Below are 56,717 nucleotides of genomic sequence, written 5' to 3'. Positions count from 1 at the left end.
CGAGAAGTACGACGTCCCAGCCGGCGGCGTCGACGGCGTCGATCAGGGCTGGGACAGCGCGGGACAGGCCACCGGTATAGCCTCTCGACGCGATCGAACGGATGAACACTCCCGGATCGCAGGTGTGCGCGCCCATTCTGGTTCGGTCGCCGAGCAGGGCGCCCCCGGATACCGGGCTGGAGGGGTCGACAGCGAGTACGGCGACACGCGTCCCGGCCCGCCGCAGCACAGTGACCATGGAGCCGATCAGAGAGGACTTGCCGGCGCCTGGTGGCCCCGTGAGTCCCACGACCACGGCGCGTCCCGTGTGCGGTCGCAGACGCGTACGCAGGTTGGTGGCGTCCGGCCCGCCCCGTTCCAGAATGGTCAGGGCTCTGGCGAGACTTGCTTCGTGGCCCGCCAGGAGTCCTGCCACGAGTCCCTCGAGTGAGTCCGTCATGCGACGATCAGTGGGTTGCCGAAGCCGAGTTCGTCGCGGAGCGTGCCGACGATCTCGCCGTGAGTGACACCGCTGATCGCGGCATCGACTACTTTTTCGAACACATTCTCCTTTTCATTTTGAGCGGCGTTGCGCAATCCGTCGATACCCCGTCGAACTTCGGTTTCGCTCCGATCGCGTTTGAATGCCCGGAAGGCTTCGACATGCGCCTCCATGGCATCTCGATCGGGACGGTACGGCGGCGGCTGGGTACCCTCGGCACCTTCGGAGCGGTAGCAGTTCACTCCGATGACGCGATCTTCGCCGAGGTCGATACGATCCTGGGCGGCGAGCGCGGAGCGGCCGATCATGCCCTGTACCAGGCCGGAACCCACGGCTTCATACATCCCGCCGGCATCCTCGACGATCTTCATGACGCGAAGGATCTCTTCCTCCATCTGATCGGTTAGTTGCTCGATGTAGTAGGAACCGCCGAGTGGATCGATCACGTCACAGAGATGAGCTTCTTCGCGCAGAATGTTTTGCGTGGCAATGGCGATACGCGCCGATTCTTCTGTCGGGCAAGTGATTGCCTCGTCGTAGGCATCGGTATGCATCGACTGAAGCCCCGAGAAAATTCCGGCCATGGCCTGGGTTGTCACGCGGGCGATGTTGTTGAGGGGCTGCTGGGCAGTGAGGTCGACGCCCGAGGTTTGACCATGGAACTTGAACCGCCATGAGCGCGGATCCTTCGCGCCGAGTCGTTCTTTGGCGATCCGGGCCCAAATCCTTCGGCCTGCACGGAATTTCGCGATCTCCTCGAAGAACGAGATCGACACATCGAAAAAGAATGTGAATCGCGGAAGGATGTCGTCGGGTTCGAGACCCCGGGCCATGCAGTCCTCGGCGTATTGGATAGCTGTCGAGAGTGTGAAGCCCATGGTCTCTGCCGGGGTCGCTCCGGCCTGTTGCATGTGCTGGCCCACGACGGACACCGGGTTCCATCCCGGCACTCGCTCACGGCAATACGCGACGTGGTCGACCAGGACCCGTCGAGATCCTGGCTGGGAGAGTCGGTAGAACATGTGGTTCGCGACGAAGTGGGAAATGTAGTCAGACTGGTTCGAGGTCCCGGTGATTCGGTCGAACGGAGTGCCGCGGCGCTTTGCGGTGGCCAGTACGAAGGCGAGCAGCGTGAACGGTGTGGGGTCGTTCATGGCGGTGGAGATCGTATCGAGCGGAACTCCGTCGAGCGCGGTACTCATGTGGTCGACGTTGTTGATGACCGTGCCGCAGGTGCCGAGTAGAGGTGTGGGGACTTCGTCGCAATCGAGACCGCGGAACCCGGAATTGCAGGGCAGCAGGCTGATGGCGTTGGCGCCGAGATCGAGTATTTGACGGACGCGGCCGTTGTAGTCTTCCGGGGTCCCCAGTCCGATCAACTGGCGCTGCGTCCACGTCCGACCTCGGTACATGGACGGGTAGATGCCGCGGGTGTACGGCGCTTGGCCTGGGTATCCGAGATCAGAAGCGAATCGGTCACCCGACCAGTCCTGCGGTGTGTAGAGGGGTTCGATCGTGATTCCCGACCGATTTCGCACCACCCGGTCGGCGGGGACCTGGCCGGCATATTCCGCAGCCCAAAGTTCCTGGGCGCTCGTAGGTTCCACCATGGTCATGCTGAGACCTCCGTTCCGAATTGCGCGGCCAACACGGCCTCGCCGAGTGCAGTGACGGATTCCACGATCTCCTCACGGGAGGACCCCGGCCCGAAGATCTGTGCCACGCCGGCGTCGTGGAGCATGGCGTGCTCACTATCGGGGACGATCCCTCCGACGACGATCGCCACATGGCCGAGTTCGGCCTTCCTGAGTTCGTCGATCAGGTCGGGAATGATCAGGTGGTCCGTTGCCAGGGAAGAGATTCCGATGACAGCTACGTCCTCCTGGCGCGCGAGTCGGACCACTCCGTCGATCGTCTGCCACGGCGGGGTGTAAATGACTTCATGCCCGGCGTCGCGTAGGTATGCCGCGATGATGCGACTGCCTCGGTCATGGCCGTCGAGACCGATCTTGGTGACCATGATCCTGATGGGTGCGCCCATGCGATGCCTCCTTGGGGTTGCATTGCGTCAAATGCGAGCGAGTGCTCGCTCACATTTGCAGTATGCTCACAGTGTGGAGGCGCGTCAAGCCTCTGCGAGGTGGTTGCAGACCGGCTTGCCGCAGCGGTAGTTATGCTGGCTCGGATCCCCGGCGGCGTCCCAGTCGCCCTGCTCGCGGGGCGCCCAAACCTGACGAGGAATTGATGACTCCCTTGGATACTCGCGAATATCTGCACGCTCGCGAATCGCTGACCAGCTGGTTCCGCACGGCGGCACCCGCGGGGTTGATTCGATGAGAGTGAGTCGCGAGGAGCGACTGAGTCAGCTCCAGGCCGTGGCGACCAGGCACATCATCGAGCGCGGGTTCGACAGCGTATCGGTGAACGAATTGGCCGAGGACCTCGGAATGAGCGTCGGTGGGCTGTATCGCTACATACAGACGAAATCCGATCTGCTGGTGATGGCCTGCGAGAACATTTACGGTGGCCTGCGGGAGACTCTTGCCGAGATCACGACGAGCGGTGAACGCGAACTTCCGGAGAAGCTTCGACTCATGATCGAGGTGTACCTCCGCGAATGTCTTCGGAATCGCGAGCAGATCCTGCTGATGTATCGCGAATACCGCCACCTGCCCGAAGACGCGCATCGCCGCTACAAGGAACGTGAACTCGGCATCACCGGCCTATTTGCGGATGTGATCGGCGTCGGCGTTCGGCACGGGCTGTTCAGAGACGTCCATGTGCAACTGCTGGCGCAGGACGTCGTCTTGTTGGGTCACTTGCCGGCGCTCAAAGGGTGGGCCGTGAAGGACGTCGAGTCAGACGTTTTTGTCGGCGAGCACGTAGCGCTGATCATGACTCGCCTCGAAGTGGAGACGTCAGCGAAGTAGTGAGCCGGGGTGGCGATCAGGGGAGCAGGCCTGCTCGGCGGGCAGCGTCGACGGCTTCTTGCCGGCTGTGTGCGCCGAGTTTGGTGAGCGCAGATCCCAGATAACTCTTGACGGTTTGGGGCGAAAGACCCAGGGCTTCTGCAATTCCGACGTTGTGAAGTCCGGTCGCCGCATGTGCGAGCACGTCGACTTCGCGCTCGGACAGTAGGCCGTCGTGTCGTCCCTGTGGAACGAGGCGTCGGCCAAAATCTCGTAGGGTTCGCCTGTCCTTTCCTAATTTTGCGAGTGCAGCTAGCGTTCTGAGCTCGGCAAACGCGCGACGGATCGCCTCGGTCTCACTGACTGTGAGCGGCAGATTGGTCATTTTCAGCCCCTCTTGTTCGCCGTCCATCCTGGCACTATTATGCGAGCGAGTGCTCGCATATTCAACCCTTTTGACAACATAGAGGTGTCCGATGACGCTCGTTGCCGCAGATGTCGATGCCAGTAGTGCGCTGGACCGTGCGCTTACCCAAGTGCAGCACCGGTCTGGCTTAGCCGTTGCGTTCGCGGGACGGGTCAGTTCGGAGACCTTGAGGATTACCAATCTTCGAGGCAACCGGTGCGAGGCGTTGTATGGGTTGTCGCTCCCACCGGGAGTGGGGCTTGGCGGCAAGGCCACGACTTTAGGCCGGCCGGTATCCGTGCGGGACTACTCATGCGCGCGCGCAATCACTCACGAATACGACAGTGCTGTGGCGAGGGAGGGTCTGCGGGCGCTCATCGCTGTCCCGGCCCGTGTCCACGGCCAAGTGAGGGCCGTCTTGTACGGGGGTGTTCGCACCGCGATGAGCATCGGTGATCGTGCCATCGACGAACTTGTCGAAGTAGGGCGGCAGCTTTCACTCGACTTGGAGGCGAATGCCGGCCACGCAGACGAGACGCTAGACCGTGCGCGCTGGTGCGCTCTCGTGGAGGAGATGGTGGCCGACCTCGCCGAGATGCCGGAGCATCCGGTGAATGCCAAGGTGCGTAGTACTTGTCTCGACCTGCTGGTTGTCCTGCGTGGCGAGTTGGAACGGGGCGTGTCCCCGGCGATCAGGCCGACGGATCTGAAGGTGCTCGAACTTGCCGCGGCGGGATGCACCGACAGTGACATCGCGGACGGTCTGGGGATTGGACTGCCCGTCGTGCGGCGTCGGATGCGTGTGCTGCGCGGGATCTTCGGCGTGCACAATCGGCACGCGGCAGTGTCGGCGGCGCGTGCGGCGGGTCTCCTGTCGTGAGGATGGTATCCAGCAAATAGCTTGCGCCTCAATCGTTTCTGCTATCACTCTTCGGTCAAACGTGACGTCCATGCGAGCTTCGGCTGCGACAATTTCGGGGGTATTCGTGCTCCGGTAACGCATAGATGATGTGGTCACGATTGAGAGGAAGGTGGTAGTCCATGGCTCCCGAACGTGCCTACTGGAATGAGAAGTTGGAGACTCGGCCGCGCGCAGAGCGTGAGCTGGAAATTCTCGCTCTGCTGCAGCAGCAACTGCGCCGCGTCTACACCGAATTGCCCTTCTACCGGCGGCATTACGACGCGCACGGCTTCCATCCCGATCAGGTCCGAAGTCTCGATGACTTCACCCGCCTCGTTCCCGTGATCACCAAACAAATGCTGCGGGACGATCAGGCTGCGAACCCGCCGTTCGGCAGCTACCTCGGCGTCGCGGAATCGGAGATCGCTCGCGTTCACGGTTCCTCGGGCACCACCGGCGCCCCCACTCTCTACGGAATCTCCCATGCCGACTGGGAGCATGTGACCGACGTGATGGCCCAAGGCTTCTTCACGACGGGAGTGCGTTCTACCGACAGGGTTCAACTGGCCACCGTCTTCGGCATGTTCATCGGCGGCTGGGGTGCACTGCAGGGATGTGAACGTATCGGCGCCACAACCTTTCCGATCGGCGCCGGCGAGACAGAACGCCAACTCGAGTTGATGTACCGAGTCGGTTCGACAGTGCTGATCAGTACCCCGACCTACGCGCTCCACATGCTGGAGCGGGCACGTTCGCTCGGCTACGACACAGCGGCATCGCCGCTTCGTCTCGGCATCTTCATCGGCGAACCCGGTGCAGCCATTCCTGGTATCCGGGACACGCTCGAGCAAGGCTGGGGTATGTCCGTGCGAGATTTGGCAACAACGTCGGAGATGACTCCGTTCGCCACCAATGCGGAATGTGAACACGGACTTGGCGTGCATGTCCTGCAGGATCAGGTGTGGACTGAAATCGTCGACAAGGAGAACCCGAACCAGGCTGCCCCGGACTCTGTCAGTGGCGGTGTCGTCTATACGCATTTGAGGCGGGAATCGCAGCCCATGATCCGTTTCGCCTCACGGGACGAGTCGCACATGACTTACGAGCCCTGTCCGTGCGGCCGGACCTACCCGCGCCTCCCGCTCGGCGTCTACGGACGGCTCGACGACATGCTGATCATCCGGGGCGCCAATGTGTATCCGAGTCAGGTCCAAAGGTCACTGCTTTCAGTGCCCGGTACCGGCGTCGAGTTCGTGGTCACGCTCGACCGCGACGGAACTCTGGACACTGCCACCGTCCAGGTCGAGTACGACCCGACACTCGAACTCGATGACGTGCCGGCCTTCAAGGCAGACCTGGCAGTCACCGTACGTGCGCGGCTCAAGAACGATACGAATATCAACTTCGTCGTCGAAATACTGGAACCGGAGACGCTGGAACGTGCTGTGTCGAAAGCGAACCGGGTGATCGATCGTCGCCCGTCTCTGGTGGCTGCGACCGCTTGAGGGCACTCGAAGCCGAGGACCCCGCAGTCGATGTGACTGCGGGGTCTGCTCGGACGCTGTGCGAAGCGTCAGCTACCGAAGACGCTGCCTACGCTGGCGCTGTCGGAGCTACCGATCGATCCCGAAGACCCGACTCCCGAAGACCCGACTCCCGGGGAGCCGATGGGAAGGAAGGCCTCGATACCACCGCGGAGCGGGGGCATTTTGTGGCCCTCGGGCAGTCGCGGGTCGATTGCCGAGCGGGCCGGTTCGATCGATGAGGTTCCGATCGCGCCGTAGCCGACGACGATGAGACGATTCAGAGTGTTGGGGACAGTGAATCCGTCGCTCTCGCCAGATTGGGGCGCGAGGACTTTTTCGATCGAACCGGTGGCGGGGTCGATCTTCGCGAGCCGGAAGTCCGTCGCTACGAACGGAGCAGCGTTGGGCCCCAGTGGAACGTGGTAGCCGAGCGAGATGGGTGCGAGCAAGCCGTCATTGGTAAGGGTTGGCGGTCCGCCGACAATCCAGGTGGGTTCTCCGACCGTCGGGCTGATCGGAAGGACTTCCTTCGCGAGTGCTGAGAAGTCGGCACTCCAACGCTGCTGGCACTGTGAGTTGTAGGACGTCATGCTCGTGCCCTGATCGCCGAGCAGGTAAATGTTGCCGTCGGGGCCTGCGGTAGGCGAGCCGCCCTTGCTGTCGGCGTCCACGCTGCAGCGGACGGAACCGTCGTCAGTCCCTGCCGCATAAAGGATTCCGGCATTATCCGTGACGTAGACAGCATTTCCGTCGGTGGAGATCGTCGGACTGGAACTGCTGCCGGAGCCGACGGCTGCGCTGAAGGCAAGTGCGATTGTGCCCAGTGATCCACCAGTGCCCGGTACGTAGTCGATCCCGTAGACGTAGCCCTGTGTCGTGTCCGAGGAGACCGCAAAGATTCGGCCGGTCTTGTTCGATACCGACGGAGTGTTGGCCTGCGGCATGGTGCCACCCCAGAACAATTCCCAGGTGGGGATCGTGAGCTCGGGATCAAGCAAGCCGCTGCCGAGGAGTGTCGGCGGTTTCGGCTGGTCAGCCGGCAGCGATGCGGTTGCCGGCAGCTGTGTCACGGGTGCTCGCAGCGCTCCGGTATCGGGATCGACTACGACGACCTTGTTCCAGGTCGTGATGCCCATGACCGAGCCGTCCGCGAGGAATTGGGCGGTAACCAGTGGCCGGAACGGGGTCGCGCGGGTGCCTTCTTGCCACGGGGATCCGGGGGAAGCATCGGGCAGCGCGACCTTCCATTTCACCTGGCCGTTCGGGTGGAACGCCCAAAGTTGGTTGCAGTCACTGACATACAGGTCGCCATTGCGGGCCACCAACGGGCTCTGCAGGACGGCGCAGCTGTCGAAGTCGTCAGAATTCTGCCATTCGGCGGACTTCCATTTCAGTTTTCCGTCGGGTGCGTAGGCGTACAGATTGGACTGGCCAGGCGCGAGACCGGTGGTGACGTACGTCGTCCCGTCGGGACCGATCACCGGAGCTGTGAGCACCGACGCGTTGTCGAGCCCAGACCAGGTGGACTGGTACTGATCGCTCGGTGAAACCGGCACAGTTTTGCGGTTGCCGGCATCGCCGTGCAGGGTCGCCCAGCCAGTCTGTGCGTAGTACGCGTCGATCCCGGCCGGTGCTGCGCTGGCCTGTTGTATCAGAACTCCGCCACTCGCGAGTGTGATGCAGGCGAGGGCAGTCGCGGATCGGCGCGTGATCCATCTCGGTTTCGACAACTCAGAGCCTCCAGTGAAGTTAGGCGTTACACAGTGCATCGCCTTATTGCGAAGCATGTAACCTCAGTCGCATAGATGTCAAGGGGGAGTTTCGTGGCGCAAGGACGTACTACCCACAAGCTGGGGCCCCATCAAGACCCGGCTGTCGACGCGGCGGTCCTGGCCGCGACTCGTCGACTGCTGGTCGAAGTGGGTTATTCCGGCATGACGATCCACGGCATCGCTTCGGCGGCAGGTGTCGGTCGCCCAGCCGTCTACCGGCGTTGGCCGTCGAAGGCCCATATCGTGCACGAGGCCGTGTTCCCCCCGTTGACACCCGAATGGATCTCCGAAGATCAGATCGAAAATGAGGTCAGGAGACTGGTTTTCGGTACCATCGCCCTTTTCGGCGACCCGGTGGTCCGTGAAGCTATCCCCGGCCTGATGAGCGAGATGCGGGCAGATCCGACTCTGCAGAAGATGCTGGACGAGCGTTTGCAGGCGGGAGTGCGCGAGAAACTTACCCAGAGCCTCGCTGACTGGACTCGGACTGGGCAAGTGCGTCCGGAAATCAAGGCAACTACGCTGCTCGACGTAATGGCCGGTACTGCGATTTTCGCGCTGTCGATCCGCAACGTGGACGACCTCGAAAGCATCGCCACGTCGCTGACAGACCTGCTGTTGCACGGGATCTTGAAGTGAGACCGGTGTCGGTGTCGGCAGGTTGCCCTACGGTATTCGAGTGACTTCTCCGTGGACGGCTGGGCAGGTGGCATCGGTAGCTCCCGACGTCACCTCGTTGGCTGCTGCGAGGAAACTGGCAGGATCCTGGACGCTCACCGGTCACCACGAGAACAGTCTCTGGGGCCTGTGCCAGGGCAGCGGGTCCAAGCCTTACCAGGCAATAGTCGACTTGAGTGGCCCCGCGTACAAGTGCTCGTGCCCTAGTCGTAAGTTCCCGTGCAAGCACACCTTGGGTCTGCTCGTCGAATGGTCCGAAGGGCGTGTGCCGACGGCATCGGAGCCTGCCGATTTTGCCGCCGAGTGGCTGGACCGTCGGGAAGAGAAGGCGGTAACCACTCGACCGGCCGCGACGAAAATTGTCGACCCTTCCACCGCTCAGAAACGTGCCGAGCGAGTGGCCGGTGGACTCGTCGAACTCGACCTGTGGATCACCGACCAGATCCGGGGCGGGCTGGCAGCGATGGACAAATCGTGGGAGGCGTTGGACGCGGTAGCCGCGCGTATGGTCGACGCCCAAGCCCCCGGGGTCGCGGGAACGCTGCGTACTTTGGCGGGCATCGTGGCGTCGAACGAGAACTGGCCTGAAAAAGTGCTCGACGAACTCGCGCGCCTGCATCTCCTGGTCGCCGCGCATCAGAAGATTGCCGAACTTCCTGAATCCCTTCAAGATTCGGTACGCGCGCAGGTGGGCTATCCGGTCGGCACCGACAGCGTCATGGAGCGCCCACCCGTTCGCGATCACTGGATGGTGATGGGCACTCGGGTCACCGAGGAAAAACGGCTCTTCACCCGTACTGTCTGGTTGCTTGGTCGAGTTACCGGCCAATGGGCTGTACTGCTCGACTTTTCGCACGGTTCCCCCAACTTCTCCGGAGTTGTCCCGCCCGTTGTCGGATATCAGATTGACGCCGATCTCCATTTTTATCCCGGTGCGGCGGCACTGCGGGCGCGACTGGGAAACTTGCACAGTGAAGCGGAGCCGTTCACGACGGTGCCACGCGGCAGCATCGACGGCACCTTGCAGAGTTATGCCGATGCGGTGAGTGCTGATCCGTGGCTGCGATCCTGGCCGATGATGATCAGCGCGGTAACACCGTCGTACGTCGACGGCTCGTGGTTCCTGGTCGATGAAACCGGTGCGGCGCTTCCCGCGGAAGGCGATTCGCTCTGGACCCTGCTCGGTATTTCCGGAGGTTATCCGGTGACAGTGTGCGGTACGTGGAATGCCTGTGCCGTCAGCCCGATTTCGGTATTCGCGAGCGGCCAGGTGATCGCGCTGTGAGCAGCTTGATGTCGACGGCTCTGCTCGGAACCTCGCGCACGGCTGTAGCTTTCGAAGATCTTCCCGCCGACGTACGCGGCGCGGCGGAAACGTGCGACGGAGACTCTGCTGCAGTTCTCCTCACCGCTGCAGCTCTCGAGCGTGCCTACCGTGCCGGGGGAGCGGGTTCCACCACAGCGGAAGTGCCTCCGCCCGCCCGGGATGATCCGAGATTGACGCTCCCCGAATCGTCGTCGGCGCATTTGGTGTCTATGCTCGCGGCCAAGGCCACGCTGCTTGACGACTGGTTCGCATTGGCGATCGAGCGCAACTTTCGGGCGCCGGATCATCTTGTGGCAGAGCTCCTTTCCTACGCCCGTGCCAATGAGCTGTATCGTGAGAACATTCTGCGCATTGTCGGTGAGCGTGGGCAGTGGTTGGCTGCCCGAAATCCGGAGTGGTCCATGCTGATCCGCCACCGCGATGCCGGCCCGGGACTTTGGCGTCACGGCACTCCCGCAGAGCGACTCCAGTGGTTGGCCGATGCTCGTCGAAGTGATCCCGCCCTGGCCTTGGCCGAGTTGTCGCAAACCTGGGAAACCGAACGGGGAGAACACAAAGCAGCATTTCTCGCAGCGCTGGCCGCTGGATTGTCTGCTGACGATATTCCGCTCCTCGAACATGCTCTTGACGACAAACGGAAAGATGTACGACGCGAAGCGGTCAACATGCTGCGGCGACTGCCGGGGTCGCAGTGTGCGGAGCGGATGGCTCAGCGAGTGCAAACATGGGTTCACGTGGAACAGGGCGGGATCGTCGTTGATGTTCCCGACGAAATTGACACTGCAGCCCGTCGTGACGGTATCGAAGACCGGCCGAACCCGCACACCGACTACCGGGCCGAGTATATGCGGCAGGCAATTGCCGCGGCGCCGTTGACGCTGTGGAACACCATGATCGGTGAACCTGCCGCGGTGTTGAGTTCGATCACCGACGGAGTCTGGGAACCAATACTGCATGACGCGTGGTCCACTGCAGCTGTGTTGCAGCATAACTCGGAGTGGGCCGAGGCGATCTTCACTGTCCGCGGCTTGTCGACCGACAGGCGCTTGCTCCCTTTGATCCCCGGACGCGCGTTGGCCGACCTCCTACTGTCCGGAACCGGCGACGCCAATGTGCTCCATCCGGACCGGGCGGCAATCTATGAGGCTCTTCCTCGCCCGTGGCCCGCGGACATCACCGCGTCCGTCATTGCGCAGTGGGAACGAGTGGCGGCCCGACGCGCGGACGGCGGCGCCCGCGCCAACGAGTTCTCGCGCTACAAGTATGCAGCCTCGCTGCGTCTTGCGCAGGCAAACTTTCCTTACAGCGCAGTGCCTTTGCTGAACCGGGCGGCCGAGCGCGCTCGAGATATCGACTGGCAACAATCTTTCATCAAGGTTGCCACCACAATTGTCCACCGCAAGACCCTGCTCGAGGAGCTCACATGACGGCTACAACCGACCCGACCTCGTTGATGCGTCCGCATGCCGAGCAGGAGTACGCGCACGAACTTGCTGCACTGGCGGCCGCCGACACGCGCCCGCGCCCGCCGTCATGGAACCTTTCACCGTGGGCTGTGGTCACGTACGTGCTCGGCGGAACCTTGGACGACGGTACCGTCATTTCGCCCAAGTATGTCGGTCCCCGTCGGCTCATGGAGGTGGCCGTCGCAACTCTTGCGACCGACCGCGCACTTCTCCTCCTCGGTGTTCCCGGAACAGCCAAAACTTGGGTTTCCGAACATCTTTCGGCTGCAATTTCCGGCGCCTCGACGCTCCTGGTTCAGGGCACGTCGGGCACGCCGGAAGAGGCGATCCGATACGGCTGGAACTACGCGCGGCTCCTGTCCGAGGGGCCGACTGCCGGCGCAATGGTGCCTTCGCCGGTGATGACGGCAATGGAAACCGGCAAGATCGCTCGCATCGAGGAACTGACTCGCATCCCGGCCGACGTACAGGATGCGCTCATCACCATTCTCTCCGAGAAGACGTTGCCGGTCCCCGAACTGGGCACCGAAGTGCAGGCGTCCAAAGGCTTCAACCTCATTGCTACAGCAAATGATCGAGATCGTGGGGTCAACGATCTCTCCTCCGCTCTGCGTCGACGGTTCAATACCGTCGTGCTGCCGTTGCCGGCCAGTGAGGAAGACGAGGTTGCCATCGTGGCCCGACGCGTCGAGCAGTTGGGTGCTGCACTGGAGCTTCCGGCAGTGCCGGCTGCCGCCGACGAAATCAGGCGCGTAGTCACTGTGTTCCGTGAACTACGTTCCGGCACTACGTCTGATGGCCGAACCAAGCTCAAATCTCCTTCCGGCACATTGTCTACGGCTGAAGCTATTTCCGTGATCACCAACGGGCTCGCGTTGTCGGCACATTTTGGAGACGGTGTGCTGCGAGCCTCCGACGTGGCAGCGGGCATCTTGGGCACGGTCGTCAAGGATCCGGTTGCCGACAAGGTGGTCTGGAACGAGTACCTCGAAGCCGTGGTTCGTGAACGGGGCGACTGGTCCGACTTCTACCGGGCGTGCCGTGAGGTAACCGGGTGAGCCTGCCCATCCATGATCGGGCCTTGCGAGACAGCAGGGTTCGGGTCTTCGGAATCCGGCACCACGGACCTGGTTCGGCTCGGGCGGTCCGGCGTGCGCTCGACGAGTTTTTGCCGGACGTCGTGCTCATCGAAGGGCCTTCGGATGCGGATCCGTTGGTGATGCTGGCGGCGTCGGACTCGATGGCGCCGCCGGTTGCGTTGCTCGCGTACGTCACTGGTGAACCGTCGAAGGCTGCGTTCTGGCCCTTTTCTGTGTTCTCCCCGGAATGGCAGGCATTGCAGTGGGCTGCGCACAACGGTGCTGCAGCACGTTTCTGTGATCTACCCGCGTTCAATCTGCTGGCGGAGTCGGACGCGCGCACTACGCGTGAGGGCGATCCGTTGGCAGAGTTGGCGGCTGCAGCGGGGTATGACGATACCGAGCGTTGGTGGGATTCGGTTGTCGAATCAGATTCTGGCACACATGCTTCCGGTTTCGAAGTCTTTGATGCGATCACCGATGCCATGATTGCTCTGCGTGAAACCGTGCCGATCGACGAGGAAACTGCCCACCGCGAAGCGTACATGCGTCAGGTGCTCCGCAAGACGCTCAAGGACGGTGCGCAACGTGTAGCAATCGTGTGCGGGGCGTGGCATGCGCCGGCTCTGGTGGGTCCGCTCGGTCCGGCCACGGTGGATGCGCGAATCCTCAAGGGAATGGCCAAGATCAAGACTTCGTTGACGTGGGTTCCCTGGACGCATTCGCGACTTGCGTCGGTGTCGGGCTACGGAGCCGGAATCACTTCTCCCGGTTGGTATCACCACCTCTTTACTGCCACGGACAACACCATTGCACGGTGGCTTACAAAAGTCGCACGAGTGCTGCGCGCGGAGGATTTGCCGATTTCGAGTGCGCACGTTATCGAAGCAGTGCGATTGGCCGATGCGCTGGCTGCGTTACGGTCCCGACCGTTGGCAGGCTTGTCGGAAGTGACCGAAGCGACGCGCTCGGTGATGTGCGAGGGCAACGACGTCCTGCTGGATCTGGTCACGAGAAAGTTAGTGGTCGGCGAAGCCTTGGGTGCTGTGCCGGAAGAAACGCCGACTGTTCCGTTGGAAGCGGATCTGCGGGCGCGGGCAAAGACCCTGCGACTCAAACAGCAAGCTGGCGCAAAGAATCTGGATCTTGATCTTCGTCGCGATATCGACATCGAGCGCTCGCATTTCCTTCACCGATTGAGCATTCTCGACATCGGTTGGGGTCGGCCGGCGGATAGTGACATTCAATCCACCGGCACCTTCCGCGAAACGTGGGAACTTCAATGGAAGCCGGAATTCTCGGTGTCGGTGATCGAGGCATCCCTGTGGGGTACGACGGTATCCGGCGGCGCCGCGGCCAGAGTGGTGTCGCAGGTGAAAACGCCGGGAATTACGTTGGCAGAGTTGATCGGGCTGTTAGAATGCTCGCTCCTCGCGAATCTTCCCGAAGCACTATCGGAAGTGCTGACGAGTGTGAAAACTGTTGCAGCTCTCGACCATGATGTGTCACACCTGATGGCGGCGCTGCCGCCGCTGACGCGAACCCTGCGGTACGGCGACGTACGGGGTACCGACGTCTCGGCGCTCGTCGACGTCGGCGACGGATTGCTGATCCGTATCTGTACAGGACTGCCCGTAGCTGTGACCGGCATGGACGATGCCAGTGCTGCGGAGTTTCGTGCTCTCGTCGACAACGTTCACGGCGCCGTGATGATGCGCAACGACGCCGAGTCGACTGCGCGTTGGCTCGGTGCGATGCGGAGTGTGATCGACCGTGACGATGTCAACGGGATGTTGGTGGGACGGATGGTTCGACTGCTTCGTGATGCTGGTTCGATCACGGAAACCGATGCGGCGGAGCGTTTGTCGCGATCGCTGTCCATCGGCAGTGCTGCCACTGACAAGGCGGGCTGGGTGGACGGGTTCCTCGGCGGGGGAGGTTTGGTCCTCGTACATGATCGGGCGCTACTGGACTTGATCGACAGTTGGGTGCGTGAACTCCGCGAGCAGGATTTCATCGACACACTGCCACTTCTGCGGCGAACGTTCGGTGCATTCGAGGCAGCGGAGCGACGTGCGATCGGGCAGGCAGTGCGTGGTGGTCGGCTGGTGGAGTCGGCAGTGGAGACCGATGCACGAAGAGGGCGAGCGGCTCTGGGTGTCGTTGCCGCAATCCTGGGGGTGGGTGCATGAGCATGAGTGATGACGACCAGCGGCTGCGTCGATGGCGATTGATGCTCGGAGAGTCCGCCGACGAGTCACTGGGCGGGCTGGGACAACCGGGCGACACCCAGATGGATGCGGCGCTCGCCGCTCTGTACGACAACTCCGGCCCGAAGAAGGGGAGTCGTCGCTCGGCCGGGCTGGGGGCGTCGGCGCCCAAAGTTGCACGTTGGCTGGGCGATATCCGTACCTACTTTCCCAGCACAGTTGTGCAGGTGATGCAGAAGGACGCTATCGATCGACTCGGATTGACGCATTTGCTGCTCGAGCCAGAACTGCTCGACGCGGTGGAACCCGACGTACATCTGGTGGGAACTCTGCTCAGTCTCAATCAGGTGATGCCGGAGGCAAGTAAGGCCACAGCCCGCATGGTCGTCGGCAAGGTGGTGCGCGAAGTCGAGGAGCGCATTGCACAGAAGACCAAGGCGGCAGTGACCGGAGCACTCAACAGGTCGGCCCGAACATCTAATCCGGCACTGCGCGATATCGATTGGAATCGGACTATCGCCGCCAACTTGAAGAACTACCTACCGGAGTACCGAACTGTGGTGCCGGAGAGGCTGATCGGGGTCGGGAGGAAATCTGCATCGGTGCAGCGGGACGTAGTCCTGGCCATCGATCAGTCGGGTTCGATGGCCTCGAGTGTTGTCTATGCCTCGGTGTTCGGTGCCGTCCTGGCATCGATGCGAGCATTGAGGACGTCGCTGGTGGTGTTCGATACCGCGGTCGTGGACCTGACCGAGAAGCTGTCCGATCCGGTTGATGTTCTGTTCGGAACGCAACTGGGCGGTGGCACCGACATCAACCGGGCAATTGCGTACAGCCAGTCGTTGATCACGCGGCCGGCAGAGTCGATGTTCGTGCTCATTTCCGATCTGTACGAGGGCGGTATCCGCAACGAGATGCTTCGACGCATGGCGGCCATGAAAACGGCCGGCGTGCAGGTCGTGGTGCTGTTGGCACTCTCCGACGACGGGGCACCCTCGTTCGATCACGACAATGCGACTGCGCTGGGTGCTCTGGGCATCCCGGCATTTGCGTGCACACCGGACAAGTTTCCGGAGTTGCTTGCGGTTGCGTTGGAGCGAGGTGATGTCGGAGCGTGGGCTGAGCAGTTGAGCGGGCGCTGATGCTTCGAGATACGTTGCGCTGGGTACTCCGCCAGAATGACCCGTGAGGTTTCTGCAACGCAGGTAGGTTCAGGCTTGGTCCTCGCGGTGTTGGCATGTAGCCAGTTCCTGATGACTCTCGACAGTTCGGTCATGAATGTTTCGATGGCCACTGTTGCCGCGGACGTCGGCACCACTATCACCGGTATCCAGACCGCCATCACGCTGTACACGCTGGTGATGGCGACGCTGATGATCACGGGCAGCAAAGTCGGGTCGATGATCGGGCGTCGAAAAGCATTTGCGCTCGGACTGATTATCTACGGGGTGGGTTCGTTCACGACGGCGATCGCACCCAATCTTGCTGTGCTGCTGATCGGTTGGTCCTTCCTCGAGGGGGTGGGGGCGGCGCTGATCATGCCCGCCATCGTAGCGTTGGTTGCGACCAACTTTTCGGCCGAAAAGCGTCCCGCCGCATATGGATTGGTTGCAGCAGCGGGGGCGATGGCCGTAGCGGTCGGACCTCTGCTCGGCGGGGCCGTCACCACTTTTGCGTCGTGGCGCTATGTCTTTGTCGGAGAAGTGGTCCTGGTGGTCCTGATTCTCGCTGTTCTTCGCAAAGTCGCCGACGTGCCGCCGGTCAAGTCGCGGTTGGACGGGGTCGGTTCGGTTCTGTCGGTGGTGGGGCTGGGCATGATCGTGTTCGGGGTGCTGCGTTCGAGTGAGTGGGGATGGGTGCAGGCAAAGCCTGGAGGGCCGGAGGTTGTCGGACTCTCACCTGTTGTGTGGTTGCTGATCGGTGGGTTGCTGGTGGTCTACGGCTTCCTGCGGTGGGAGACACGGCTGGTAGACGCTGGACGAGAGCCGTTGATGGATCCGGCGATGTTGCGAAACCGGCAACTCAGCGGTGGTCTTTTCATGTTCTTCGTTCAGTTTCTCGTGCAAGCCGGAGTGTTCTTTGCCGTTCCGTTATTTCTGTCCGTAGTTCTCGAATTGAGTGCCCTCGAGACCGGGATCCGGATTCTTCCGCTCTCTGCAGCACTTGTGTTGGCGGCCATCGGAATTCCGAAGCTGTTGCCGAACGCAAACCCTCGTCGCATCGTTCGGTTGGGACTGCTGTCGATGATTGTCGGAATTCTGCTGCTCGTCGCCGGGATGGATCCGGGCGCAAATGCCGCAGTCGTGATGGTCCCGATGTTGTTCATGGGGTTCGGGCTGGGAAGTTTGTCGTCCCAACTCGGTGCTGTCACTGTGTCGTCCGTTCCGGATGAGGAGAGCGCGGAAGTGGGAGGCCTGCAGAACACGGCCACCAATCTCGGAGCGTCATTGGGGACTGCTCTGATTGGTTCGGTGCTGATCGCCACCCTCACCACATCAGTGATCGCGGGTATCGAGGGCAATCCTGCAGTGCCGATGTCGGTGCAGCAGCAGGCCACAACGGACCTGGCTTCGGGTGTTCCGTTCCTGTCGACCACGGAACTTCAGAGCGCACTCACCGCAGCGGGGGTCAGCGAACAGGCCACTACGGCGATTGTCGACGTCAATTCCGAGGCCAGGCTGGAGGCATTGCGCGTGGCGTTCGCAGTTGCGGCGCTCCTGGCGATTGCGGGATTGTTCGGGACAGGCAGGGTTCCGCGAACTCCCGTTGGGAGGGATTGAGGAAAACTTCGAGGCAAGCAGTGGTTTGTGACCTCTCGGCTCGATATAGAGTGAACTTCACCAAAAGGATTCTTCGGGAATGGCAACGGGGGTTGCGAAACAGTCGCCGAGTCGGGAAAATCGCCCGTAACGGGTAGTGCACTCGATAAGGACAACGGAGGGGGTTCGGATGTTTGAAAACCGGCGTCCGACCGCGGCTACGTGGACCTGCGACGGAGTCAGGTCACCTGAATGCTGACGGGTGTTAGGCAACCTGGACGTCGATTCGCGTTGTCAGCATCCGAGCGCGGAGATTTCTTTCGCCGCCAACTCGACGAGACCGCTTCTGTCGCACCGCTCTCGAACATGGCGTTCATACTCGGCATCGGTTCGGTAATCGTGTTCGTCATTCCGCCGGAACAAACAGTGGTTCGTGTGTTGGGTGGGATCACCATCCTGCTGGTTTTCCTCAACTCGACTCGCGTTGCAGTTTCTCTGAGAGTGCCGAGATGGAGACAGTCGACGCGCTTCGATTACATAGGGCTGATGCTCGAAGTTGTGGTGATCGCGATTCTCGACATCGTGCTGTTCTCGAAGTTGTTCACGACGATCGACTCCAACTACGACGTGGTAATTATCGCGACGATGGCTGGAGTCATGGGTGCCGGCACCATCAATTTCTATACAGTTCGCTCGGCCAGTCTCTCGTGGATATACATCCACGGACTGGGCTTGATGATTGTGTTCTCGATGCATTCCGAACCGTATTTGCCAGTGCTCGCGATCCAACTGGCGATCTACATGTTTGCTCTCACCGTCGGCGCGATGTATCTTTCGGCGTCATTTCAGCGACGTTGGATGGCAGAAATTCAAGCCGATTCAGAACGCCAGACGGTGTCGCTGCTGCTCGACGGGTTCGAAGGTGGATCGAGAGACTGGCTGTGGGAAGTCGACACCGACGGACGTTTTTCGCACATATCTCCGCGGTTATCCCAGCTCAGCGGACTGTCCGTGAGCGATCTGCAGGACATGACGTTCGGGCAATTACTCAATCACCTCGAGATCACCTCCAGCGATGAGGGTAAGGCGGCTGCGGAACTACTGGTCGACAAGTTCGAGCGGACAACACCGTTCCGGGACATAGTGGTTCCCATTCGGATAGACGGAGACCGACGGTGGTGGTCATTCTCAGCGAGTCCCCGAGTGCTCGAGGACGGTGAGATCCGTGGTTGGCGAGGTGTCGGATCCGATATCACCGAGCGTTACGTTCACGAGCAGGAAATTCTGCGACTGGCAGCAACCGATTCCCTGACGGGTCTCCCGAACCGGAGGTCCTTCGGATCGGAGTTGGAACGAGCGATCAACGGACGCGGCAACCTCGACCGAGTACGCGTCGCGATTCTCGATCTCGATAACTTCAAGTCGGTCAACGACACACTCGGGCATCCCGTCGGAGACCGATTGCTCCTCGCCGTTACCGACCGTCTTCGAACCGTTGCGGGCTCTGATGTTTTTGCGCGAATGGGTGGCGACGAATTCGGGATAGTCGCGCATGTCCCAGCCGGACGAAACTCGTACGTCGGATTCGAACGATATCTCGACGTACTGCAGGAACCCTTCTACATTGCGGGCAATCGCATCGAAGTCCGTGCCACAATCGGGTACGCCAACAATCCCGACGATGCCGGGGACGCCGACGAATTGGTGATGCTCGCCGATCTGGCACTGAACGAGGCTAAATCGACCGGCCGAAACAGGGTGGGCAAGTTTTCGCCGGCGTTGCGCGCCTGGGCGTCGGAGCGGGCCACAGCTCAGCAGGAATTGGACCGAGGGATCGCGGCCAACCAGTTCGAACTTCATTACCAACCGCAGGTGAACGCTACAACCGGGCAGGTTGTGGCGTTTGAAGCCCTCCTCCGGTGGAACCATCCGGTAAAGGGACTCATTGGGCCGAGCCAGTTCATCGGTGTGGCCGAAGAGACCGGCATGATCATTCCGCTCGGCGCCCAGGCAATGGCACTCGCCTGCGCCGAAGCTGCGAAATGGCCAGCGGGGATGCGTGTCGCCGTCAATGTTTCACCGGTGCAATTGCTCTCGATCGACTTCTGCAAGATGGTCGAAAGTGCGCTGGACGCCACTGGATTGGACCCCAAGTCGTTGCAACTCGAAATCACCGAAACCGGCGTTGTCGAGGACCGGGCAATCTCGGATCTCCACACATTGAGGTCTCTGGGAGTTACCGTCGCCCTCGACGATTTCGGTACCGGATATTCGTCTTTCGCGACACTTCAACGGCTTCCCATCGATGTCCTCAAGATTGATCGGTTTTTCATCGTCGACTGTGCCGATCATCAGATGGCCGTCGTGAAATCAGTGGTGGAACTCGCCTCGCTACTGGGCATGGTGTCGCTCGCCGAAGGTGTGGAAACGCCGGTGCAACTGCGTCGAGTCCAAGCAGTCGGGTGCGATCTGATTCAAGGATTTCATATCAGTAAGCCACTGAATGCTGCTCAACTCGAGGCGTATCTTGCTGCTACAGCGACTTCGTCCGGGCAGAACTTTCATCCGCTCGATTCAGATTTCAGTCGTCCGTAATCCGTTTCCGCCGGCAGTCTTCGCTTGATACATCAGCGAATCCGCGACGTTCGAAGCCAGCGAAATTGCCGACGCCCCACCGGCCCATGTCTTCGAATCGGTAGGCATGATTACCCCACCGACGCTCACCGTGGTGGGTATCGAATCCTGATCGTCGGACAACGCGGAATTGGTGCTGTCGATCAGGTAGGAAATTTTGTCCGGCGCCCCGGATATGACTGCCAGATATTCTTCGCCGCCGACGCGCCCGATGACCCCGTAGTGACCAAAATGGAGCGTCAAGCGGCTTGCTGTTCTCTGGATGACATGGTCGCCTTCGGAATGCCCGTAAATATCGTTGACCAGCTTGAACTTGTCGATATCGATGACGATGAACGCCAGGCATTCTTCTCTTGTTCTGGCGTGCTCGAGTAGTTCGGCGATTGCGGCGTCGAGTCCGCGCCGGTTATACAGTCCGGTGAGCGGATCGCGATCTGAATCGCGGGCGTCACGGTACAACGTGCGCCAGGCCAGATGCGAAAAGATTGGCATGAGCGTCACGACGCCGAGTAGGACCGTCGCTCGCGCCAGGAGGGTTGTCATGTTGACTTCGCCTTGCTGAAATGCGAGTACGAAGACGATGGCAGTAATCGTGGTAGCCCACAAAACGTGTGCTATCAGCCATTTTGCGCTGACGAACAAGGTTGCGAAGGTGCCGCCCACGGCAAAGATGATGCATCCGAAGGTGCCTGAGTCGCGGTCGGTGACCATGAGGACTGCCAGGCCGATCCCGAGATCGGCGAAAATGCCGTAGGCGAGAAGCCCGAATCGGCCGGGAAACGGAAGAGCGAACCAGCACGCAGTAACCACAATGGAAGCAGTGATCATGACTACCGAAAGCGATTTTCCGGTGAGGGTCGGCGGTGTATCGGGTCCGATCAATTTGAAGAATGCGGAAAGCCCGAAAATTATCGTCATCACACCGATTAGCGCACTGAAAATCGGTTGAATCGCGCGGCTCGAGCGTTGGTGCTTTATCCACTCATAGTCGTGCGGCTCGTAGAACCACTCCTTGATCGTGTACCAAGAACTGTTCCCTGCCGGTCGGGGAGCAGTTTCGGACATGAGGTTCATCTTGGCATTGAAATGCAGCAAGTAGAAAACAATTGTCTATTCGGTTTTAGATCTCCGTGGTCCGGATGCCGTTTCCGCCGGCGGCTTTGGCCTGATACATCATCGAGTCGGCAACGTTCGACGCGACCGCAATCGCAGTTGTCCCGCCGGTCCATGCCTTCGATTCCGTCGGCATGATCACCGCGCCGACGCTCACAGTGGTGGGTACTGCGTCCGGATGGCTGGAAATTGCCTCGACAATGCCGCCGATCAAGACGCTGATCAACTGGATAGGTCCCGATATGGCAGCGAGATATTCTTCGCCGCCGACCCGGCCGATGACCGCTCGCTGACCGAGATGAGTGCTGAGGCGGTCGGCTGTTCTCTTGATTACCTGGTCACCCTCGAAATGTCCGTGAACGTCGTTGACCAACTTGAACTTGTCGATGTCGACAACCACAAAGGCGAGAGACCACTGCTCGGCCCGGGCGTGCTCGAACAAGTCCAAGATCGCGGGGTCGAGTCCGCGGCGATTCAACAGTCCGGTGAGAGGATCCCGATCCGAGAATCGGGCGTCGCGGTACAGCGTGCGCCACGTCAGATGGGAGAAGATCGGAAGGAGGGTGACTGCGGTGAACAGAACGAGAGCGCGCGCCATGAGGGTAGTGGTGTCGGCATTTGTCTCCTGGAAGGCCAGAAAGAACACGATGATGCTGACGCCGGTCGCCCACACGACGTGCGCCAAAAGCCATCTGGCGCTGACAAACAGTGTGGCGAAGGTGCCGCTGACCACAAAGGCAATACACCCGAAGGTTGCCGATTCGCGATCGGTAACCATCAGAACCGCGCCCGCGAAGCCGATATCGGCAAAGACCGCGAATGCAATCAGGCCGCGCCGTCCCGGAAACGGTTGGGTGAACCAGAACGCCGCGACGAGACAGCATCCGACGACAACGCTGACCCCAAGGTACTTCCCGAACAAGGTCGGCGGGGCGTCCGGTCCGATCAATTTGAAGATGGCGGTAATCCCGAAAATTATCGTCATGAACCCGAGCAGGGCACGGAAAAGTGGCTGAATCGGACGGCTGGACCGCTGCTGTCCCAACCACTCGTAATCGTGCGGCTCGTCGAACCATTCTTTGAGCGTGCGCCACGGATTGCTCCCGGAAGGTGGGGGAACCGGGCGCGACATGGTGACTATCTTGGCACCGAATTCGGACAAGAGAAAACTAAACATTCATCGCGTCGAAACATTCGGTATTTTCAGGGAATTGGTCGAAAAGTATCGTAAGTAGCTGACCTGTTGCAGGTTTCGTAACCAGTGCAATTCAGTTAGAGGCGGTTAGCCCCGCCCGTGCCGCTGCCGAACCAGCCCACGTTGCAGTACCGACAGTGATCAAAGCCCCGAGAAGAATTGCTGCAGGTTCACCGTTTCCCAACACTCCCAGTTGTGAGCCCACCGTCACCGCAGCAACCGGAACACCGAGTTGCGCCGCCGACAACACACCCAGTGAAAGAGGTAAACCCGTGGCGCGCAGCGCCGAGTGGACGATCAGGGTTGCGCCGCCCAGAGCTACCCCCAGTCCAATCGACGACGGATGGCTGACCAGATCCCGAAGATTGATCGAAGCCCCGAGCCAGACGAAGAACAACGGCGCGAAGAAACCGTCCGTGATCGCAAAGAGTTGTTTCGCGAGGCGTCGAGGTTCCCCGATCGCAGCCAGGATAAGTCCGAAGGCAAAGCCGGCGAGCATAACGGACACGTGAGTGCTCGCCGCCAACGCGGCCAGCGAAAACAGGATCACCAGATTGATGCGCAGTTCGAGCGCGAACTTCCGCTTCTCCGAAAACTTGTGTAGCCGTCGCCAATCTCCGGATCGATGCAGTGCCCGCAGTACGAAGAATACTGCTACCGCTGCACTGGTCACCACGAGCGCACCGACCGCGGCCCGGACGGCATTTCCTGGATCGATGACGAGTGGCAGCGCAACGATGCACACGGTATCGGCGATGGCGACCTGCGCTGTCATCTGCAGAACCGACGTACCGCCGAGTGCAAGCGAATCCACGATCGGAAGAATGAGCGCAGCCGACGACGACGCGATCAGAACCGCATACAACGCCGCATGACCGGTAGCGAACACCGTCGACACCCCGAAACCGGCCAAGGCGGCAAGTGCGCCGACCACTACAGCCCGGCCGGCTCCCTTGCTGATCGCGGCGCGCACCTCGGGGTCGCGAACCGGCACATGTGAACCCGCCACCAACATCGTCAGCGCAAACCCGATATCCGCCAAGAACGTAAACGTCCGATCCGAGGAGTCGAGTAGACCGAACCCAGTCACTCCCAAAATGACGCCGGCGGCTAATTCGCCGACTACTACCGGAACGTGCCAGCTCAACCTCGCCGCCAGCAGTGGGCCGAGGAGGCCTGCGAGGGCTACCAATGCAAGTACTTCGAACGTCACCGGTGCCCCTTTTGTGGTTTGGGTTTGCCGCTCCGGGGTAATCATTGCACCGGGGACCTGATGGGGGCTCTGACGAGGAGGCCGAACCCATGAAGCGGGTTTGTGCGGTAACCGCTGCAATATTTTTGTCGACATTCGCGTTGGTCGGGTGCGGTGACACCACTAGTGACTCGGCCGGAATGCAGACCGTGTCGATTGTGGAAGCGGACAGTGTTGCGGCCGCGGCGCCGACGATCATCATCAACGGCTTCGAATATCAGACGCCGACAACCGTCGAACCCGGCCAAGTCGTCGCGATCCGCAATAACGGCAGTGTCAACCATTCCGTCACCTCGGACATGTCCGGCCTGTTTTCCGTCACGGTTGGGGCAAACGGGTCCGGATCCTTCAAGGCGCCCACTCAAGCCGGAACGTATGCCTTCCACTGCATCTATCACCCGAGCATGCACGGGACGTTGAAGGTGAAGTGAGGGAGGGGCCCGCTTCCTTCTGTCGGTCACGATTTTTGCCGACGGCTCAGGGCTGCTGAAGCTTCCGGTGGTGAGCTGACTATTCGTCGCTTGCCCGGCGGTCACCGATCCAGGTAAGTAGGTCCGGATCGGTGGATGTCAGGCGGTCCATTTCTTCGCCGCCGTCGCAGCGACACAGTGACACCGTGATCGATGTGGGGGTTCGCTGAAGAACCCGCCACGTCGCTCCGGAATCGGCCCAGCGCGAAAGAGTTTCGCGATCATTCTCTTCCGCCATCGATACTCCTGACTCAGGCGTTTGCCCAGCTGTCCGGTCCGAAGACCTCGTAGTGGATATTCTGCGCCGGAATGTCGCGTGCGATCAAGGATTCGCGCATCGACAGCATGAACGGCATCGGCCCGCACAGGAAGGCCTGCGTATCGGGTTCGAGTTTGATGTCGCGGAGATCCGCTCGTCCTTCGGTGACAGCCTCGAGCGATGAGTGCACTCCCAAGTCCTCGTACCAGCGATGCAACTTCGCTGCCGGAATCTTGTCGACGAGTGCGCTCAGTTCGGTTCGGTGTGCATGATCGGCGATGGACCGATCGGCATGAATGACAGAGACGGAGCGCGTCGCCCCGGTGTCGGCGAGATGGTTGAGCATGCCGATCATCGGAGTGCATCCGATGCCGGCGGATGCCAGTAGCAGCGGTGAATCGTCGTCGGGCATCGTGAGATCACCGAAAGGCGTAGTGACGGATAGAGTGTCACCTTCGAAGACGTTGCTGTAGAGGAAGTTCGACACCTCGCCGTCGAATTCTCCGGAGATTCGCTTGACGCTGATCCGCCAATCGGAACTGCTGGGCGTCGAGCACAGACTGTACTGGCGTATCTGACGAGCGCCGTCGGCCAAGACGACACCAACCGAAAGGTATTGTCCGGGAGAGAAAGTCGGAAGCTCACTGCCGTCGGTCGAGGCTAGTGTCAGGGACACGGTATCGGCGGACTGCAGCACGCGTTCGGTGATTCGAACTGTGCGCCACACCTCACCAGGTTCGACTCCGGCCAATTCGTAGAGGCCACGTTCCATCGAGATCAGTGTTTCTGCCATCAGCCAGTAGACCTCGTCCCAAGCGGCGGCAACCTCGGGAGTTACTGCCTCGCCGAGGATTTCGACAATTGCCGCGAAGAGGTGCTCGTGGACTATGGCGTACTGATCGGGTGTAATGCCGAGTGATGCATGCTTGTGCGCGATGCGGGACAGGATGAGATCTACCTTGTCCTGATCGGGTTCGAGTTGCAGCGTTGCGAATGCGGCGATTGCACCGGCGAGGGCCTTTTGCTGTTCGCCTTGCTTCTGATTGGCGCGATTGAACAGATCGCGTTCCAGTTCCGGGTGGGCTGTCAACATTCGCTCGTAGAACCGCGACGTGATATCTCCGATGGCGGCGCCGACCACGGGGAGGGTGGCGCGAATGACCTCGGTTGACTGTGGGGAAAGCATGAGATGCTCCGTTCGGTCGAAATTCGTTGGTGTTCAGCCTGCTTCGTCACTCCGAGTGGTGAGACGAAGGAGAACAGTCTTGGACGGCTGGCGTGTCACGTCTGCGATCGTGACACCGTCGAGTGAGGCGAAGAACGCTTCTTGCGCGTCGTGCAATGCGCTGCGAAGAAGGCATCCACCGCGTAGGGGGCACGGCTTGTCGCCTTCACAGTCGACCACCTCGCCGGGCCCTTCGAGGCGTCTGGCGAGCCAACCGATGGTGGCGGTGCGGCCGAGTTCGGTGATGGAAAGTCCACCGCTGCGGCCACGTTTGGTATTGACGATGCCCAGCTCGCCGAGGCGAGTAACAACCTTGGTTGTGTGGGCGTAGGACACATTGAGCTGCTGGGCAATCAGCCGGGTGCTGGGGGAGGCGTCGGCGTCGAGTACGGCTAGCCGCATGACGACGCGCAACCCCAGATCGGTGAACTGCGTCAGTTGCATGACTTGAACCTACATAATTCGCATCTGAAATGACTATTTATGTGAGGCGGCTCTCAGTCCCGATGGGCGGAGCCTGACGGTACCGCGTGAAAGAACCGCGGCGATGGCAGTGACCTGCGAATATAGGCATCTACTACATTTTGTCGTATATTTCGGAATTTACCAACGGGGGCGAGCGCGATGGCGCTTCCGCCGAACCCGCCGCCGGTCATTCTGGCGCCCACGGCGCCGCCCCGGCGCGCGGCGTCGACCGCCGCGTCGAGTTCGGGGCAGGAGACTTCGAAGTCGTCACGCAACGAAGCGTGAGAACTGTCGAGGAGTGAGCCGATCTCACCCACCCGGTTCTCACGCAAGAGCTTCCCGACGCCCCACACCCGCTCGTTTTCGGAGACGACGTGGCGGGCCCGGGACCGAAGGACTGCGTCGTCCAGTGATTCGACCTGGTCGAGGGTTGCCTCGCGCAAACTACTGACGCCGAGGATTTGTGCTGCGTCGGCGCACTGGGTTCGGCGCAGTCCGTATTGGCCGTCGGCGAGGGAATGTTTGACCCCGGTGTCGATGACGATGAGTTCGAAACCGGTGGACGGTAGGTCGAAGGGTATGTGTTCGGTGGAGTTGTCTCGGCAGTCCAGGAGAAGTGCTGTTGCGGGCCGGGCGAAGAGTGCGATGGTCTGGTCCATCCCGCCGGTGGGGGCTCCGACCCCTTCGTTTTCGGCACGGATACAGGCTTCGGCGAGTTGATGGCGGGAGAAGGGATTTCCGTGAAGTTCGTTGACGGCCAATGCTACTGAGCAGGTGAGTGCTGCGGAGCTGGAGAGTCCGGCGCCTACGGGTACTGAAGAGTCGAGGTAGAGATCGATGCCGATGTTGTCGAATCCGAGTGCCCACAGAACTGCTGTGGGATAGGCAGCCCAGCCGTGTCCGAGTACGCCGAAATCGCCTTCGTGGGCGGTTGCGGATTGCCGGCTGTGGATCCGCACCAGACTGTCGGCGCGCAGTGCGGCGGCAACGTAGGTGCGGTGTTCGAGGGCCACTGGTAAGCAGAGTCCGGCGTTGTAATCGGTGTGTTCGCCGATCAAGTTGACGCGGCCGGGGGCGGACCATACACCAGCCGGCTCGTAGCCGAAGGTTGCAAAAAATGATTGTTGCACAGCACTTTTCAGTGAGTTCACAGCGCTAACTCCCTCAAGCGGGCGGCCACGTTTTCGGGTACGGCGTCGTTGACCCATGCTCCCATCGCTGATTCGGATCCGGCGAGATACTTGAGTTTGCCCGGCGCCCGCAAGATCGAGAACAGTTGCAGGTGAAGGCGACTCAGAGAGCGATTGATTCGAACCGGCGCCTGGTGCCAGGCCGCGATGTACGGAACCTGATCAACTTCCGGGTAGAAGTGGTCGATGCGGCGCAGGAGATCCTGGTAGACCACGGCGAGTTCTGCGCGCTCATCCGTGTTCAGTGCGGGGAGGTCCGGGACGTCGCGATGGGGAGCCAGGTGGATTTCGATCGGCCACCGCGCTGCGACGGGTACGTACGCAGTCCAGTGTTCGCCGCTGTAGACCACGCGTGTGCCGGCGGCACGCTCGAAGTCGAGTACGTCGCGGAGCAGTGAGCGACCGGTGCGCTGAAAGTGCTTGTCGGCCTGGATGGAAATGGCTTCTGTCCGCGGTGTCACATACGGATACGCATAGATCTGGCCGTGGGGGTGACGGAGAGTTACGCCGATCTCCTCGCCCCGATTCTCGAAGCAGAATACCTGCTCGACCCCCGGCACAGCGGAAAGCTCTTCAGTGCGAGCAATCCAGGCCGAGATGATCGTCTTCATGCGGGCGAGTGGAAGATCGGCTACGGACGCAGTGTGATCGCTCGAAAAGCACAACACTTCACAGCGGCCGTCCGCGGGACGATCGAGCAAACCGAGGCGTGTTTCGTTGGTGTCGGTCTCCGCGCCGAATGCGAAGCTGGGAAATCGGTTCTCGAACACTGCGACGTCGTACTGCGCATCGGGTATCTCAGTGGCTGTGCCGGTTTCGCTGGTCGGGCACAGTGGACAGTCGGCCAGAGACGGTAGGTGTGTGCGGGTCATGCGATGTGACGCGATGGTGATCCACTCGCCTACGATCGCGTCGAAACGCATAGCCGAGTGATGGGTGGCCGCCGGTAGCTCCCGCAGATCGGGGGCGTCATGTGCTCGATCGGTGCCGACGTCGTCGAAGTAGATGATCTCGCGACCGTCGGCCAGCACTCGACGGTCCTGGCGATGCGGTGAACTCATACTTCGACTTCCCATTCCAAAACGCCTTTGCTCACAACGGGTTTCCAGACTCCGAGCACAGAACCCTCTTCGAGAGCGCTCGCGTGAGCCGCCAACATTACCGAGATGGAGGCCCAGATGGGGCCACCGGTGTCCAGGGATTCCTGCCCGTACTCGGCGACGCAGTTGTGTAGAGCGCCCGCCCGAGTGTCGACAAAGTAGTGATACTCGTCGAGGCCGGCAAACGGAACGTACGAAGGGATGAACATGCTTGCCGCAGTACCGGCTTCGTCCGCGTCGCGCAGATCCATCTCGTCCTCGGCATACAGCTCCACATTCTCGTAGATGGTTTCGTCCCAGGCTTCGAGGAGGTTGAGTCGGATCTCTACGGCTACGTCGAGGGGATAGAGGAACTTGTCGGGCAGAACGCTGCCGAGAAACAAGCCGGTGCGATCGTCGTGCGTTACGCTGCCGTTCTGCAGGCGGTAGAGATCTTTGAGTTCCGCGGGCCAATCGAACCCGGTGGACGCCTCGTATTCGGCGATAGTGTTCTCGGACAATCCCGGCTGCATCGCAGCAGCCGTCACCGGTGCGTGTGTACCGCACCATTCGGTGATCCGGCTCCATTCGTGTGCAACGCTCATGCGATTACGATACGTGCGCGTCACGACCCGTGAATCAGATACTGCAGCGTTTGCACAAGAATGGCGTCGGTCGATTCCGACCGGAGGTCGGCGATGCCTGAACGAAGGACTGACGAACCTTCGAGAACGCTTACCACTGACTCGGCTCGCCCGCGGAGTGCGACGGAATCGAGGTCGGGCTGCGCCCGAGCGACAATCCGGGCCACGTGAGCGACATACTGCCGGTAGAAGTCTCGAACGACTGCAGCGATCTCGGTATCGACAGAGGCAAGGGACCACACTTCGACGTACAGCCGAACAGTCGCCGGGTCCTCCTGCTCGGAGAGCAGAACGAGGATGAGCCTTTCGGAATCGGCCCGTGTGATCTGTGTATCGGATGCAGCCTCTGTCCAGGTGTTCGTCGTAGCAGTAAGCCGTGCGAGTGAACGTTCGAGTGCGCGCGACATGATCGCCCGTATGAGATCTGCCCGGGTAGGGAAGTAATGCTGAAGATGGCCGACACGAATGCCCGCGGCGGCGGCAAAGTCGCGCATCGCCGAGTGCGCATTGCCCGCAGTGATCAGGACTTCCTCGGCGGCGTCGAGAATCGCTGCCGCCCGGGCGGCTCCCTTCGAGAGTGTCATGTCCGCAATACTGCCACTCCGTGTTTCTCGAGTTCGCCGATGATGCGTTCCGGATGCGGAACCGATTCGGGGAAAGCAATTCCGGGGTGCATTTCGGTTCCGAGGACGCGTCGTAGTGCGAGGTATCCTCCCACTGCTGTCAGGTGTGCTTGACCGTTTGGATCGACCACGACGGCACTCGCGGCGCCATGAGGCCCGGACACATCGATCCGGATTTGTGCGCTGCCGCCGGTGCCGGGTGAGTAGAGGAGCGCTCGGCGTAGCGGCGTGAATCTGTCGCCGCGTCCCCACCGGAACAGTCCGGCCTTCTTGGCCGCGAGCAGTAGGTTTGTGGACACGTTCGAGCTGAATCCGATTCTGGTCGTGGCTGTTTCGACGTTCAGGGTGAGTGGAAACGTGAGCTGCTCGGGTGTGTCGATACGCGCCACTTTGGTTCTGGATCCCGGAAATTCGACCCACGTGGTATCAGTCAGCGGGCTGACGGTGATCGGGTTGCCGCGCAGCATCACTTCGTAGTCCTGGCCGAGACGGTCAATGAAGTCGACTGAATCGCGGCCGGCCTTGTCATTGGTGTCGTAGCGGATCGAAGTGGTGATCTCATCGGCAGCTCCGAGTTCGTGAACCAGTGCCGCAGCAACAAGATTGGTTACTCCGCCCATCCACCCTGATGACAGGTAGACCGGACTGGTGGGCGCCAGATGCCCTGCCAGAGTTGCTGCACGGGCAAGCCTTCCGGTCCACCTAGTTACATCGATGTACGGGACCGCGGCTTCTATGCACGCTCGTAGAACGCGGTCGTGTGGATCATTGACTGTCGAGACGACTGCACGGACTGTGGCGTCGAACGGGGTGGGGTCGCCGAGATCCCAGCGTCTTACCGAAACTCCTTGTGTTCTAGCGAGTTCAGCGCCGTCGGCGGGATTTCGACCGGCGAGCAGAAGCGGAAATTCGGGCGCAGCAAGGTTCGTCAATGCGGTGCCGACGGTTCCGTACCCCCCGACGATCAGGATCGGTGCGTCGGACCTGTGGTGCAGGGAATCGGTCATGCTGCCACTTTAGGTCAATTGACCTAAAGTGTCGAGCGAGAATAGTGTGGTCACCATTTGTGACCTTTGCGAGGGCAGTTTGAGCTGCGTCTACGGAAGCGCATCGCCAAACCTTTACTTCCGATTTGCAACAGATTGGAGAGTCGCGAGATGCGGTAAATTCCTTTGTGCACCAGAGAATTAGGTGATGTGCGAGTCCTGTCTGCTTCCTGATCGGCTGTGCTAGACAGCGAAGGTCGCTGTGCTCGACGACGAAGGTCGCTGTGCTCGACGACGAAAGTCGCTGTGTTCGACTCGAACGGATATGCATCGCCCCATCGGTTGCGTAACAATCCGATCAAAAGTGCGATATCCGAGTGTCTTGCCGATACCGTGGCGTGACATCCGACAATTCAGGGGAGTCAGCTTGATGGTCAATGTGCGCACATCTGTGTTGAAGGGAATCGCTGCAGCAGCTTTGGTGGCGGCGGCGGGGGTGGGACTTTCGCCGGCAACGGCGAGTGCAGATATAACACCGGTCACCGTGGTCAACGGTGTTCTCTCCGTCTTCGGGGGGTGCCAATCCCCAGTTCGAGAGGTGGTTGTGGTGTGTACTGGTGCAGAGTCCTTGACTCGCCGGTCTCCACTCCTGCTAGATCTCAACCCGGCGGGGACCAATATCGTCGTGCTCGGTGCCGGACTGTTCGACGACGGCACGATGCGTCCGATGCTGGTCGAGAGACTGCAGGCTGCGCTGGAGGTCGCGAATCAGTATCCAGCGGCGCCGATCATCACCAGTGGCGGCGCGCCTAAGTCCGGTATTACCGAGGCGAAGGCGATGCGTGACTGGCTTGTTGCCAACGGTATCAATCCCGGAAGGATCACCGAAGAAGGCCGGTCCGGGTCGACGGTCCAGAATGCGCAGAACACCGCGCAGATTCTCGCTGATCGCCGGGCAAGCGGTGTTGTTGTCGTCTCGAGTGCCAACCATGTCGAGCGGGCAATGATCGACTTCCGGATGGCAGTGGGCGCCGGCATTCCCGTCGCCGGAGTTATCGCTGCAACCTAGAGAGCCGCAACCTTCAATCGTTCGCGCTCAATAAGCAAACTTCGCCCCGGGACACTCGAGTGTCCCGGGGCGAAGTTTTTTGCTGCGGTTCTCTATCGTCGGGAGCCCACGTCTTCGGAGGTCGCGCCGGTCAGAACTACCGCTTCCGATTCGATATCGACTTCTTCGGTAGCAGTGAGTTTCGCGATCAACTGTTCGTCACCACTCTCCGTTCGCAGAGCCTTCTCTTTGATGAAGACGATGGCAAAGAGGCTGAGCAGGGCCAGAATTCCCGCGATGAAGAAGATTCGTGCGGTTCCGTCGCCGTACGACGCGCGGACGACATCGGCCACGGCCTCGGGCAGTTCCTTGAGGTTCGACAGTCCGGCGCCGGATCCGCCGGCTGAACTCATGTCGATGCCGAGCGCGCTCAATCCGCTGGTTGTCAGGTTTGCAACATGCGTGGAAAGAACTGCGCCCAGTACGGAGACGCCGGCAGCGCCACCGAGCGAACGGAAGAACGAGACTGTGGAACTGGCTGTTCCCAGATCGCTGGGTGCCACTGTGTTCTGCACTGCGAGTACAAGGTTCTGCATCACCATGCCCATGCCGGCGCCAAGGACGAAGAGGAAGAATCCGACCTGCACCATCGGTGTTGTGTGATCGATTGTGGACAGGAGGAAGAATCCCACGGACATTGCCAGCGAGCCGGCAACGAGGAAGCCCTTCCAGCGGCCGAACTTGGTGATGAGTGATCCCGAGATTCCGGACGAGAGAAGGGAACCGATCACCATCGGCAGCGTCAGGAGCCCGGCGACGGTGGGTGAGTACCCGCGTGCGATCTGGAAGTACTGCCCGAGGAATACTGCGCCGCCGAACATTGCGACACCGACGGCGATGCTGGCGAGCGTCGCGAGTGTGGTGGTGCGATCACGGAACAAGCGCAGGGGGATGATGGGTTCCTCGACTTTGCTTTCCACCCAGATTGCTACTGCCAGAAGAACGATTCCGAGGCCCACCAGGAAGAAGGACATTCCCGATGCCCACTCGAAGTTCTTGCCGGCCAAGGTGACCCAGATGAGAAGAGTGCTGACTCCGGTGGCGATGAGCGTCGCGCCGGCGTAGTCGATGCTGACGTCCTTCTTGACGACAGGAAGGTTCAGGGTTCGTTGAACGACGATCAGTGCGATGACTGCGAGGGGAACGCCGACAAAGAACGTCCAGCGCCAGCCGAGCCAGCTGGTGTCGACGATGACGCCGCCGATCAGTGGGCCTGCAACCGTGGCAATCGACATGACTGCTGCAATGGGGCCCTGGTAGCGGCCACGTTCACGGGGACTGAACATTGCGGCGATAACGATGATGACCAGTGCCTGCAGACCGCCGAGGCCGAGGCCCTGGATTGCGCGGAATCCGATCAGCATGCCCACGGATTGTGACAGTCCGGCCAGAACGGAACCGATGGTGAAGAGCGTGATGGACAGCTGGACAAGCAGTTTCTTGCTGACCAGATCGGAGAACTTTCCCCAGATGGGAGTTGTTGCGGTGGAAGCCAACAGGGTTGCCGTCACGACCCAGGTGTATTGATCCTGGGTGCCGTGAAGCTCGGTAATGATGGTAGGCAATGCATTTGACACGATGGTCGATGACAGGAATGCAACGAACATGCCGAGAAGCAGCCCGACGAGCGCTTCGATCTTCTGCTTGTGTGTCATCGGGGCTTCGGGCGGCAGTGTTGGTGAAGCCGGTGTTGGTGACGACGGTGGAGCGTCCGTGGACTTGGCTGTATCCATGAGTTTCCTTGCATCGGAGAATTATTCGAGCTGTGGAAAAAGAGAGAATCGACGAAGGTTCGTCAACGGAGAGTTGTTGCGTTTTCACAGGTGGACCGGCGGAGGCGCTCGAGTGATCGCGCCAGTTCGGCGGCCTCTTCTTCGGTCCAGTCATGCAGGTGCGTGAGGAGTCGTTGCGTGTGCGCCCGCCGATGGACAGCGAGTGCTTGTTTTCCCGAAGGGGTGAGTGAGAGCAGTGATGCCCTACCGTCGTTCGGGTCTGCTTGGCGCTGGAGGTATCCGGCGTCTTCGGCCTGTGCTGCGTGTCGACTGAGGGTTGACGCGGTGATTCGCAATTTTGCGGCTAGTTCGGTAGTTCTGCTCACCTCGTCTGCAGACATCAGTGAGAGCAGTGCGCCCATTGCCTCAGGAAGCGCGCCGCGTGTTTGTCCATGGGATCCGGCCCATGCGATTTCGCGATGCCGTCGCACGAGCGCACGCAGGCTGTGTATGACGGACTCGGCTGTTTCGGGTGTGACCATCGCCGCTCCTCGTCTAGTTGAATATTGCAACTATAAGACAAGTTGGTTGCAGTGCGCAACTGTTTTGGGATTAGTTCTCCGAATTGCCGAGGCGTCGGAGCAATGACGTCAGCGTGACGATGTCCTCGGGCTTCCAGGTGGCCAGACGGGCACGCCACTCGTCGATCTGACGGTTCTGGATGTTGCTCAGTTTCGTTTTGGCGTCAGGCGTCAACGCCACCAGTTTGGCGCGGGCGTCGTCGGGATCCGGAATCCGCTCGACCAGTCCGAGGCGCTCAGCAGCATTGATCTGCCTTGTCAGGGTGGATTTCTCGATGTCGAGCGTCGAGATCAGCTCGGACATGCGAACGGCTTTGTTCCGGTTCAGGATGACCAGAACAGGGTAGAGCGCCGGATCCAGCTTCGGATGAATTGCCCGGGCATACTTCCGGGAGCGAGCACGACCCCGTTGCCACATGTCGGCGAGTTCCGTTTCCAGGCCGGTGATGGGATCTGAAACCACAGTTGCTACCCCTTTGATGCGTTGCTTCCGGTGTTCATCCAACCAGAAGTTCGACCACCGTGATTGCCGGGAATCCATTCCGAGCGAAAGTGCCGTTGGGCGCCTTGGATGCGCCGAACGGCACTTTCGCTCAATTCGGTGGTGGGGAAGTGGTCGTGCCGGCCAGTCTCAGCCGTGCCGCTTCGCCAACATCCAGCGGGATATCTTCATGGCGCGGGCTTTGCGTTCGATGGTCAGCAGGTCGAGTGGGGCGTTGAACCTCTGTACGGCAACGGACTTGACGCTGCTGAATTCGCGCAAGCCGTCTGCCCCGTGAATTCTGCCGAATCCGGAATCGCCGACGCCACCGAAGGGCAGTGCCGCGATCGAGGCGAACCCGAGAACCGAATTGACTGTGACAACAACACATTCGAGACGCTCGGCAATTGCTCGCCCCTGCGCGGAGCTTTTGGTGAACACGGAGGCTCCCAAGCCGTATTTGGATGCGTTGGCCCGTTCGATTGCTTCGTCCATGTCCTCCACTTTGTTCACGACGACGCTGGGGCCGAAGGTTTCTTCTGTGATCGCGGTGGAGTTCTCGGGTACTTCGGTCAAGATGATGGGGTCGATGAACGGGCCACGGAAGGAATCGAGTCCGCCGAGAACGGCTTTCGCTCCCCGATTGAGGGCGTCCTCGACATGTCCTCGGACAATCGCGGTCTGCTTGCCCAGTGTCATGGGCCCGTATGTCGCGGAATCGCTATCTCCGGCATGTGCATCGGTCAGGGCTGTCGTGAGTTTGGAAAGAAATGCGTCGTAGACCGGGGCTGCGACATAGATGCGCTCGACGCCGGCGCATGTCTGTCCGCCGTTGCCGACGGCGCCGAAGGCCGCAAAGCTGACTGCTGCATCAAGATTGGCGTCGGAGTTCACCAGCATGGCGTCCTTGCCGCCGCATTCGGCGACCAGCGGGGTCAGGGTTTCGGCACACGTCGCCATGACCCGTTTGGCGGTTGCTGTTGATCCGGTGAATGCGATCTTGTCCACTCCGGACGAACACAGCAATGCGCCGGTCTGTCCGTCCCCGGTAATGGTTTGCAGGACAGGGTGACCCGGTGCGGCAATGTTCCACAGGCGTGCCAGTTCGATACCCACTCCGGGCGAGAGTTCGCTGGGTTTGAAGATGACGGCATTTCCGGCAGCCAGGGCGTAACCGATTGATCCCATCGGGGTGTAGAGCGGATAGTTCCACGGGCCGATGACTCCGACGACACCCATCGGGCGGTAGCCGACCGACGCTGATTGGTTGGCGCTGATCAGTCCGGCTCCGACGCGTCTGCGGCGCAGCACCTTCTGTGCATTGCGGGCAGCCCAGTCGAGGTGCTCGAGCGCCAGCATCACCTCGAGGACAGCGTCGTCGGCAGGTTTTCCGGTCTCGGCGGAGATGATCGCGGCCATCGCTTCTGCATTGTTCGCGATTGCCGAGCGGAAGTCCCGCAACACTTTTTGTCGTCCGGAGAATCCGAGTTGATCCCACCACCGGGCGGCCGTGCGGGCAGTGCCGACGGCATTGTCGACGGCGGTTCGATCCGCAACAGGGTATCGAGCGATGACAGTGTTGTCTCGGGGATCGAAGCTGGCGAAGGTGTTGTCGTCGGCGTGAGGATCGATCGATGTGCTCTGGCTGCCGAGTTGTTCCGTCATCTGGGTGAGTCCTCCACGTTTCGACGCATCACATATATGTGATGTGATTTACTGTGCTGGGTGTCACAGTATGCGCCGGAGTGCGCAACGACAACCCCCTCAAGATCACACCACTCGGGAGCAGTCGATGTACATGGATTTCACGCAGGAACAGTCCGATTTCGCCCGATCCGTCGCGGCATTCTGTAAGAAGGAAAGTGGCACGCGGGGTCAGCGCGACCAACTGACCAACTTCGGCGAACACAACCACAACCAGGCCTTCTACGAGAAGATGGCAGGATTGGGCTGGCTCGGCTTGACCGTCCCCGAAGAATTCGGTGGATCCGCCGGCAGCACAGTTGACCTGTGCATATTCCTCGAAGAAGCGGCCAAGGGCATGGCTCCGATCGGCGGCCTCGGACCTACTGTCATCACGGGTGCGGCGTACGAGAAATTCGGTAGCCCGGCGCAGAAGAAGGAAGTACTCGGCGGCATCGTTCGAGGTGCGTCGCAGTCGATCTCGATGTCGGAACCCGAGGCCGGATCAGACGTCGGCAATCTCAGTTGCCGTGCCGAGAAGGTTGACGGTGGGTGGCTGATCAACGGTCAGAAGACGTGGTGTTCCAATGCCCATTTTGCCGAGAACATTCTGCTGGTGGCGCGCACTTCCCGAGGTGCAGGCAAGCACGAGGGCCTGACGATGTTTCACGTCCCGGCGAACGTCGACGGATTGAAGATCAGCGGCATCGACACCATGGGCGGCAAAGAGGTCAACGACCTCTACTTCACGGACACGTTCCTGCCGGAGGATGCGGTGGTCGGCGAGGTGGGCAACGGTTGGAAGCAGCTGATGGCCGGACTCAATATCGAACGACTCATTCTTGCGGCCATGATGCTGGGAACGGCGCAGCGGGCATTCGATGACACTCTCGAATTCATCACCACCCGTAAGCAATTCGGCAGGCCGGTCGGATCGTTCCAGGCTTTGCGTCATCGGATCGCAGACCTCGCCACCGAAATCGAATGCGGTCGGCTCCTGGTCTACAGCGTCGCGCGGATGGTTGACGCCAACCCGACGACGATGTTTCCGCGAGAAGCATCGATGGCCAAGCTCAAGCTCACCGAGACCGCCAAGAAGGCGGCACTCGAAGGCATGCAGATGATGGGCGGGTACGGTTACGCCACTGAGTTCGACATGGAACATCATGTGCGGAAGACTCTTGTGTCTTCCATTTACGGTGGTACCAACGAGATTCAGCGAGACATCATCGGTAAGACGTACGGACTGTGAGGATCGGTTGTGGCAGCGCCTGCACGCTCTAGGTCGGCGAACCCTGTTCTGAGACGGCGTCCGCAGCTGTCCGAGGACGTCGCCAATCACGTTCGCAACGTGATCATGTCGGGCGGCGTGCGGCCGGGCGACTTCATTCGATTGGATGAAACTGCAGCAGAACTCGGTGTGAGTGTGACACCGGTGCGAGAGGCCCTCGTCGCTTTGCGCGGCGAGGGAATGGTCGAACTGGTGCCGCATCGGGGTTACATCGTGTGTCCGTTGAGTCGACAGGACATCGAGGACATCTTCTGGCTGCAGGGTGAGATCGCGGTCAAATTGGCGCTACGAGCAACCGACGGTATTACCGCTGAGCATCTGGCCGAATTAGTGCAACTGAACTCAGCGCTGCGAGATGCGCTCGAGCGTTCCGATGCAACGGCGATCGAGCAGTGCGAGTTCGAGTTTCACCGTCTGATTAATCGAGTGGCGGGCGGCGCCAAGCTGGGCTGGTTCCTCTTCGGCGCTATCCGGTACACGCCGGCTCGGCTGTACGCGACTGATCCGGGCTGGGGTGAGCTGGCAGTGAAGAGTCACGACAAGCTGATCGAGGCCTTCGAGAAGCGAGACTTGGGGCAGGTGGACAGGCAGATGCGAGTGCAGTTCTCCGACGGTGCCGAGCGACTCCTCGCCCATCTCGACAAGCTCGGAATCTGGGACTAGTCCGGCTGATTCATTGACGGTGCGAGAAGGATTGCAGCGCACTCGGATACCAGTTCTTCTTCCGTGACGTCGATGTAACCGTCGAGCCAGGCACTGAGAGTTTGTGCGAGACCACCCACCAAGAAGGTGGCTGTCAGGGTCAGTTGTCTGCTGTCCCCGAGTCGGTAGAACGTTTTGGCGTTGCCGGCGAGGAGTCCGACAAACGCCATCGTCGAATCACGACGTCGGTTGGCAAGTATCGGGTTGGTCAAGGCGGTCGAGAACAGTAGGCGGCCGCGCCGAGGGTCGCGCGCGATGGTCTGGACGATATTCGCGATGCCGGCAACCGCCTTGTCGTGCTCGGATTCGGCGGTGTCTACGGCAGCCTGGGTGGATATCGCAATGTCGGTGACAACGCTGTCGTACACGGCCGACATCAGCGCGTCGCGGTCGGCAAAGCTTTCGTAGAAGTACCGGGCGGCGACACCAGCCTGTTTGCAGACTCCGCGAACCGTGAGTTCAGGTTCCGGTGATCCCATCAGTTCGAGGCCGGCCTCGATCAGGGACTCACGTCGTTGCTCCACTCGACGTGCCCCGTCGACGCCGCCATAGGGGCGCGGTTGGTCATTCATGTAGACCATCTTGACATCTTGTCGTTTCGAAGATTCACTAATCTGATCACGCATGTTCGCAGATATGGTCACAGAGGGAGCAGGAATGACGACGGGCGAGGAATTGACGCGAAGTGTCGACGTCGACGCGGAGATCGAAAAAGCGATGTCCGGCCTTGGGTTACTGGCTGCCGGAGCGAATGTGATCATGCAATTGGGCAGGCCTGCAGTGGGTTACGGCGTCTACGAGAGCAAGGTCGAAACCGGGCGCCTGGACCGTCATCCCGTGAAGCGGACTCGGACGACGCTGACGTATCTGTCCGTCGCCTCGCTCGCCACTGACGAGGAGAAGAAGAAATATCGGCATGCCGTCAATGGTGCGCACAAGCACGTTCGCTCCGATGAGAACAGTCCGGTCGAATACAACGCATTCGATCCCGAGCTCCAGCTCTGGGTAGCGGCCTGCCTGTACCGGGGGTTCGAAGACGTTTACAAGATCTTGTACGGAAATCCGGATCGGGCAACGCACGAGGCGATTTATCAGCGCAGTGCAACGCTAGGCACGACGTTGCAGATGCGCCGTGAAATGTGGCCGGCAGACCGAGACGCCTTCGAGGTCTACTGGAACGACAATCTGGAAAAGATCAGCATTGACGAGACGATCCGCGCGCACCTCTACGGAATTGCGTCGGCGTCGTTCACTCATCGGGTCCTTCATCCGGTAGTCGGACCTTTCAACAGGTTTGTGACTACGGGCTTCCTTCCGCAGACATTTCGCGACGAGATGCGGCTGCCGTGGAGCGCGACGCGTCAACGCAATTTCGATCGATCGATGCGCGTCGTCGCCCGGGTGAATCGGTACACGCCGAAGATCGTGCGGATGTTCCCCTACAACTTTTGTCTCTGGGATTTCCGTCGTCGAATCGCACAGGGAATTGCGCTGGTCTGAGCGATGACGACGGGCAGATAGTGATTGACATCACGTCGAAATTCGGCACATACTCATCCAGTTGTCCGAGGTCGAGGTCGAGTTTCATTCAATTTCTGGAGGCTGTTCGTGACCGGTGTCGAAGGTGTATGCGATCCACGATTTTCCGAGCTGAGGAGTGCGCTCGAACGAAATATTGCTTCCGGCGAGGACGTCGGCGCGTCCATTGCAGTCACGATCGACGGGGAATTCGTCGTGGACATGTGGAGCGGTTGGATTGATACGGAACACACCGCGCCGTGGGAACGGGACACGATCACTAACGTGTGGTCCTCCACTAAAACTGTGACGGCACTGGCAGCGCTGATGTTGGTCGACCGCGGGTTGTTGGACCTACACGCGCCGGTCGCGCAGTACTGGCCCGAGTTCGCAGCGAACGGTAAGGATCGGATCGAGGTCCGTCACTTGCTCTCTCATACGTCAGGGGTGTCGGGATGGGATCAACCGTTCACCGTGGAGAACATCTTCGACGACGAGTATGCAACAGCGCGATTGGCGACGCAGGCGCCGTGGTGGGAGCCGGGCACAGCCTCGGGCTATCACGCCCAGAACTACGGACATCTGATCGGCGAGGTCGTCCGGCGCATCGACGGGCGCACCCTCGGCCGATTCATCGACGAAGAAATTGCCGGTCCGCTGGCTGCAGATTTCCGACTCGGACTGCCGAAATCGGAGTACGGGCGCGTCTCCAACGTCATTGCCCCGCGGCCGACGCGGCCGATCGACTTCGCCGCGCTCGGGATGGACAGCGTGATGGTCAAGACCTTCACGGCGCCGCCGACCGACGCAGCAACTTCGGAGTCCGACGGTTGGCGCGCGGCCGAGATCGGGGCAGCCAATGGCCATTCCAATGCGCGGGCGCTGGCTCGCATTCAGTCTGTGATCGCCTGCGGAGGGAAGGTCGGAGATGTTCGACTCCTGTCCGAGGAGACCATCGGCATGATTTTCGAAGAACAGTCGCACGGAATTGATCTGGTCTTGGGTATTCCGATTCGATTCGGCGTCGGCTTCGGATTGCCGACGCCCGAGTCCGTCCCGTTCATTCCGGCCGGGCGAATCTGTTTCTGGGGTGGTTGGGGCGGTTCTCAGGTCATCATCGACACCGACAGGCGCATGACTATTTCGTACGTGATGAACAAAATGGGGTCCTCCCCCGGTTTGCTCGGGTCGGAGCGGTCAGCCGAGTACGTATCGGCAGCGTACGAAGCTGTGAACTAATCGATCTGCAAGTAGCTAACCTTCGACGTAGCTGAATGCTTGCTGTTTTCGTTCGTTTTGGAGTGGCGACACCGGAAGGAACGGTTGGTCGTATTCGTCACAGTCGTTATGCTGCAAGTTATGGCGGCATCACCACTGAAATCTTTCTGTTACGGATGTCTTCGGCGTATGCAGCGGATTTGCGGCGGTGGAAACGTGGTAGCTGAATGAAAGCCTTGATCGAGCTGCTCGCAGTATGGTGGCGACTTCCCGACCAGTTCAATACATTTCTGCGCTACCTCGAAGACAGAGGTCTTGTGGTCGCGTGCCGGCTTCTGGTCGGTGGAACTGCATTCGGAATGGGCGTCATCCTGATCGTCATGCGTTGGAGCGAAGTAGGCCCGCAAGGAACGTTCTGGCGATCGGTCAACCTGGCTATTTCTTCGGCATGCCTGGTCGCCGGTGTTATCTGGTGGCTCCGGCCGCTCACGAGGTTGTGGTCGTATACGTTCGTTTTCGGCTCCGATATAGCGATAGCGTTGTCCGCGGCGTGCGATATCGATCCGCTCGCACGACTGCTGTGCTGCGTGGTGTTCGCATCGATCGGTGGTTACATCGCGTTCTTCCACAATCCGAAGCTGCAACTCGGCCATCTGGTCTTTGCCACTCTTGTGACCCTGGCCGCCGGGTGGTCGCTCCTGTTCGGGGACAACACCGACTGGGGGTTGGGTATTGCAAAAATCGGTGTCACTCTCGCAACCATTTATGTCATTCCGGTGGTCTCCCAGATCATGCTGGCAATGTTCAGTTCCGATGCGACCACGTCGGAATTGGATCCGTTGACCGGTCTACTCAACCGCCGCGGGCTTTCCCGTCGCGCAACGGCCATCGTGGGCGACGAGATCAATGAATTGAATGCGCTACTGGTTGTGGTGATCGATCTCGACCGCTTCAAGAAGATCAATGATCTACACGGCCACGACATCGGTGACAGCACGATCATTCGGACCGCGTTGCGTATTCAATTGTGGACGTCGAAATCGGCCCTGATTGCACGGGTCGGAGGCGACGAATTCGTGGTGTTGGAACGGGCGCCCTTCGGTTCGGTCGCCAAACTTTCCACCCGGATATCGGCCGCCATGAATGGGGACAACGACGTTCCCGAGACAAGTGCGAGCATCGGAATCGCGATTCGCACAGTGCCCCAAACTTCCGAGGAGGCTGTCGACGACATGGTTGCTGCCCTCTTCCGCGTCGCGGATTCCGCCATGTACCAAGCGAAGCGAGAAGGCGGAAATCAAGTGCGGGCAAGCATTGTGTGAAGGTCGGTCATTTCTCGGCGAATGTCAGTCCTCGTTCTGCGAGAGCTTCACGAAGGATGCGTAGTGCTTTCGGTCCCATGCCGTGAAGCTTCGCCAGTTCCTTTTCCGATACCGACGTCAGTTGCGATAGCTCGGTGTATCCCGCGCCCAGCAAAGCGCGCAGTGCGGGCGCGCCGGTCTTCGGGAAACCTTCGCCGGTCTGGGCTGCATTCGATTCGGTCACGGCTCAACTCTCCTTCGGTGACAAAATATGCGGGCTGCGATCACCACTTCGATACACGTTACGACGGCAAGACAATCAGAAGTAAACCAGCACTCACCCTGGTGTCGATAGAGGTATCGGGAGGGAATATCGGCTGATGACTGTAAAATCTCAAGTACGCTCGAGGTCAAGTTCGGACTACCGCTGGGAGGCAAGATGATCCGCAAGAGCGACGAACTTCTCTCCATCGGGGAGGTGTCCGCCCGTACGGGTGCGGCGGTGTCGGCCGTTCGGTACTACGAGAGCCTCGGACTGATTCCGGCCGAGCGGACCGCCGGTAATATGCGCAAGTTTCCGCGCCACGCGATCAGGCGGGTGTCGTTGATCCAGTTGGCTGTCCGGTTCGGTATTCCACTCGCAGAGGTCGCAGAGGTGTTTGCCTCTCTCCCCGAGGGTCGTACGCCCAACAAGAAGGACTGGAGCAGGATTTCCGAGGAATGGAATCAGCGACTGGAGGACCGCAAGCAGGCGATCGCCCGACTCCAGGAGCAACTGACCGGATGTATCGGTTGCGGATGCCTGTCTCTCAAAACGTGCAATCTCCTCAACCCGGGCGACGAACTGGGTAGAGACGGTCCGGGTGCGCGTCGACTCTGACGTGTTTTCAGATCAGTTCACGGGGCCGGGACCGAGCATTCCAGCGCCGGTTGCGTCGCTCGATCTCAATGGGATGAGAGAAGCATTCGCTGATGTTCTCCGTTGTGATCACGTCGTCGGCGAGACCGTTCGCGATGATGATTCCATCCTTGATCAGCAGAGCATGCGTCGTCGTGCTCGGAATTTCTTCGATGTGATGAGTCACGAGAATGCTTGCCAGAGCCGGATTTTGGTGACGGAGATCGTCCAGTGCGGTCAGCAGTTGCTCGCGGGCAGCCAGGTCGAGGCCGGTGGCAGGTTCGTCGAGAAGGAGCAGTCTGGGCTCGACCATGAGAGCCCGGGCAATCAGGGTTCGCCCGCGCTCACCTTGAGACAGGTTGGGCCACAGTGCATCCGAACGTGGGCTCATGCCGAGTAGGTCGATCAAGGCGTCGGCATGAGCTAATTGCTCGGGCGTCGGTGACCAACGCGGCATTATCTCGGTGGTGTTGGTCAGGCCGGTGACGACGACGTTTCGGACGGTGATCGGAATCCCGATAGTGTGGCGCGGGTTGACGTGTCCGATGTCCATTCGCAGTTCACGCATATCGACACGGCCCAACCTGTGGCCGAGCACGAAGACGGAACCACGGGTGGGGTGCTCGGTCGCACCGAACAGGCTCAGTAGCGTGCTCTTGCCGGCGCCGTTTGCGCCGAGCAGTGCCCAGTGTTGGCCGGGTTCGATAGAAATAGTGATGTCTCGCAACAAGTATCGGCCGCCGCGGACCAAATCCACGTGTTCTGTCGAGAGCACTGTGCCGTGAGAATGTTGCACGTCGATGAGGCCTTTCTAACTATCGAGTACGCGCAGTTTCCGCAAGACCGTATCGATGTTCTCCCGCGTGGCGGCTACCGCTGCGTCCGGGTCTGACTCCTGCAGTGCTGTGAGTAATTGGTCGTGGGTATGTGAAGTGTCGGGAACTCCGACTTCGTTGGACATCAATTCGACAAGCGTGTCGCGAAGAAGCGGGCGCACCGACTCGAACAGGGAAAGCAGAACTGCATTCCCTGACAGTCGAACCACTTCGGTGTGAAAGTCCAGGTCTACGTCGACGAACTTCTCGACATCGCCTTCGAAGTGGCTGTGGCGCACGGAGAGTTGGCGTCGAAGCCTCTCCAGGTCTGCAGGTTGTGCGCGCTCGGCTGCGAGCCTGGCAGCCTCGACTTCCAAGGCGCGTCGGACCTCGAAAACTTCGAGGAGACGTGATCGCCGGAGGAGTCGGGTGAACTCGCCGGCATGTTCGAGGTCGGATTCAGCGGCGACGAATGTGCCGATGCCGTGCCGTACTTCCAGTAGTCCGTCACGGGCCAGCAGGCGAATCGCTTCACGGATGGACGAACGCCCGACGCCCAGTTCGGTGGCAAGTGCGGCTTCGCTGGGGATCCGTGTTGTCGGAGCCCATTGTGCCTGTTGGATTCTCGACCGGAATATCTGTTCCAGTTGCGGTACCAGCGGACCGCTGCGCAGTACAGAACCTGCATGTTCGTCGGACACGGCTACCTCTCCGGTTGACTGCAGGGAGCCTAGCAAGTCATCAGACGTCTGACGATAAATTTTGTCGCGTGTGTCGGGATTTATGTGCGGGTAACTCCGAGTAGTAGTGCGATCAGGTCGAGGGCTGTTTCGATTTCCGCCCTCTCATGCCCGAGTAGCGGCGCGAAAAGATGAACGTCGCAGATGCGAACCAGAGCGCCGGCCAGAACCTGCGGTGAGAGGACGATCGTGATGTGGCCGGCATCGATCTGAGTTTGGAGGATCTCAGCTGCGATCGACGTGGAGATCGACTCGATAGACCCCGGCAGCAATGCGAGTTTGACGAACAGCATGGGCTCACGCTTGATCAGCGCCCGGAGTTCGGTGGACGATTCCACTGCGTGCATGACGCGGCCGAATACGTCGAGAATGTAGTCGGCGCCCTGGTCGACGGCCTGCGACATGGCTTTTCGGTACGTGCGTTCGGTGGCCTCAGCGAGGACGATACTCAGGAGCGTGTCGCGATTTCCGACCCAGCGATAGAGCGTCGCGCGGCCTATTCCGAGGCGCTCGGCCAGTAGTGACATATCGAGCGGCTGCTCGGCGAGGTACATACTCGCGGCAGTGTCGATCGCCCGTCGGCGCTCGTGGTCGGAAGGCATCGGAGGCATCCTCTACAGTTGTCCGGCGTTGCATCATCAAGTATTGATCGGGCTGGGCTGCACCTGTTGACGAACCGCATGGCGTGAGACACACTTTCCCATTGTCTCACGTTGGTGATGCCAATCACAGTCAGGGGTTTGATCGATGGGTTCAGTACACACCGTTCGTGGGCCGGTGGATACAGCCGATCTGGGAATGGTGCTGATGCACGAGCACGTCTTCGTTCTCGGAGAAGAGATGCGTCAGAACTTTCCCGACTATCCCGAACCGTGGGATGAGGACGTACGGGTTGCCGATGCCGTTGCCAAGCTCACGGAACTGAAGTCCCGGGGAATCAGCACCATCGTCGACCCGACCGTTATCGGTCTTGGTCGCTACATTCCGCGTATCGCGCGTATCAACGAGCAGGTCGATCTCAACATCATCGTCGCCACCGGCATCTACACCCACAACGACCTTCCGTTCCAATTTCATTACGTCGGACCCGGATTGATGGTCGACGTGCAGGATCCGATGGTCGATCTCTTCGTCAAGGACATTCGAGAGGGCATTGCCGGAACCGACATCCGTGCGTCGTTCCTCAAATGCGCAATCGAGGAATCCGGCCTTACTCCGGGCGTCGAGCGCGTGATGCGCGCAGTCGGAGCGGCGCAGGTCGAAACCGGAGTGCCGATCACGGTCCATACCAACCCACACACCGAATCCGGCCTGGTCGTACAGAAAGTGCTGGCCGACGAGGGTGTGGACCTCGCGAAAGTAGTCATCGGTCATTCGGGCGATTCGACGGACCTCGATTACCTGTGTGCACTCGCGGACGGGGGTTCGCTGTTGGGCATGGACCGATTCGGTCTGGATGTATTGCTGCCCTTCGAGAATCGGGTGAATACCGTGGTCGAAATGGTGCGTCGCGGATATGCCGAGAGGATGGTCCTTTCACACGACGCCTCGTGTTTTATCGACTGGTTCTCGAGTGAGGCGAAAGAGGCGGCGGTACCGAACTGGAACTTCACGCACATCAGCGATCAGGTCATACCGGCACTGCTCGAACGTGGAGTGACCGAAGAGCAGATCACGACAATGCTGGTGGACAATCCTCGTCGATATTTCGAGAACTGATCCTGGCCGGCGCCCCGCAGATCATTGCCTTCGGTCTCGCCAGGCTCTGCTGGTCGAGAACAATGACCATCGTTGCGCCTGTCGTGTGAAATCGACCGATTGTGTGCCGTAGGTCTCACCTGAGCGTACACTTGAACTCGGCGTCAACATTGAGTTTGTTGTGAATGTCCTTCGATGGCAGCGAACTTCGCGAAAGGAGAGCACTGTGCTCGATGAGGATTCTCGGATATCCGCGCTTCCGCTTACGTCGCCGACGTTGCATCGTGATCCGCCGAGCACGCAACGTGGCGCGAGGACCCGCGCAGCTCTGATCGCCTCGGCACGTGAGGTTTTCGAGACCGCCGGCTACCTTGATGCTCGCCTGATAGACATTGCGAAGGGAGCTGGGTGCGCTACCGGCTCCTTCTATACGTATTTTGCCAACAAAGAAGAGGTCTTTGCAGCAGTCCTCGAGGTCGCACGTGAAGAAATGATGCATCCCGGCATGGGCCGGGTTGCCGGTACGGATGATCCGTACGCAGCTCTGGAGGCAAGTAATCGGGCGTATCTCGCTGCATACCAGCGCAATGCGAAGCTGATGGGTCTCATGGAGCAGGTCGCGCATATCGACCCCGAGTTCCGTAGGATCCGCAACGAACGCGCCGACGCCTTTATCAGGCGTAATGCCCGGGGCATTGCCGATCTGCAGAAACGTGGCATCGCTGATGCATCGCTGGATCCGCTGACGGCGTCGATAGCGTTGTCCGGCATGGTAAGCCGGTTTGCCTTCAGCATTTTCACGTTGGGTGAGGGGATGGTGGACGGGCGGCCCCTTGATTTCGAAGATGTCGTTGTCACCGTCACGAAACTATGGGCAAACGCGCTCAGGTTTCCTGATCGCGGTTGATTCCGCGCGTGTGAGCGGACGGAGATTGCCTCGGCCGACGGCGACCACCGTCGCGCGCATCAGGAGCTGAGATCCCACGGGAACCGGAGCCGGGAAGCGGACTTTGTTGTATCCGTAGCTGGGTGGTTGAAGTTGACGCCGGATTCAACTATACATGAGGGGAGACGTGGATCACTGATATGAACTTCCGGTGAATGCAAGCGAGAGGAATCGAACGTGAAGGTTGCCCAGAAGGTTGCAATAGTCACCGGTGGCGGCGGGGGCATCGGGGGTGCGCTCGCCCGGAAGCTGGCAGCTGAGGGCGCCAGCGTCGTTGTTGCCGACCTCAACGCTGATGCGGCCGCCGCTGTTGCCGACGAGGTCAATGCGGCGCATCCGGGATCGGCTGTTGCTTCCGCGGGCGATGTATCCGACGTCGGTGTGATCGAGGGATTGATTGCGCTCGCCGAAGAGTCGTTCGGCCCGGTAGATCTGTACTTCGCGAATGCCGGCATTACCGGTGGACTGGGCCTCGATGTCGACGAAGACGGCTGGGACATTGCCTTCGACATCAATGTTCGGGCCCACATTCGGGCCGCTCGTTTGCTCGTCCCCGGTTGGGTTGCGCGCGGGGAGGGCTATTTCATCAGTACCGCCTCTGCCGCCGGCCTTCTCACCCAGGTCGGTTCGGCGGTGTACTCCGTTACCAAGCATGCCGCCGTCGGGTTTGCCGAGTGGCTCTCGATGACCTACGGAGACAAGGGCGTTCGAGTCAGCTGCCTCTGTCCGATGGGAGTCAATACCAAACTGTTGTTCGAGGGCAAGGACTCCGGTGATCCACTGGGCGAAGCTGCGACCGGTGCAGTGCTTGCTGCCGGCGAGGTCATCGAACCCGATCAGTGCGCCGAAATCGTCCTTGCTGCAGTAGATGCCGAGCACTTCCTAATTCTTCCGCACCCGAAGGTCCTGGACATGTACCGGCAGAAGGGTGCAGATTACGACCGCTGGCTGCGCGGAATGCGCCGCTACCAGGCGTCGTTGCTTGCCGGAAGTCGATGAGCCACCTCGAGCGTCGAACCCCCAATTTTCCTTCCCTCTCTGCCAGGAGTCCACATGTCATTCTTTGAGTTTTCGGATCGCACCAAGAAGTACCAGGCCGAGTTGAACGATTTCATGGAAATGCACGTCTACCCGGCTGAAGCTGTCTACGAAGAGCAGATGCGCGCCGCCGGCAATCCGCATTTTCAGCCGCCGATCATCGACGACCTGAAGAAGGAAGCCAAGGCGCGTGGGCTGTGGAACCTCTTCCATCCCCATCCGGAATGGGGTCCCGGCCTGACCAATCTGGAATATGCGCCGCTCGCAGAGATCATGGGCCGCAGCCATCTTGCGTCCGAAGCTACCAACTGCGCCGCCCCCGACACCGGCAACATGGAGGTGCTCACGCTCTTCGGCACTGACGAGCACAAGGAGAAGTACCTCAAGCCCTTGCTGGAAGGTGAAATCCGTTCGGCGTTTGCAATGACCGAGCCCGAGGTGGCCAGCTCCGACGCGACCAACATTCAACTCCGCATGGATCGCGACGGTGACGAGTACGTCCTCAATGGTCGTAAGTGGTTTGCTTCCAATGCATTGCACCAGAACTGCAAGGTGCTTATCGTGATGGGCAAGACCGACGTCAATGCTGCGACGCACCGCCAGCAGTCCATGATGGTGGTTCCGATCGACGCGCCCGGTGTCACCATCCTCCGTAACCTGCCCGTCTTCGGATATCAAGACCGCGAAGGGCACGGCGAGATCACCTTCGAGGACGTACGCGTCCCCGTCAAGGACATCCTCGCCGGTGAAGGCGAAGGTTTTGCCATCAGCCAGGCACGTCTCGGACCCGGCCGAATTCATCACTGCATGCGAGCTATCGGAATGGCCGAGCGCGCACTGGAATTGATGTGCAAGCGCGCATCCACCCGTATCACGTTCGGCAAGCCCGTCAGCGACAACGCGAACATTCAGGACTGGATTGCCGAGGCGCGCATCGAGATCGAGATGGTCCGGCTGCTCACACTCAAGGCCGCATACATGATGGACACAGTGGGCAACAAGGAAGCACGTACCGAAATCGCTGCTATCAAGGTTGCCGCACCGAATATTGCGCTCAAGATCATCGACCGCGCCATCCAGGTTCACGGCGGCGCCGGCGTTACCGATGATTTCCCGCTCGCAATGGCCTACGCACACATGCGCACGCTTCGTCTGGCGGACGGTCCGGACGAGGTGCACAAGCGCGCTATCGCCAAGCAGGAACTGCGGAAGTACCGCGACGTCAAGGCGAACTGAGATGCCAGGGCTGGATCTCACGGGTAAGACTGCGATTGTCACCGGTGCCTCGCGTGGCATCGGTCTTGCGGCAGCGCAGGCGATTGCTGCGGCCGGCGGGAACGTTGTATTAACTTCGCGCTCACAGGAATCCGCGGATGCGGCAGCGGCCCAGATCGGCGGTCATGCGATCGGAGTCGGTGCCCATGCGACCGACGAGGAGGCGGCCCGTAAATGTGTCGAGTTAACCCTCGAGCGTTTCGGCAGCCTCGACATTCTTGTGAACAACGTGGGTACCAATCCGTCGTTCGGGCCGATCATCGATCAGGATCACTCGCGCTTCGCCAAGACCTTCGACGTCAACGTGTGGGCTCCCGTCCTATGGACAGGCCTTGCCGCGCGAGCCTGGATGAGTGAACACGGTGGCGCCGTGGTCAATACCGCCTCTATCGGCGGCATGGCATTCGAGGCCGGGATCGGTACTTACAATGCGTCGAAGGCCGCCCTCATTCACGTCACGAAGCAGTTGGCTCTCGAACTGTCTCCGAAGATTCGGGTCAACGCGGTTGCTCCGGGAGTAGTGCGCACCAAGCTGGCCGAGGCGCTGTGGAAGGAACACGAAGAGGCAGTATCAGCGTCGACAGCGTTGGGTCGCATCGGTGAGCCGGACGATGTCGCCTCCGCTATCGCCTTCTTGGTTTCCGATGCGGCGGGGTGGATTACCGGCGAGATCATGACCATCGACGGAGGACAGTTGCTCGGCGATGCAAAGCCGTTCAGGCAAGGAGCATCTTTCGGTGCCTAGTGTCGACATAGTGGGGTTGGATCCCGGAGCCGTCACCCAGTGGATATCGGGACTGGGAATCGATGTCAGCGGCCCGCTGACTTTTGATCGCATTGGTCTGGGACAGTCCAATCTCACCTATCTCGTTCAGGATCAGGGCGGCGCGAAGTGGGTGCTACGACGCCCACCTCTCGGTCACCTTCTGGCGTCCGCGCACGATGTGGCACGCGAAGCGCGGATCCTGTCCGCATTGGAATCCACGGAGGTGCCGTCGCCCCGAGTTTTCGGGTTGACGGAAGACCCGGCAGTTACCGAAGTTCCTTTGCTGCTCATGGAATTTGTCGACGGCCAGGTAGTGGACCGAATGCCGTTGGCGGAAGCGTTGACGCCGGAGCGGCGCCGGGCGATCGGCATCTCGCTTGCCCGGACTTTGGCCAAAATTCATGCCGTCGATCTGAAGGCTGCGGGGTTGGATGATTTGGCCAGCCATAAGCCTTATGCTGCAAGGCAGTTGAAGCGGTGGGGCGGTCAGTGGGAGCAGTCGAAGACTCGGAAGTGCCCGGATCTGGATGACTTGACCCGGCGTCTGATTGCCGCGCAGCCGCAGCACACCGAAACCACGTTGGTGCATGGCGACTTTCACCTGCGCAATGTGATCACGTCCGCGATCAGTGGTGAGGTTGTCGCCGCACTCGACTGGGAACTGTGCACACTCGGAGATCCGCTCGCCGATGTCGGAAGTCTGCTGGCGTACTGGCCGGCGGCCGGGGAAGATACCGGCGGAGATTTCCCGGCGTCGGCGCTCCCGGGATTCCCGACGCGAGACGAGCTGTCGCAGGTCTATCTCGATGCCACCGGTCGGGATCCGGCGGCACTGAAGTTCTGGCACGCGTTGGGGCTGTGGAAGGTTGCGGTCATTGCCGAGGGCGTGATGCGTCGTGCGCGCGATGAACCACAGAATGCGGCCGAAAGTGGTACACCCACTGTTGAACGTATCGATGCCTTGGTTGCCAAGGCCCGAGAAGTTGCAGTTCAAGCCGGAATCTGACGAGATCGCCGGTTTCACCACAATGTATTGGAGGGCAAGTGAGTCAGGAACGCAGAACGGCGATCGTCACGGGTTCGGCTCGTGGTATCGGTGCGGCAGTGGCAAAGCGTCTATCGGCAGACGGGTTTGCCGTTGCAGTACTCGATCTCGACGAAGCAGCGTGCGCGGGCACCGTTGACGCGATCAGGGCTGCGGGCGGTGAAGCGCTGGCCGTCGGAGCCGATGTATCCGATGAAGCATCGGTTGCCGCCGCGGTCGAGAGGATCGCAACTGAACTCGGTTCGCCCACTGTATTGATCAACAATGCCGGTATCACGCGGGACAATCTGCTCTTCAAGATGACTGTTACCGAGTGGGATTCCGTCATCAGTGTTCACCTTCGCGGCGCGTTCTTGATGTCGCGCGCTGTGCAGAAGTACATGGTGGAAGCCAACTTCGGCCGTATCGTGAATCTCTCGAGCACGTCGGCACTGGGTAACCGGGGCCAGGTCAACTACTCGGCAGCGAAGGCGGGCATGCAGGGATTCACCAAAACTTTGGCCTTCGAATTGGGAAAGTTCGGCGTCACGGCCAATGCGATTGCTCCCGGATTTATCGAAACCGAGATGACTGCGGCAACGGCGGAGCGCATGGGCGTCGGCTTCGAGGATTTCAAAACAGCTGCCGCTTCACAGATTCCGGTCAACCGCGTCGGCCAGCCCGAGGATATCGCTCACACTGCGTCCTTCTTTGTCAGTGAGGGCGCAGGATTTGTCTCCGGCCAGGTTGTCTACGTTGCCGGCGGACCCAAGGACTGAGCTTCACCCCCATCGCTCGAACTGTAGGAGTTTGCATGGCTTTCGATGAAGATGCAGTATCACGTGATCTTGCCGAAAAGGTGAACACCCTTCTTGCCGATCATGATCCGGCGAAGACGTCAGTGTCGAAGTTCCTCGGCGCACGATTCGACGCCGGATTGGCGTGGGTCCATTTCGCCGAAGGCCAGGGGGGTCTCGGTGTGCCGCAGAGCTTCCAGCACCGGGTTAACGCTCAATTGGCGGCAGCGGGTGCGCCGGGGCCGGATGTGGGCAAGAACGGCATCGGACTGGGCATGGCAGCGCCCACCATTGCCGCCTTCGGTACGGAGGAGCAGAAGCGGAAGTTCCTGCGCCCCTTGTGGACCTCGGAGACCGTTTACTGCCAGCTGTTCAGCGAGCCGGGTGCCGGTTCGGATCTGGCCGCCGTGGCTACCCGCGCAGTACGCGACGGCGACGACTGGATCGTGAACGGGCAGAAGGTCTGGACGTCGGGTGCTCAGAACGCGCAGTTGGCAATTCTGGTGGCCCGGACCGATCCGGAGCGGTCCAAACACGCTGGGCTGAGCTACTTTATCTGCGACATGACCGATCCCGGCGTCGACGTCCGTCCACTACGTCAGATCACCGGTGAGGCAGAGTTCAACGAGGTATTCCTCACGGACGTACGCATTCCGGATGCCAACCGCCTCGGCGCGGAAGGACAGGGCTGGAAGGTCGCTACCACCACGCTGAACAACGAGCGTGTGGCCATCGGATCCGGCGCTCCGCGTGAAGGCGGAATGATCGGCAAGGTTGCGCAGGCGTGGCGAGAGGAACCGCAGCTGCGTAACCCTGCGATGCACGACGAGTTGATGCGGCTCTGGACCGAATCCGAAGTTGCCCGTCTGACCGGGGTACGGCTAGGCCAGCAACTTGCAGCCGGGCAACCCGGACCGGAGGGTTCCGGCATGAAACTTGCGTTTGCCGGTCTCGCCCAGCAGATTTCGGGCTTCGATCTCGAGCTGCACGGTGAAGCCGGATTGCGCTACGACGATTGGACGCTCCGACGACCGGATTCCGTGGACTTCACCGGACGTGAACCGGGCTATCGGTACCTCCGAGCGAAGGGTAATTCGATCGAAGGCGGGACGTCGGAGATCCTTCGCAACGTCATCGCAGAGCGGGTCCTCGGGTTGCCGCCCGAACATCGCGTCGACAAGGATATCGCCTGGAAGGACCTACCCCGATGAGCGCCGATCTGCTGTACACCGAGACCGAACAAGACCTGCGGGCCAGTGTCCGACGCTTGCTGAGTGAACGCGCCGCAGCCGAGACTGTGATGACCGCGTACGACGAGGTGCCGGCAGACTTCACAGGTTTGTGGAAGTCGCTCGCATCGGAACTCGGGTTGGCGGGATTGCTGATACCCGAGGAGTTCGGGGGAGCGGGTGCGTCCACCCGTGAGGCTGCGGTGGTGATGGAGGAGATCGGCCGCGCTGTCGCTCCGGTTCCGTTCTTCACCAGCGCAGTGCTGGCAACGACGGCGTTGTTGAGGGCCGGTGAGCGAGAAGTTCTCGGGCGCTTGGCTTCCGGAGAGTCGACTGCAGCATTGGTAATTCCGCTGTCGACGGCGCCCGGTACTTTCGTGGCTTCGGTCAAGGCCACGGATTCAGGTCTCGTCGGCCGTGTCACCACCGTTGCCGGTGTTGCCGAGGCAGACGTACTTGTTGTTCCGGTGTCCGGCGCGAGCGGCCTCGAACTGCACACCGTGCGTATTGCCGACGCGAATGTGACGCCGGTGTTGTCCTTGGACATGACTCGCCGGCTGGCCGACGTCGAGTTCTCCGGAGCGTCGTCGGTGCGGGTGGATGGCGGGAACGCTGTTGGCGCTGTGGAAGAGGCGTTGATCGTTGGAAGCGCGCTACTCGCATCGGAGCAGTTCGCTGTTGCTCAGTGGTGTTTGGAGACCACGCTTTCCTATGTGAAGGAGCGCAAGCAGTTCGGTCGAGCGATCGGCTCGTATCAGGCGATCAAGCACCGTCTGGCGGACTTGTGGCTCGAAGTCAGCTCCGCCGGTGCGGCCGCGCGTTATGCCGCAGACACTTACGCGCGTGGCGACGAGGATTCCGGAGTTGCAGCAACGCTCGCCCAGGCATTCTGCAGCGACGTCGCTGTTCACGCCGCCGAGGAATGTGTGCAGCTCCACGGAGGGATCGGAATGACGTGGGAGTATCCGGCGCACCTGTACCTCAAGCGCGCCAAGAGTGATCAACTGACGCTGGGTACGGCGTATCAGCATCGGGCGCGGCTGGGCGAACTCGTCGACCTTCCTGTTTCCTGAAAAACACAATCACTACCTGAGTGGAGAATTCCTGTGAAGGCTTGGCGCATCAACGAACTCGGTGAACCCCGAGATGTATTGAAGCTTGAAGAAGTGGCAGATCCGACGCCGAGGTCCACCGAGTTGTTGGTGAAACTCCTTGCCGTACCGGCCAACTTCCCCGATGTGCTGATGTGTCGCGGCGAGTACCAGATCAAGCCGCCCCTGCCGTTCACGCCCGGCGTCGAGATGTGTGGTGAAGTTGTCTCGGTCGGAGAATCCGTCACCAAATTCTCGGTCGGTGATCGAGTGATCGGCAACCCGAGTCTGCCGGATGGCGGTTTTGCCGAGTTCTCGATTCTGGACGAAACCAACACGTACCCGGCGCCGGCCGCGCTGGATGACGCCGAAGCGTCTGCTCTCACCGTCGGCTACCAAACGGCGTGGTTCGCGCTGCATCGTCGTACGCAGTTGCTCGAAGGTGAGACTCTCTTGGTGCATGCCGCAGCCGGTGGTGTGGGAAGTGCTGCCGTCCAGATCGGTAAAGCAGCCGGCGCCAAGGTGATCGGTGTTGTCGGTGGACCGGACAAGGTGGAGTACGCACGCAAGCTGGGTGCGGATTTGGTTGTCGACCGGCACAGCGAGGATTTTGTCGCAGCGGTGAAAGAATTCACCGGCGGTAAGGGCGCCGACGTGGTGTTCGATCCGGTCGGCGGCGACGCCTACGCGAAGTCGACCAAGTGCATCGCCTTCGAGGGGCGCATCGTGATCATCGGTTTCGCGGGCGGCACCATTCCGCAACCGGCTCTCAATCATGCTCTGATCAAGAACTATTCGATCATCGGTCTGCACTGGGGCCTCTACAAGGCGTACAACCAGCAGGCTATCGACGATTGCCATGTCGAGCTCACAAGGCTCGCGGATGCCGGATTGATCAAACCGTTGATCGGAGAGCGGTTGCCGTTGTCCGACGTTGCCGAGGGTGTCGGTCGACTCGGGGACGGCACAACTGTCGGCCGAGTCGTGTTCGTTCCCTGACCCCTGCTGTGCGAAAGGTTTGATCAGATGAGCTTGTTGGACGGACTGTTCGACGTCAGTGGCAAGACCGTCGTGGTGACCGGTGGATCACGCGGAATCGGTTACATGATTGCTCGCGGATTTGTCGAGGGCGGCGCGACAGTCATTATCTCCGCACGCAAAGCGGAGGCGTGTGACAAGGCAGCGCAGGAACTCTCGGAGTTCGGCACCTGCATTTCACATCCGGCAGATTTGTCGACCGACGACGGCGTCGCAAGTTTGGCGGCCGAAGTCGCCGAGGTATCGCCGACGCTCGATGTGCTGGTCAACAATGCCGGCGCGACCTGGGGCGCACCGGTCGACGATTTTCCGGCTGCAGGGTTCGACAAGATTTTTGATCTCAACGTCAAAGCGATCTTCTTGTTGACGCAGAAGTTGTTGCCGCAGTTACGCGCTGCGGCAACAACCGAGGATCCGGCGCGCGTCATCAATATCGGTTCGATCGACGGACTGGTGGTGTCCGGCTCCGAGAACTTCTCTTACGGTGCGAGCAAGGCTGCCGTGCACATGTTGACTCGGAAGTTGGCGGTAACGCTTGCAGCGGAAAAGATCACGGTCAATGCGATTGCTCCGGGACCTTTTCCGTCGAAGATGATGGCGTTCCTTCTAGACGACGAGGAGAGCGCCAATGCCGTGGCCGCATCGGTTCCGCTCGGGCGTGTGGGTTCGCCGGAAGATGCTGCCGGGCTGGCAATCTTCCTGTCCTCCCGCGCCGGTGCTTATCTCACCGGCGCGGTGATTCCGCTCGATGGCGGAGTGAGTGGAACCCGCTGATCTGACTCAGCTGTGTGTCGGCTGGAGATACACGATCTCCTCGGTGATGGGAGCGTTGTCGTCGGGAGTGGGTTCCTGACGGCGACGCCACCAGATGGTGAAGGCAACTGCTCCGACCACCAGAAGGAACAGACCGGCTACTGCCAGCCAGAATTTCGGTCCGTAGTATCCGACCAGAACCATGCGCATTGCGTTGCGCGCCCAGGTCAGTGGCATCAGGGCGTGCAACCACTGCAGCGGCGCCGGCATCTGTTCGATCGGGTACACGGCGCCGAAGGCGAAGATTTGAATCATCAAGGCGCCCAGGGCGATGAAAGTGCCGTTGATCGGGCCGAATACGACAG

Annotated in this window: 56 protein-coding genes and 1 pseudogene (2 of these 57 only partly in view); 30 read left to right on the top strand and 27 right to left on the bottom strand. The window is 60.5% G+C overall.

Annotated elements, in window-relative coordinates; translation table 11 throughout:
• The 3 genes in view from meaB to BDB13_RS03405 are tightly spaced (each overlapping or abutting the next) and all read right to left on the bottom strand, a layout consistent with a single transcriptional unit that may run on beyond the window.
• Window positions 1–439: the start of a methylmalonyl Co-A mutase-associated GTPase MeaB gene (meaB, locus tag BDB13_RS03415; RefSeq protein WP_094270411.1), read on the bottom strand. The gene continues 464 nt to the left of window position 1, outside the view; the window shows 439 of its 903 coding nt (coding positions 1–439); the start codon lies at window positions 437–439; its stop codon lies off the left edge, out of view.
• On the bottom strand, window positions 436–2,097 hold the full coding sequence (locus tag BDB13_RS03410; protein ID WP_094270410.1) for an acyl-CoA mutase large subunit family protein: 1,662 nt from the start codon (window positions 2,095–2,097) through the stop codon (window positions 436–438). Before BDB13_RS03410 ends, meaB begins: the two co-directional genes overlap by 4 nt.
• Window positions 2,094–2,522 (bottom strand): cobalamin B12-binding domain-containing protein, encoded by a 429-nt coding sequence (locus BDB13_RS03405; RefSeq protein WP_094270409.1) that lies wholly within the window; start codon window positions 2,520–2,522, stop codon window positions 2,094–2,096. Before BDB13_RS03405 ends, BDB13_RS03410 begins: the two co-directional genes overlap by 4 nt.
• A gap of 292 nt (window positions 2,523–2,814) precedes the next feature.
• Between BDB13_RS03405 and BDB13_RS03400 the strand changes: the two genes are divergently transcribed.
• Window positions 2,815–3,411, top strand: coding sequence for a TetR/AcrR family transcriptional regulator (locus BDB13_RS03400; RefSeq protein ID WP_094270408.1), 597 nt, complete (start codon window positions 2,815–2,817; stop codon window positions 3,409–3,411).
• A 16-nt stretch (window positions 3,412–3,427) separates the two neighbouring features.
• Here BDB13_RS03400 and BDB13_RS03395 read toward each other — a convergent pair whose 3' ends face one another.
• On the bottom strand, window positions 3,428–3,775 hold the full coding sequence (locus BDB13_RS03395; protein ID WP_254922690.1) for a response regulator transcription factor: 348 nt from the start codon (window positions 3,773–3,775) through the stop codon (window positions 3,428–3,430).
• 91 nt (window positions 3,776–3,866) lie between these two features.
• On the opposite strand from BDB13_RS03395, the gene BDB13_RS03390 reads away from it, so the two are divergent.
• Together BDB13_RS03390 and BDB13_RS03385 are read left to right on the top strand one after the other, a co-directional pair.
• On the top strand, window positions 3,867–4,676 hold the full coding sequence (locus BDB13_RS03390; RefSeq protein WP_141210606.1) for a GAF domain-containing protein: 810 nt from the start codon (window positions 3,867–3,869) through the stop codon (window positions 4,674–4,676).
• A 161-nt stretch (window positions 4,677–4,837) separates the two neighbouring features.
• Window positions 4,838–6,202 carry a phenylacetate--CoA ligase family protein gene (locus BDB13_RS03385; RefSeq protein WP_094270405.1) on the top strand — a complete coding sequence of 455 codons (1,365 nt, stop codon included), beginning with the start codon at window positions 4,838–4,840 and terminating at the stop codon, window positions 6,200–6,202.
• A 68-nt stretch (window positions 6,203–6,270) separates the two neighbouring features.
• Here the strand turns inward: BDB13_RS03385 and BDB13_RS03380 are convergent, their stop codons facing one another.
• Window positions 6,271–7,953 carry an outer membrane protein assembly factor BamB family protein gene (locus BDB13_RS03380; RefSeq protein WP_094270404.1) on the bottom strand — a complete coding sequence of 561 codons (1,683 nt, stop codon included), beginning with the start codon at window positions 7,951–7,953 and terminating at the stop codon, window positions 6,271–6,273.
• Window positions 7,954–8,046: 93 nt separating this feature from the next.
• Here BDB13_RS03380 and BDB13_RS03375 point away from each other — a divergent pair, with 93 nt between their 5' ends.
• The 8 genes from BDB13_RS03375 to BDB13_RS03340 all read left to right on the top strand — a co-directional run bounded on the left by BDB13_RS03375 (window position 8,047) and on the right by BDB13_RS03340 (window position 20,109).
• A complete protein-coding gene (locus BDB13_RS03375) occupies window positions 8,047–8,634 on the top strand; it encodes a TetR/AcrR family transcriptional regulator (protein WP_254922689.1) in 588 nt (195 codons plus the stop codon).
• 40 nt (window positions 8,635–8,674) lie between these two features.
• Complete coding sequence (locus BDB13_RS03370; RefSeq protein WP_094270402.1) at window positions 8,675–9,958, top strand: SWIM zinc finger family protein; 1,284 nt, start codon at window positions 8,675–8,677, stop codon at window positions 9,956–9,958.
• Window positions 9,955–11,427, top strand: coding sequence for a DUF5691 domain-containing protein (locus BDB13_RS03365; protein ID WP_094270401.1), 1,473 nt, complete (start codon window positions 9,955–9,957; stop codon window positions 11,425–11,427). Before BDB13_RS03370 ends, BDB13_RS03365 begins: the two co-directional genes overlap by 4 nt.
• On the top strand, window positions 11,424–12,524 hold the full coding sequence (locus BDB13_RS03360; RefSeq protein WP_094270400.1) for an ATP-binding protein: 1,101 nt from the start codon (window positions 11,424–11,426) through the stop codon (window positions 12,522–12,524). The genes BDB13_RS03365 and BDB13_RS03360 overlap by 4 nt, the downstream gene beginning before the upstream one ends.
• On the top strand, window positions 12,521–14,737 hold the full coding sequence (locus tag BDB13_RS03355) for a DUF5682 family protein (protein WP_254922688.1): 2,217 nt from the start codon (window positions 12,521–12,523) through the stop codon (window positions 14,735–14,737). Before BDB13_RS03360 ends, BDB13_RS03355 begins: the two co-directional genes overlap by 4 nt.
• A gap of 2 nt (window positions 14,738–14,739) precedes the next feature.
• On the top strand, window positions 14,740–15,897 hold the full coding sequence (locus tag BDB13_RS03350) for a VWA domain-containing protein (protein ID WP_094270399.1): 1,158 nt from the start codon (window positions 14,740–14,742) through the stop codon (window positions 15,895–15,897).
• A gap of 36 nt (window positions 15,898–15,933) precedes the next feature.
• Window positions 15,934–17,535: an MFS transporter gene (locus BDB13_RS03345; RefSeq protein ID WP_094270398.1), complete on the top strand. Its 1,602-nt coding sequence runs from the start codon at window positions 15,934–15,936 to the stop codon at window positions 17,533–17,535.
• Window positions 17,536–17,766: 231 nt separating this feature from the next.
• Window positions 17,767–20,109, top strand: a complete 2,343-nt coding sequence (locus tag BDB13_RS03340) for a putative bifunctional diguanylate cyclase/phosphodiesterase (RefSeq protein ID WP_094270397.1) — start codon at window positions 17,767–17,769, stop codon at window positions 20,107–20,109.
• On the opposite strand, the gene BDB13_RS03335 is transcribed toward BDB13_RS03340, so the two are convergent.
• From BDB13_RS03335 to BDB13_RS03325, 3 genes are all read right to left on the bottom strand, one after another.
• Window positions 20,089–21,213 (bottom strand): GGDEF domain-containing protein, encoded by a 1,125-nt coding sequence (locus BDB13_RS03335; RefSeq protein WP_254922687.1) that lies wholly within the window; start codon window positions 21,211–21,213, stop codon window positions 20,089–20,091. The genes BDB13_RS03340 and BDB13_RS03335 overlap by 21 nt on opposite strands.
• A 55-nt stretch (window positions 21,214–21,268) precedes the next feature.
• Window positions 21,269–22,393, bottom strand: a complete 1,125-nt coding sequence (locus BDB13_RS03330; RefSeq protein WP_094274642.1) for a GGDEF domain-containing protein — start codon at window positions 22,391–22,393, stop codon at window positions 21,269–21,271.
• A 136-nt stretch (window positions 22,394–22,529) separates the two neighbouring features.
• Window positions 22,530–23,669 (bottom strand): cation:proton antiporter, encoded by a 1,140-nt coding sequence (locus BDB13_RS03325; RefSeq protein WP_094270396.1) that lies wholly within the window; start codon window positions 23,667–23,669, stop codon window positions 22,530–22,532.
• 89 nt (window positions 23,670–23,758) lie between these two features.
• Here BDB13_RS03325 and BDB13_RS03320 point away from each other — a divergent pair, with 89 nt between their 5' ends.
• Window positions 23,759–24,139, top strand: a complete 381-nt coding sequence (locus tag BDB13_RS03320) for a cupredoxin domain-containing protein (RefSeq protein ID WP_094270395.1) — start codon at window positions 23,759–23,761, stop codon at window positions 24,137–24,139.
• Window positions 24,140–24,218: 79 nt separating this feature from the next.
• On the opposite strand, the gene BDB13_RS03315 is transcribed toward BDB13_RS03320, so the two are convergent.
• Genes BDB13_RS03315 through BDB13_RS03280 form a run of 8 tightly spaced genes read right to left on the bottom strand, consistent with a single transcriptional unit; the run spans window position 24,219 to window position 30,670 of the window.
• Window positions 24,219–24,416 carry a hypothetical protein gene (locus BDB13_RS03315; RefSeq protein WP_094270394.1) on the bottom strand — a complete coding sequence of 66 codons (198 nt, stop codon included), beginning with the start codon at window positions 24,414–24,416 and terminating at the stop codon, window positions 24,219–24,221.
• A gap of 13 nt (window positions 24,417–24,429) precedes the next feature.
• Entirely contained in the window at window positions 24,430–25,623 is a 1,194-nt protein-coding gene (locus tag BDB13_RS03310) for a globin domain-containing protein (protein WP_094270393.1), read from the bottom strand.
• A gap of 33 nt (window positions 25,624–25,656) precedes the next feature.
• Entirely contained in the window at window positions 25,657–26,106 is a 450-nt protein-coding gene (locus BDB13_RS03305; RefSeq protein WP_094270392.1) for an RrF2 family transcriptional regulator, read from the bottom strand.
• A 53-nt stretch (window positions 26,107–26,159) separates the two neighbouring features.
• Window positions 26,160–27,278 carry a galactokinase gene (gene galK, locus BDB13_RS03300; RefSeq protein ID WP_254922686.1) on the bottom strand — a complete coding sequence of 373 codons (1,119 nt, stop codon included), beginning with the start codon at window positions 27,276–27,278 and terminating at the stop codon, window positions 26,160–26,162.
• Window positions 27,275–28,378 carry a galactose-1-phosphate uridylyltransferase gene (galT, locus tag BDB13_RS03295; protein ID WP_094270390.1) on the bottom strand — a complete coding sequence of 368 codons (1,104 nt, stop codon included), beginning with the start codon at window positions 28,376–28,378 and terminating at the stop codon, window positions 27,275–27,277. Before galT ends, galK begins: the two co-directional genes overlap by 4 nt.
• Window positions 28,375–29,001, bottom strand: a complete 627-nt coding sequence (locus tag BDB13_RS03290; protein ID WP_094270389.1) for an SMI1/KNR4 family protein — start codon at window positions 28,999–29,001, stop codon at window positions 28,375–28,377. The genes galT and BDB13_RS03290 overlap by 4 nt, the downstream gene beginning before the upstream one ends.
• 20 nt (window positions 29,002–29,021) lie before the next feature.
• A complete protein-coding gene (locus tag BDB13_RS03285; protein ID WP_094270388.1) occupies window positions 29,022–29,624 on the bottom strand; it encodes a TetR/AcrR family transcriptional regulator in 603 nt (200 codons plus the stop codon).
• Window positions 29,621–30,670 carry a saccharopine dehydrogenase family protein gene (locus BDB13_RS03280; protein WP_094270387.1) on the bottom strand — a complete coding sequence of 350 codons (1,050 nt, stop codon included), beginning with the start codon at window positions 30,668–30,670 and terminating at the stop codon, window positions 29,621–29,623. The genes BDB13_RS03285 and BDB13_RS03280 overlap by 4 nt, the downstream gene beginning before the upstream one ends.
• Before the next feature lie 409 nt (window positions 30,671–31,079).
• Between BDB13_RS03280 and BDB13_RS03275 the strand changes: the two genes are divergently transcribed.
• Window positions 31,080–31,718, top strand: a complete 639-nt coding sequence (locus tag BDB13_RS03275) for a YdcF family protein (protein ID WP_094270386.1) — start codon at window positions 31,080–31,082, stop codon at window positions 31,716–31,718.
• 92 nt (window positions 31,719–31,810) lie between these two features.
• Here the strand turns inward: BDB13_RS03275 and BDB13_RS03270 are convergent, their stop codons facing one another.
• From BDB13_RS03270 to BDB13_RS03255, 4 genes are all read right to left on the bottom strand, one after another.
• The gene (locus tag BDB13_RS03270; RefSeq protein WP_094274641.1) at window positions 31,811–33,412 is read right to left on the bottom strand and encodes a DHA2 family efflux MFS transporter permease subunit; all 1,602 of its coding nucleotides are present in this window, start codon (window positions 33,410–33,412) and stop codon (window positions 31,811–31,813) included.
• Between the two features lie 140 nt (window positions 33,413–33,552).
• The gene (locus BDB13_RS03265) at window positions 33,553–34,011 is read right to left on the bottom strand and encodes a MarR family winged helix-turn-helix transcriptional regulator (protein ID WP_094270385.1); all 459 of its coding nucleotides are present in this window, start codon (window positions 34,009–34,011) and stop codon (window positions 33,553–33,555) included.
• Between the two features lie 70 nt (window positions 34,012–34,081).
• A complete protein-coding gene (locus BDB13_RS03260) occupies window positions 34,082–34,513 on the bottom strand; it encodes a MarR family winged helix-turn-helix transcriptional regulator (protein ID WP_094270384.1) in 432 nt (143 codons plus the stop codon).
• A 168-nt stretch (window positions 34,514–34,681) separates the two neighbouring features.
• Window positions 34,682–36,196 (bottom strand): aldehyde dehydrogenase family protein, encoded by a 1,515-nt coding sequence (locus BDB13_RS03255; protein WP_094270383.1) that lies wholly within the window; start codon window positions 36,194–36,196, stop codon window positions 34,682–34,684.
• 127 nt (window positions 36,197–36,323) lie between these two features.
• Here BDB13_RS03255 and BDB13_RS03250 point away from each other — a divergent pair, with 127 nt between their 5' ends.
• Together BDB13_RS03250 and BDB13_RS03245 are read left to right on the top strand one after the other, a co-directional pair.
• Complete coding sequence (locus BDB13_RS03250; RefSeq protein ID WP_094270382.1) at window positions 36,324–37,466, top strand: acyl-CoA dehydrogenase family protein; 1,143 nt, start codon at window positions 36,324–36,326, stop codon at window positions 37,464–37,466.
• A 9-nt stretch (window positions 37,467–37,475) separates the two neighbouring features.
• A complete protein-coding gene (locus BDB13_RS03245; protein WP_094270381.1) occupies window positions 37,476–38,168 on the top strand; it encodes a GntR family transcriptional regulator in 693 nt (230 codons plus the stop codon).
• On the opposite strand, the gene BDB13_RS03240 is transcribed toward BDB13_RS03245, so the two are convergent.
• Window positions 38,165–38,788, bottom strand: a complete 624-nt coding sequence (locus BDB13_RS03240; RefSeq protein ID WP_176459514.1) for a TetR/AcrR family transcriptional regulator — start codon at window positions 38,786–38,788, stop codon at window positions 38,165–38,167. The genes BDB13_RS03245 and BDB13_RS03240 overlap by 4 nt on opposite strands.
• A gap of 76 nt (window positions 38,789–38,864) precedes the next feature.
• On the opposite strand from BDB13_RS03240, the gene BDB13_RS03235 reads away from it, so the two are divergent.
• From BDB13_RS03235 to BDB13_RS03225, 3 genes are all read left to right on the top strand, one after another.
• Complete coding sequence (locus tag BDB13_RS03235) at window positions 38,865–39,707, top strand: oxygenase MpaB family protein (protein WP_094274639.1); 843 nt, start codon at window positions 38,865–38,867, stop codon at window positions 39,705–39,707.
• Between the two features lie 108 nt (window positions 39,708–39,815).
• Complete coding sequence (locus tag BDB13_RS03230; RefSeq protein WP_094270380.1) at window positions 39,816–40,964, top strand: serine hydrolase domain-containing protein; 1,149 nt, start codon at window positions 39,816–39,818, stop codon at window positions 40,962–40,964.
• A 206-nt stretch (window positions 40,965–41,170) separates the two neighbouring features.
• The gene (locus BDB13_RS03225; protein WP_094270379.1) at window positions 41,171–42,265 is read left to right on the top strand and encodes a GGDEF domain-containing protein; all 1,095 of its coding nucleotides are present in this window, start codon (window positions 41,171–41,173) and stop codon (window positions 42,263–42,265) included.
• Window positions 42,266–42,272: 7 nt separating this feature from the next.
• Here BDB13_RS03225 and BDB13_RS03220 read toward each other — a convergent pair whose 3' ends face one another.
• Window positions 42,273–42,488, bottom strand: coding sequence for a DNA-binding protein (locus BDB13_RS03220; protein WP_094270378.1), 216 nt, complete (start codon window positions 42,486–42,488; stop codon window positions 42,273–42,275).
• A gap of 195 nt (window positions 42,489–42,683) precedes the next feature.
• Between BDB13_RS03220 and soxR the strand changes: the two genes are divergently transcribed.
• The gene (gene soxR / locus BDB13_RS03215; RefSeq protein WP_094270377.1) at window positions 42,684–43,124 is read left to right on the top strand and encodes a redox-sensitive transcriptional activator SoxR; all 441 of its coding nucleotides are present in this window, start codon (window positions 42,684–42,686) and stop codon (window positions 43,122–43,124) included.
• A gap of 7 nt (window positions 43,125–43,131) precedes the next feature.
• Here soxR and BDB13_RS03210 read toward each other — a convergent pair whose 3' ends face one another.
• The 3 genes from BDB13_RS03210 to BDB13_RS03200 all read right to left on the bottom strand — a co-directional run bounded on the left by BDB13_RS03210 (window position 43,132) and on the right by BDB13_RS03200 (window position 45,299).
• Window positions 43,132–43,938 carry an ABC transporter ATP-binding protein gene (locus BDB13_RS03210; protein WP_094270376.1) on the bottom strand — a complete coding sequence of 269 codons (807 nt, stop codon included), beginning with the start codon at window positions 43,936–43,938 and terminating at the stop codon, window positions 43,132–43,134.
• Between the two features lie 15 nt (window positions 43,939–43,953).
• On the bottom strand, window positions 43,954–44,658 hold the full coding sequence (locus BDB13_RS03205) for a FadR/GntR family transcriptional regulator (RefSeq protein WP_094270375.1): 705 nt from the start codon (window positions 44,656–44,658) through the stop codon (window positions 43,954–43,956).
• Window positions 44,659–44,738: 80 nt separating this feature from the next.
• Window positions 44,739–45,299, bottom strand: coding sequence for a QsdR family transcriptional regulator (locus BDB13_RS03200; protein ID WP_094274638.1), 561 nt, complete (start codon window positions 45,297–45,299; stop codon window positions 44,739–44,741).
• A gap of 145 nt (window positions 45,300–45,444) precedes the next feature.
• Between BDB13_RS03200 and BDB13_RS03195 the strand changes: the two genes are divergently transcribed.
• Window positions 45,445–46,416 (top strand): phosphotriesterase family protein, encoded by a 972-nt coding sequence (locus BDB13_RS03195; protein WP_094270374.1) that lies wholly within the window; start codon window positions 45,445–45,447, stop codon window positions 46,414–46,416.
• Between the two features lie 205 nt (window positions 46,417–46,621).
• Window positions 46,622–47,302: a TetR/AcrR family transcriptional regulator gene (locus BDB13_RS03190; RefSeq protein WP_094270373.1), complete on the top strand. Its 681-nt coding sequence runs from the start codon at window positions 46,622–46,624 to the stop codon at window positions 47,300–47,302.
• Window positions 47,303–47,347: 45 nt separating this feature from the next.
• On the opposite strand, the pseudogene BDB13_RS33780 reads toward BDB13_RS03190, so the two are convergent.
• Window positions 47,348–47,422: pseudogene (locus tag BDB13_RS33780) on the bottom strand (MaoC family dehydratase); the annotation flags it as partial.
• Between the two features lie 96 nt (window positions 47,423–47,518).
• Here BDB13_RS33780 and BDB13_RS03185 point away from each other — a divergent pair.
• From BDB13_RS03185 to BDB13_RS03145, 9 genes are read left to right on the top strand one after another with little or no spacing between them, the layout of a single operon-like run.
• On the top strand, window positions 47,519–48,340 hold the full coding sequence (locus BDB13_RS03185) for an SDR family oxidoreductase (RefSeq protein WP_094270372.1): 822 nt from the start codon (window positions 47,519–47,521) through the stop codon (window positions 48,338–48,340).
• Window positions 48,341–48,394: 54 nt separating this feature from the next.
• Window positions 48,395–49,615 carry an acyl-CoA dehydrogenase family protein gene (locus BDB13_RS03180; RefSeq protein ID WP_094270371.1) on the top strand — a complete coding sequence of 407 codons (1,221 nt, stop codon included), beginning with the start codon at window positions 48,395–48,397 and terminating at the stop codon, window positions 49,613–49,615.
• A 1-nt stretch (window position 49,616) separates the two neighbouring features.
• Window positions 49,617–50,399 (top strand): SDR family oxidoreductase, encoded by a 783-nt coding sequence (locus tag BDB13_RS03175; RefSeq protein ID WP_094270370.1) that lies wholly within the window; start codon window positions 49,617–49,619, stop codon window positions 50,397–50,399.
• The gene (locus BDB13_RS03170; protein ID WP_441347173.1) at window positions 50,359–51,426 is read left to right on the top strand and encodes a phosphotransferase family protein; all 1,068 of its coding nucleotides are present in this window, start codon (window positions 50,359–50,361) and stop codon (window positions 51,424–51,426) included. Before BDB13_RS03175 ends, BDB13_RS03170 begins: the two co-directional genes overlap by 41 nt.
• Window positions 51,427–51,464: 38 nt before the next feature.
• Entirely contained in the window at window positions 51,465–52,223 is a 759-nt protein-coding gene (gene fabG / locus BDB13_RS03165; protein ID WP_094270368.1) for a 3-oxoacyl-ACP reductase FabG, read from the top strand.
• 35 nt (window positions 52,224–52,258) lie between these two features.
• Window positions 52,259–53,452 (top strand): acyl-CoA dehydrogenase family protein, encoded by a 1,194-nt coding sequence (locus BDB13_RS03160; protein ID WP_094270367.1) that lies wholly within the window; start codon window positions 52,259–52,261, stop codon window positions 53,450–53,452.
• Window positions 53,449–54,543: an acyl-CoA dehydrogenase family protein gene (locus BDB13_RS03155; protein WP_094270366.1), complete on the top strand. Its 1,095-nt coding sequence runs from the start codon at window positions 53,449–53,451 to the stop codon at window positions 54,541–54,543. The genes BDB13_RS03160 and BDB13_RS03155 overlap by 4 nt, the downstream gene beginning before the upstream one ends.
• Before the next feature lie 33 nt (window positions 54,544–54,576).
• On the top strand, window positions 54,577–55,560 hold the full coding sequence (locus tag BDB13_RS03150; RefSeq protein WP_094270365.1) for an NADPH:quinone oxidoreductase family protein: 984 nt from the start codon (window positions 54,577–54,579) through the stop codon (window positions 55,558–55,560).
• Window positions 55,561–55,587: 27 nt separating this feature from the next.
• Complete coding sequence (locus BDB13_RS03145; protein ID WP_094270364.1) at window positions 55,588–56,373, top strand: RhlG family 3-oxoacyl-ACP reductase; 786 nt, start codon at window positions 55,588–55,590, stop codon at window positions 56,371–56,373.
• 6 nt (window positions 56,374–56,379) lie between these two features.
• Here the strand turns inward: BDB13_RS03145 and BDB13_RS03140 are convergent, their stop codons facing one another.
• Window positions 56,380–56,717, bottom strand: partial view of a YhgE/Pip domain-containing protein gene (locus BDB13_RS03140; protein WP_094270363.1) — the final stretch only. Its footprint extends 1,687 nt past the window's final position; only the last 338 of its 2,025 coding nucleotides appear in the window; the start codon falls outside the window, past its right edge; it ends in the stop codon at window positions 56,380–56,382.

Origin of the sequence: Rhodococcus sp. OK302, assembly GCF_002245895.1 — a bacterium.
GTDB lineage: Bacteria > Actinomycetota > Actinomycetes > Mycobacteriales > Mycobacteriaceae > Rhodococcus_F.
Note: the sequence above shows the minus strand (reverse complement) of the source record. Positions and strands in the feature narration are given on the sequence as shown.

Coding starts and splice junctions, on each gene's coding strand:
- BDB13_RS03200 (WP_094274638.1), bottom strand. CDS start 45,299: ATGCCTTCCGACCACGAGCGCCGACGGGCGATCGACACTGCCGCGAGT.
- BDB13_RS03410 (WP_094270410.1), bottom strand. CDS start 2,097: ATGACCATGGTGGAACCTACGAGCGCCCAGGAACTTTGGGCTGCGGAA.
- BDB13_RS03310 (WP_094270393.1), bottom strand. CDS start 25,623: ATGCTTTCCCCACAGTCAACCGAGGTCATTCGCGCCACCCTCCCCGTG.
- BDB13_RS03145 (WP_094270364.1), top strand. CDS start 55,588: ATGAGCTTGTTGGACGGACTGTTCGACGTCAGTGGCAAGACCGTCGTG.
- BDB13_RS03235 (WP_094274639.1), top strand. CDS start 38,865: ATGACGACGGGCGAGGAATTGACGCGAAGTGTCGACGTCGACGCGGAG.
- soxR (WP_094270377.1), top strand. CDS start 42,684: ATGATCCGCAAGAGCGACGAACTTCTCTCCATCGGGGAGGTGTCCGCC.
- galT (WP_094270390.1), bottom strand. CDS start 28,378: ATGAGTTCACCGCATCGCCAGGACCGTCGAGTGCTGGCCGACGGTCGC.
- BDB13_RS03315 (WP_094270394.1), bottom strand. CDS start 24,416: ATGGCGGAAGAGAATGATCGCGAAACTCTTTCGCGCTGGGCCGATTCC.
- BDB13_RS03285 (WP_094270388.1), bottom strand. CDS start 29,624: ATGACACTCTCGAAGGGAGCCGCCCGGGCGGCAGCGATTCTCGACGCC.
- BDB13_RS03175 (WP_094270370.1), top strand. CDS start 49,617: ATGCCAGGGCTGGATCTCACGGGTAAGACTGCGATTGTCACCGGTGCC.
- BDB13_RS03240 (WP_176459514.1), bottom strand. CDS start 38,788: ATGGTCTACATGAATGACCAACCGCGCCCCTATGGCGGCGTCGACGGG.
- BDB13_RS03385 (WP_094270405.1), top strand. CDS start 4,838: ATGGCTCCCGAACGTGCCTACTGGAATGAGAAGTTGGAGACTCGGCCG.
- BDB13_RS03170 (WP_441347173.1), top strand. CDS start 50,359: ATGCAAAGCCGTTCAGGCAAGGAGCATCTTTCGGTGCCTAGTGTCGAC.
- BDB13_RS03290 (WP_094270389.1), bottom strand. CDS start 29,001: ATGAGCGTTGCACACGAATGGAGCCGGATCACCGAATGGTGCGGTACA.
- BDB13_RS03265 (WP_094270385.1), bottom strand. CDS start 34,011: ATGGTCACACCCGAAACAGCCGAGTCCGTCATACACAGCCTGCGTGCG.
- BDB13_RS03340 (WP_094270397.1), top strand. CDS start 17,767: ATGCTGACGGGTGTTAGGCAACCTGGACGTCGATTCGCGTTGTCAGCA.
- BDB13_RS03160 (WP_094270367.1), top strand. CDS start 52,259: ATGGCTTTCGATGAAGATGCAGTATCACGTGATCTTGCCGAAAAGGTG.
- BDB13_RS03225 (WP_094270379.1), top strand. CDS start 41,171: ATGAAAGCCTTGATCGAGCTGCTCGCAGTATGGTGGCGACTTCCCGAC.
- BDB13_RS03405 (WP_094270409.1), bottom strand. CDS start 2,522: ATGGGCGCACCCATCAGGATCATGGTCACCAAGATCGGTCTCGACGGC.
- BDB13_RS03270 (WP_094274641.1), bottom strand. CDS start 33,412: ATGACACACAAGCAGAAGATCGAAGCGCTCGTCGGGCTGCTTCTCGGC.
- BDB13_RS03335 (WP_254922687.1), bottom strand. CDS start 21,213: ATGTCCGAAACTGCTCCCCGACCGGCAGGGAACAGTTCTTGGTACACG.
- BDB13_RS03250 (WP_094270382.1), top strand. CDS start 36,324: ATGTACATGGATTTCACGCAGGAACAGTCCGATTTCGCCCGATCCGTC.
- BDB13_RS03320 (WP_094270395.1), top strand. CDS start 23,759: ATGAAGCGGGTTTGTGCGGTAACCGCTGCAATATTTTTGTCGACATTC.
- BDB13_RS03330 (WP_094274642.1), bottom strand. CDS start 22,393: ATGTCGCGCCCGGTTCCCCCACCTTCCGGGAGCAATCCGTGGCGCACG.
- BDB13_RS03390 (WP_141210606.1), top strand. CDS start 3,867: ATGACGCTCGTTGCCGCAGATGTCGATGCCAGTAGTGCGCTGGACCGT.
- BDB13_RS03395 (WP_254922690.1), bottom strand. CDS start 3,775: ATGACCAATCTGCCGCTCACAGTCAGTGAGACCGAGGCGATCCGTCGC.
- BDB13_RS03305 (WP_094270392.1), bottom strand. CDS start 26,106: ATGCAACTGACGCAGTTCACCGATCTGGGGTTGCGCGTCGTCATGCGG.
- BDB13_RS03400 (WP_094270408.1), top strand. CDS start 2,815: ATGAGAGTGAGTCGCGAGGAGCGACTGAGTCAGCTCCAGGCCGTGGCG.
- BDB13_RS03180 (WP_094270371.1), top strand. CDS start 48,395: ATGTCATTCTTTGAGTTTTCGGATCGCACCAAGAAGTACCAGGCCGAG.
- BDB13_RS03350 (WP_094270399.1), top strand. CDS start 14,740: ATGAGTGATGACGACCAGCGGCTGCGTCGATGGCGATTGATGCTCGGA.
- BDB13_RS03195 (WP_094270374.1), top strand. CDS start 45,445: ATGGGTTCAGTACACACCGTTCGTGGGCCGGTGGATACAGCCGATCTG.
- BDB13_RS03280 (WP_094270387.1), bottom strand. CDS start 30,670: ATGACCGATTCCCTGCACCACAGGTCCGACGCACCGATCCTGATCGTC.
- BDB13_RS03155 (WP_094270366.1), top strand. CDS start 53,449: ATGAGCGCCGATCTGCTGTACACCGAGACCGAACAAGACCTGCGGGCC.
- BDB13_RS03275 (WP_094270386.1), top strand. CDS start 31,080: ATGGTCAATGTGCGCACATCTGTGTTGAAGGGAATCGCTGCAGCAGCT.
- BDB13_RS03255 (WP_094270383.1), bottom strand. CDS start 36,196: ATGACGGAACAACTCGGCAGCCAGAGCACATCGATCGATCCTCACGCC.
- BDB13_RS03345 (WP_094270398.1), top strand. CDS start 15,934: ATGACCCGTGAGGTTTCTGCAACGCAGGTAGGTTCAGGCTTGGTCCTC.
- BDB13_RS03360 (WP_094270400.1), top strand. CDS start 11,424: ATGACGGCTACAACCGACCCGACCTCGTTGATGCGTCCGCATGCCGAG.